Origin of the sequence: Aeromonas veronii bv. veronii (assembly GCF_000820225.1) — a bacterium.
GTDB lineage: Bacteria > Pseudomonadota > Gammaproteobacteria > Enterobacterales > Aeromonadaceae > Aeromonas > Aeromonas veronii.
In genome coordinates, this window is the sequence record NZ_CDDK01000024.1 from 56,266 (window position 1) to 104,019 (window position 47,754).

Annotated in this window: 41 protein-coding genes, 4 tRNA genes and 1 riboswitch (1 of these 46 only partly in view); of the genes, 18 read left to right on the forward strand and 27 right to left on the reverse strand. The window is 60.2% G+C overall.

Features of this window, described 5'->3' with window-relative positions; all coding sequences use genetic code 11:
* The 9 genes from BN1139_RS10050 to BN1139_RS10090 all read right to left on the reverse strand — a co-directional run.
* Positions 1–2,416 carry the 5' portion of a sensor histidine kinase gene (locus BN1139_RS10050; protein ID WP_013723343.1) on the reverse strand. The gene continues 173 nt to the left of window position 1, outside the view, so 2,416 of the gene's 2,589 nt are visible here — the first part of the coding sequence; it begins with the start codon at positions 2,414–2,416; the stop codon falls past the left edge of the window.
* Between the two features lie 126 nt (positions 2,417–2,542).
* Positions 2,543–3,070 carry a potassium-transporting ATPase subunit C gene (locus BN1139_RS10055; RefSeq protein WP_013723344.1) on the reverse strand — a complete coding sequence of 176 codons (528 nt, stop codon included), beginning with the start codon at positions 3,068–3,070 and terminating at the stop codon, positions 2,543–2,545.
* A 62-nt stretch (positions 3,071–3,132) separates the two neighbouring features.
* Positions 3,133–5,190: a potassium-transporting ATPase subunit KdpB gene (gene kdpB, locus BN1139_RS10060; protein ID WP_041915395.1), complete on the reverse strand. Its 2,058-nt coding sequence runs from the start codon at positions 5,188–5,190 to the stop codon at positions 3,133–3,135.
* 67 nt (positions 5,191–5,257) lie between these two features.
* Positions 5,258–6,952 (reverse strand): potassium-transporting ATPase subunit KdpA, encoded by a 1,695-nt coding sequence (gene kdpA, locus BN1139_RS10065; protein ID WP_013723346.1) that lies wholly within the window; start codon positions 6,950–6,952, stop codon positions 5,258–5,260.
* A gap of 560 nt (positions 6,953–7,512) precedes the next feature.
* On the reverse strand, positions 7,513–8,862 hold the full coding sequence (gene gorA / locus BN1139_RS10070) for a glutathione-disulfide reductase (protein ID WP_005355760.1): 1,350 nt from the start codon (positions 8,860–8,862) through the stop codon (positions 7,513–7,515).
* A 76-nt stretch (positions 8,863–8,938) separates the two neighbouring features.
* Positions 8,939–10,906 carry an ATP-binding protein gene (locus BN1139_RS10075; protein WP_005355757.1) on the reverse strand — a complete coding sequence of 656 codons (1,968 nt, stop codon included), beginning with the start codon at positions 10,904–10,906 and terminating at the stop codon, positions 8,939–8,941.
* A 118-nt stretch (positions 10,907–11,024) separates the two neighbouring features.
* Positions 11,025–14,105 (reverse strand): multidrug efflux RND transporter permease subunit, encoded by a 3,081-nt coding sequence (locus tag BN1139_RS10080; RefSeq protein WP_005355755.1) that lies wholly within the window; start codon positions 14,103–14,105, stop codon positions 11,025–11,027.
* 15 nt (positions 14,106–14,120) lie between these two features.
* A complete protein-coding gene (locus tag BN1139_RS10085; protein ID WP_005355753.1) occupies positions 14,121–15,254 on the reverse strand; it encodes an efflux RND transporter periplasmic adaptor subunit in 1,134 nt (377 codons plus the stop codon).
* Positions 15,251–15,847, reverse strand: a complete 597-nt coding sequence (locus BN1139_RS10090) for a TetR/AcrR family transcriptional regulator (RefSeq protein WP_005339267.1) — start codon at positions 15,845–15,847, stop codon at positions 15,251–15,253. Before BN1139_RS10090 ends, BN1139_RS10085 begins: the two co-directional genes overlap by 4 nt.
* A gap of 232 nt (positions 15,848–16,079) precedes the next feature.
* Between BN1139_RS10090 and BN1139_RS10095 the strand changes: the two genes are divergently transcribed.
* The 5 genes from BN1139_RS10095 to BN1139_RS10115 all read left to right on the forward strand — a co-directional run bounded on the left by BN1139_RS10095 (position 16,080) and on the right by BN1139_RS10115 (position 17,237).
* A tRNA-Arg gene (locus tag BN1139_RS10095) sits at positions 16,080–16,156 on the forward strand.
* A 51-nt stretch (positions 16,157–16,207) separates the two neighbouring features.
* A tRNA-His gene (locus BN1139_RS10100) sits at positions 16,208–16,283 on the forward strand.
* Between the two features lie 20 nt (positions 16,284–16,303).
* Positions 16,304–16,389, forward strand: a tRNA-Leu gene (locus BN1139_RS10105).
* A 76-nt stretch (positions 16,390–16,465) separates the two neighbouring features.
* A tRNA-Pro gene (locus BN1139_RS10110) sits at positions 16,466–16,542 on the forward strand.
* Between the two features lie 179 nt (positions 16,543–16,721).
* Positions 16,722–17,237, forward strand: coding sequence for a ricin-type beta-trefoil lectin domain protein (locus BN1139_RS10115; protein ID WP_005355750.1), 516 nt, complete (start codon positions 16,722–16,724; stop codon positions 17,235–17,237).
* A gap of 34 nt (positions 17,238–17,271) precedes the next feature.
* On the opposite strand, the gene BN1139_RS10120 is transcribed toward BN1139_RS10115, so the two are convergent.
* From BN1139_RS10120 to BN1139_RS10160, 8 genes are all read right to left on the reverse strand, one after another.
* On the reverse strand, positions 17,272–18,087 hold the full coding sequence (locus BN1139_RS10120; protein WP_005339262.1) for a Cof-type HAD-IIB family hydrolase: 816 nt from the start codon (positions 18,085–18,087) through the stop codon (positions 17,272–17,274).
* Positions 18,088–18,176: 89 nt separating this feature from the next.
* Positions 18,177–19,217, reverse strand: a complete 1,041-nt coding sequence (locus BN1139_RS10125; RefSeq protein ID WP_005355747.1) for an alpha/beta fold hydrolase — start codon at positions 19,215–19,217, stop codon at positions 18,177–18,179.
* Positions 19,217–19,876 carry a CatB-related O-acetyltransferase gene (locus BN1139_RS10130; RefSeq protein WP_005355745.1) on the reverse strand — a complete coding sequence of 220 codons (660 nt, stop codon included), beginning with the start codon at positions 19,874–19,876 and terminating at the stop codon, positions 19,217–19,219. Before BN1139_RS10130 ends, BN1139_RS10125 begins: the two co-directional genes overlap by 1 nt.
* Positions 19,876–20,607: a tRNA (guanosine(18)-2'-O)-methyltransferase TrmH gene (gene trmH, locus BN1139_RS10135; RefSeq protein WP_005355744.1), complete on the reverse strand. Its 732-nt coding sequence runs from the start codon at positions 20,605–20,607 to the stop codon at positions 19,876–19,878. The genes BN1139_RS10130 and trmH overlap by 1 nt, the downstream gene beginning before the upstream one ends.
* 44 nt (positions 20,608–20,651) lie before the next feature.
* Entirely contained in the window at positions 20,652–22,769 is a 2,118-nt protein-coding gene (gene spoT, locus BN1139_RS10140; RefSeq protein WP_005339255.1) for a bifunctional GTP diphosphokinase/guanosine-3',5'-bis pyrophosphate 3'-pyrophosphohydrolase, read from the reverse strand.
* Between the two features lie 131 nt (positions 22,770–22,900).
* On the reverse strand, positions 22,901–23,176 hold the full coding sequence (gene rpoZ, locus BN1139_RS10145) for a DNA-directed RNA polymerase subunit omega (protein ID WP_005307060.1): 276 nt from the start codon (positions 23,174–23,176) through the stop codon (positions 22,901–22,903).
* Positions 23,177–23,255: 79 nt separating this feature from the next.
* Complete coding sequence (gmk, locus tag BN1139_RS10150) at positions 23,256–23,882, reverse strand: guanylate kinase (RefSeq protein WP_005355743.1); 627 nt, start codon at positions 23,880–23,882, stop codon at positions 23,256–23,258.
* A 303-nt stretch (positions 23,883–24,185) separates the two neighbouring features.
* Positions 24,186–25,238: a glycosyltransferase family 9 protein gene (locus tag BN1139_RS10160; RefSeq protein WP_005355742.1), complete on the reverse strand. Its 1,053-nt coding sequence runs from the start codon at positions 25,236–25,238 to the stop codon at positions 24,186–24,188.
* 222 nt (positions 25,239–25,460) lie between these two features.
* Here BN1139_RS10160 and BN1139_RS10165 point away from each other — a divergent pair, with 222 nt between their 5' ends.
* Together BN1139_RS10165 and BN1139_RS10170 are read left to right on the forward strand one after the other, a co-directional pair.
* A complete protein-coding gene (locus BN1139_RS10165; RefSeq protein WP_005355741.1) occupies positions 25,461–26,174 on the forward strand; it encodes a 3-deoxy-D-manno-octulosonic acid kinase in 714 nt (237 codons plus the stop codon).
* Positions 26,175–26,244: 70 nt separating this feature from the next.
* Entirely contained in the window at positions 26,245–27,108 is an 864-nt protein-coding gene (locus BN1139_RS10170) for a GGDEF domain-containing protein (protein WP_005355739.1), read from the forward strand.
* Between the two features lie 6 nt (positions 27,109–27,114).
* Here BN1139_RS10170 and BN1139_RS10175 read toward each other — a convergent pair whose 3' ends face one another.
* The gene (locus BN1139_RS10175; RefSeq protein WP_005355738.1) at positions 27,115–27,969 is read right to left on the reverse strand and encodes a carboxylate/amino acid/amine transporter; all 855 of its coding nucleotides are present in this window, start codon (positions 27,967–27,969) and stop codon (positions 27,115–27,117) included.
* A gap of 39 nt (positions 27,970–28,008) precedes the next feature.
* Here BN1139_RS10175 and BN1139_RS10180 point away from each other — a divergent pair, with 39 nt between their 5' ends.
* Positions 28,009–28,470: a DUF6314 family protein gene (locus BN1139_RS10180; RefSeq protein WP_013723349.1), complete on the forward strand. Its 462-nt coding sequence runs from the start codon at positions 28,009–28,011 to the stop codon at positions 28,468–28,470.
* A 124-nt stretch (positions 28,471–28,594) separates the two neighbouring features.
* Here the strand turns inward: BN1139_RS10180 and BN1139_RS21665 are convergent, their stop codons facing one another.
* Together BN1139_RS21665 and BN1139_RS10185 are read right to left on the reverse strand one after the other, a co-directional pair.
* Entirely contained in the window at positions 28,595–28,756 is a 162-nt protein-coding gene (locus tag BN1139_RS21665) for a hypothetical protein (RefSeq protein ID WP_005339236.1), read from the reverse strand.
* On the reverse strand, positions 28,741–29,640 hold the full coding sequence (locus BN1139_RS10185) for a DMT family transporter (RefSeq protein WP_005355734.1): 900 nt from the start codon (positions 29,638–29,640) through the stop codon (positions 28,741–28,743). Before BN1139_RS10185 ends, BN1139_RS21665 begins: the two co-directional genes overlap by 16 nt.
* A gap of 91 nt (positions 29,641–29,731) precedes the next feature.
* Here BN1139_RS10185 and BN1139_RS10190 point away from each other — a divergent pair, with 91 nt between their 5' ends.
* The gene (locus tag BN1139_RS10190) at positions 29,732–30,691 is read left to right on the forward strand and encodes a LysR family transcriptional regulator (RefSeq protein ID WP_005355732.1); all 960 of its coding nucleotides are present in this window, start codon (positions 29,732–29,734) and stop codon (positions 30,689–30,691) included.
* Here the strand turns inward: BN1139_RS10190 and trpS are convergent.
* Positions 30,670–31,683, reverse strand: a complete 1,014-nt coding sequence (gene trpS, locus BN1139_RS10195; RefSeq protein WP_005355730.1) for a tryptophan--tRNA ligase — start codon at positions 31,681–31,683, stop codon at positions 30,670–30,672. The two genes, BN1139_RS10190 and trpS, sit on opposite strands and share 22 nt — an antisense overlap.
* A 192-nt stretch (positions 31,684–31,875) precedes the next feature.
* Positions 31,876–32,313 carry a universal stress protein gene (locus BN1139_RS10200; RefSeq protein ID WP_005339229.1) on the reverse strand — a complete coding sequence of 146 codons (438 nt, stop codon included), beginning with the start codon at positions 32,311–32,313 and terminating at the stop codon, positions 31,876–31,878.
* A gap of 401 nt (positions 32,314–32,714) precedes the next feature.
* Between BN1139_RS10200 and fabV the strand changes: the two genes are divergently transcribed.
* From fabV to BN1139_RS10230, 6 genes are all read left to right on the forward strand, one after another.
* Entirely contained in the window at positions 32,715–33,902 is a 1,188-nt protein-coding gene (gene fabV, locus BN1139_RS10205; protein ID WP_005355719.1) for an enoyl-ACP reductase FabV, read from the forward strand.
* 92 nt (positions 33,903–33,994) lie between these two features.
* A complete protein-coding gene (gene ftnA / locus BN1139_RS10210) occupies positions 33,995–34,519 on the forward strand; it encodes a non-heme ferritin (protein ID WP_005339225.1) in 525 nt (174 codons plus the stop codon).
* 149 nt (positions 34,520–34,668) lie between these two features.
* The gene (locus BN1139_RS10215) at positions 34,669–35,853 is read left to right on the forward strand and encodes a BaiN/RdsA family NAD(P)/FAD-dependent oxidoreductase (protein ID WP_005355716.1); all 1,185 of its coding nucleotides are present in this window, start codon (positions 34,669–34,671) and stop codon (positions 35,851–35,853) included.
* 81 nt (positions 35,854–35,934) lie between these two features.
* The gene (locus BN1139_RS10220; RefSeq protein WP_005355712.1) at positions 35,935–37,608 is read left to right on the forward strand and encodes a sensor histidine kinase; all 1,674 of its coding nucleotides are present in this window, start codon (positions 35,935–35,937) and stop codon (positions 37,606–37,608) included.
* 46 nt (positions 37,609–37,654) lie between these two features.
* A complete protein-coding gene (locus BN1139_RS10225; protein ID WP_005355708.1) occupies positions 37,655–38,398 on the forward strand; it encodes a LytR/AlgR family response regulator transcription factor in 744 nt (247 codons plus the stop codon).
* Positions 38,399–38,507: 109 nt separating this feature from the next.
* On the forward strand, positions 38,508–39,698 hold the full coding sequence (locus tag BN1139_RS10230) for an L-lactate MFS transporter (protein ID WP_005339218.1): 1,191 nt from the start codon (positions 38,508–38,510) through the stop codon (positions 39,696–39,698).
* A 73-nt stretch (positions 39,699–39,771) separates the two neighbouring features.
* Here the strand turns inward: BN1139_RS10230 and BN1139_RS10235 are convergent, their stop codons facing one another.
* The 4 genes from BN1139_RS10235 to BN1139_RS10250 form a co-directional block, all read right to left on the reverse strand.
* Positions 39,772–40,896 (reverse strand): 5-(carboxyamino)imidazole ribonucleotide synthase, encoded by a 1,125-nt coding sequence (locus BN1139_RS10235; RefSeq protein WP_013723350.1) that lies wholly within the window; start codon positions 40,894–40,896, stop codon positions 39,772–39,774.
* Complete coding sequence (gene purE, locus BN1139_RS10240) at positions 40,893–41,402, reverse strand: 5-(carboxyamino)imidazole ribonucleotide mutase (protein WP_005355702.1); 510 nt, start codon at positions 41,400–41,402, stop codon at positions 40,893–40,895. The genes BN1139_RS10235 and purE overlap by 4 nt, the downstream gene beginning before the upstream one ends.
* Positions 41,403–41,465: 63 nt before the next feature.
* Positions 41,466–41,768 (reverse strand): P-II family nitrogen regulator, encoded by a 303-nt coding sequence (locus tag BN1139_RS10245; RefSeq protein ID WP_005321666.1) that lies wholly within the window; start codon positions 41,766–41,768, stop codon positions 41,466–41,468.
* A 4-nt stretch (positions 41,769–41,772) separates the two neighbouring features.
* Complete coding sequence (locus BN1139_RS10250) at positions 41,773–42,699, reverse strand: sodium-dependent bicarbonate transport family permease (RefSeq protein WP_005355699.1); 927 nt, start codon at positions 42,697–42,699, stop codon at positions 41,773–41,775.
* Between the two features lie 109 nt (positions 42,700–42,808).
* On the opposite strand from BN1139_RS10250, the gene nhaR reads away from it, so the two are divergent.
* From nhaR to murI, 3 genes are all read left to right on the forward strand, one after another.
* Positions 42,809–43,711 (forward strand): transcriptional activator NhaR, encoded by a 903-nt coding sequence (gene nhaR / locus BN1139_RS10255; RefSeq protein ID WP_005355696.1) that lies wholly within the window; start codon positions 42,809–42,811, stop codon positions 43,709–43,711.
* Positions 43,712–43,746: 35 nt separating this feature from the next.
* Positions 43,747–43,924, forward strand: a riboswitch (cobalamin riboswitch).
* Positions 43,925–43,976: 52 nt separating this feature from the next.
* On the forward strand, positions 43,977–45,842 hold the full coding sequence (locus tag BN1139_RS10260) for a TonB-dependent receptor domain-containing protein (RefSeq protein ID WP_005355689.1): 1,866 nt from the start codon (positions 43,977–43,979) through the stop codon (positions 45,840–45,842).
* Between the two features lie 108 nt (positions 45,843–45,950).
* Positions 45,951–46,754 (forward strand): glutamate racemase, encoded by an 804-nt coding sequence (gene murI, locus BN1139_RS10265; protein WP_013723351.1) that lies wholly within the window; start codon positions 45,951–45,953, stop codon positions 46,752–46,754.
* Positions 46,755–46,761: 7 nt separating this feature from the next.
* Here murI and BN1139_RS10270 read toward each other — a convergent pair whose 3' ends face one another.
* Complete coding sequence (locus BN1139_RS10270) at positions 46,762–47,253, reverse strand: RNA recognition motif domain-containing protein (RefSeq protein ID WP_005339200.1); 492 nt, start codon at positions 47,251–47,253, stop codon at positions 46,762–46,764.
* Positions 47,254–47,754: the final 501 nt, after the last annotated feature.

The following is a 47,754-nucleotide window of genomic DNA, read 5'->3' on the forward strand; positions in this document are numbered from 1 at the left end:
AGAAGAGGTTGAAGATCTTCTCCCGATCCGATTCGGCGATACCGACCCCGATATCGATGATGTCGATGATGAGGTCGGGTTCGGCCACCATTACCTTGAACTCGATGGGGGTGCCTGCCGGCGAGTAGCGAGAGGCGTTGTCGAGGATATTGACCAGCACCTGCTCGATCAGGGCGCCGTGCACATAGAGCTGGGGCACATGCTGATCGAAATGGACCCGCAGCTTGTGCTGGCGCCAGGAGGAGTCGAGCCGCTTACGGGCGCTCTCCACCAGATCCGCCAGATCGACCCAGTCTCGTTTCAGCTGGAAGTCGGGGGAGCCGATGCGGGTCATATCCAGCAGATTCTGCACATAGCTGTGCAGGCGGCGCGCCTCCTCCTGCACCGAGTGGAGCAGTTCGTCACGGTCTTCGGCGGGGATCCGGTCACCATATTCCAGCAGGGTGCTGCCAGCCCCCATGATGGTGGCCAGCGGTGTCTTCAAATCGTGGGAGACCGAGGAGAGCAGGGCGGCGCGCATCCGGTCGGTCTCCGCTTGCAACTGACTGTCGGCCAGCCGCTCGTTGAGGTCGATCCGCGCCAGCGCGGCGCGAATGTCGGTGAGCAGCGCTTGTAGCTGGTGTTCGGCAGAGGAGGAGAGCGGATTGGCCAGCGTTATGCCGATCACCAGATCATCGCTGAGGTGGTGATACTGGGCTTCGGCGGCATTGAGAGTTGCGGTGTGGGCTCCGGCGCTCTGCTTCTGGGCCAGACACCAGTCGATGGCCGCCTTGTCGGTCTGGCCTGGCCTGTGCTTCTCGTTGCCGAGCCTGTCGTTGAATTCCTTGTCGATCACCACGGTCGGCTGGCCGAGCGCCAGTGAAATGGCCTGGGCACCTTGTCTCAAAACCTCCTCCGGGCTGCTGGCAGTGGCCAGCCCCTGACTGAGGGAGAGCAGGGCATTGCCCAGCTGCTGGGTCTCGCGCAGACCGATCAGCTGTTGCCGCTGGCGGGAGGCGAGCCGCCCCGCGGTCATGCCGACGATAAGCAGCACAAACAGGGTGAGCAGATCGCTGTGGTTGGCGACGCTCAGGGAGAAGTAGGGGGCGGTGAAGAGCAGATTGTGGGCGATAAAGCCCAGCACAGCCGCCAGCGTGGCGGGTACCAGACTGGTGGTGAGGGCCGTCGCCAGCACCCCCAGCACGAAGATGAGCGGTAACGCTGCGGGGGGCAGCCAGTAGGAGAGCCCCCAGGCGGCGGCCGAGGTGATCCCCATGATGGTCACCGCCAGCAGGCTGTGGTGAATATCCTTCGGGGTCGGGACGCGCATCCCTACTTCGGGCTTCTGCTTCTCGGTATCGACCAGCGTGATTTCGAGCCCCTGAGCCTGCTTGAGCAGGTGTTGCACCAGCGAGCGACGCCACGGCGCCTTGTGGGGTTTGCCGAGCAGCAGCTGGGAGACCTGCTGCTGTTCGGCGGTCTCCAGCAGGGTGTTGGCGACCGCCGGGCTGGATAGCGTCAGCACCTTGGCGCCGAGGTGGGAGGCGAGCGCCAGCGCCTGCTCCACATCGGCAGAGCGGCGGCCATTGCTGTCGACATGCACCACCAGCCAGGGGAGTTGGCGGCGCTGGGCAAAGCGGTGGCCGTAGCGCACCAGTGCCGAGCCGTGCAGGTCGCCGAGGCAAACCATCAACTTGCCCCGCAGCGGCAAGGTGCTCTTGCCTGCTGCCTGCCACTGCAGTTGCAGATCGCCCTCCACATGGCTGGCGGCAGTCTGCATCGCCAGCTCCCGCAATGCGGTGAGGTTGTTGAGGGAGAAGAAGGATTGCAATGCAGCCTTGGCCTGATGGGGAACATAGACCTTGCCCTCCTTGAGGCGGCCGAGCAGCTCCTTGGGGGGCAGGTCGATCAGCACCAGACTGTCGGCTTCCAGTAGCACCTGATCGGGCAGAGTCTCTTTCACCCTGACCCCGGTCAGCTGCCACACCAGATCGTTGAGGCTCTCCAGATGCTGCACGTTGAGGGTGGTGTAGACGTCGATCCCGGCGTTGAGCAGCTCCTCCACATCCTGCCAGCGCTTCTCGTGGCGGCTGCCGGGGGCGTTGCTGTGGGCCAGCTCGTCCACCACGGCGATGGCCGGTTTGCGGGCGAGCAGGCCGTCGAGATCCATCTCCTCCAGTCGCTGCTGGCGGTGCATGTGGATCTTGCGCGGCATGATGGCGAGCTTGTCGAGCAGAGCCAGGGTCTCCTGACGGCCATGGGTCTCCACCACGCCGATCAGGATGTCGACCCCCTCTTTGGCCTGTTCCCGCACCGCCTGCAACATGGCGTAGGTCTTGCCGACGCCGGGAGCGGCGCCGAGAAACACCTTCAGCTTGCCCTTGTGCTCCTGTTCCAGGCTCGCCAGCAGGGCGTCGGCCCTTACCTCATCACGCATCCCCATGCTCCTGCATCAGACTCGTCAGCAGGGCATCAGCGCTTGCTACATCAGCCATTGTTATCCCTATCGAGCCAACCGCCCGTTGCGAAAATCGAGGTCATCACCAAACCGGAATGGGCGCCATCAGGCGCCCTTTTGATGCTCCAGTTGCAGATTCAGCTGGAGAATGTTGACCACCTGCGGGCCAAGGATACCAGCTTGTGTGGCCGACTTGACCTGCTCCGTCAGTTGGGCGGGATCCAGTCCACGTTCTTTGGCGACGCGGTCGACCTGAGCCAGCACCGCATCCAGCGGCAGGTGGGGATCGAGGCCGGAGGCGGAGCGGGTCAGCATGGCGGGGGAGCTGGTTCCAGGCTGAGCCTTGGCTGCTTGTTCGGCAAACTCTGCCCGCAGCGGTGAGCTCATCCCCAGATTGCTGGCGCTGCCGCCTATGGTGTTGAAATCGCTGGCGGAGGGACGGGGATGGAAGTAGTCAGCCCGCTCGAATTTCTGCCCCAGCAGGGCGCTACCGATCAGTTGCTGCTTGCTGTCGGTCAGCTGGCTGCCGTTGGCCTGCCAGGGGAACAGCAGTTGGGCCAGCCCGGTGACGGCCAGCGGATAACCCACTCCCAGCAGCAGGGTCAGGGTCAACAGGGTTCTGATTGCTATCATGATTCTCTTGCTCCAAAAGGATGGTTGGGGATGCGGGTCTGACCCGCATCCCGGTTATGTCGTTACACCAGACCCAGGCCGGTAATGACCAGATCAATCAGCTTGATGCCGATAAACGGCACCAGCAGGCCGCCGACACCGTAGATCAGCAGGTTGCGGCGCAGCAGGCTGGCGGCCGAGCCTTTCAGGTCGACACCACGTAGCGCTAGCGGCACCAGCGCCACAATGATCAGGGCGTTGAAGATGATGGCCGACAGGATGGCGCTCTGCGGGCTGCCCAGCTGCATCAGGTTCAGCGCCCCCAGTTGCGGGTAGGCGGCGATGAACAGGGCCGGCAGGATGGCAAAGTACTTGGCCACGTCGTTGGCGATGGAGAAGGTGGTCAGGGCGCCACGGGTCACCAGCAGCTGTTTGCCGACCAGCACCACATCCAGCAGCTTGGTGGGGTTGGAGTCGAGATCCACCAGATTGCCCGCCTCCTTGGCGGCCTGGGTACCCTCGTTCATGGCCAGCCCCACGTCAGCCTGCGCCAGTGCGGGCGCATCGTTGGCGCCATCACCGCACATGGCGACCAGACGGCCATCGGCCTGCTCCTGCCGGATATAGGCGAGCTTCTTCTCTGGCGTCGCTTCGGCGATGAAGTCATCCACCCCGGCTTCGGCGGCGATGGCGGCAGCCGTTTTCGGGTTGTCACCGGTGATCATCACGGTGCGGATCCCCATATGGCGCAGGATCTGGAAGCGAGCCTTGATACCGGGCTTGATGATGTCCTTGAGGTAGACCACTCCCAGCAGTTGCTCATGGGTACAGACCAGCAGCGGGGTACCACCCTGACGGGCGATGCTGTCGACTGACTTGAGCACCAGCTCAGGCACCGCCTTGCGGTCGAGGCTGAGGTAGTTCAACACGGCATCCACTGCCCCCTTGCGATATTGATGACCGTTGCGATCCAGTCCGCTCAGGCGAGTCTCGGCGCTGAAGGGGATCACCTTGTCGCTCTCCAGCTGGCTAGGCTTGGCCATGCTCTTGCTGGCCAGAGTCAGGATGGATTTGCCCTCTGGGGTGTTGTCACCCAGCGAGGCCAGCATGGCCGCTTGTGCCAGCAGGGCAGGGTCGACGCCGGGGGCCGGGATCAACTCGTCGGCCATCCGGTTGCCGAAGGTGATGGTGCCGGTCTTGTCCAACAGCAGGGTGCGCACGTCACCGGCCGCTTCCACGGCACGGCCAGACTTGGCGATGACGTTCAGCTTCACCAGTCGATCCATACCGGCAATGCCGATGGCGGAGAGCAGGCCGCCGATGGTGGTCGGGATCAGAGTGATAAAGAGAGCGATCAGGTAGAGACGCGGGACCTGGGTGCCGTTGTAGTCGAGGAACCAGGGCAGGGTGGCGACCACCAACAGGAAGATTAGGGTCAGCCCCACCAGCAGGGCGTCGAGCGCCATCTCGTTGGGGGTCTTCTGGCGCTTGGCCCCTTCCACCAGTGCAATCATCCGATCCAGCGTACTTTCGCCCGGATTGTTGCTGACGCGCACCCAGATCTCGTCGGAAACCACAGTTGTGTTGCCGGTCACGCCGCTGCGGTCGGTACCCGACTCGCGGATGACGGGGGCGGATTCGCCGGTGATGGCCGCCTCGTTGACCGAGGCGATACCGGCGATCACTTCGCCGTCGGCCGGGATCATCTCGCCGCTGCGTACCAGCACCAGATCCCCCTTCATCAGGCTGGTGGCGGGTACCCATTCGCCCTGACCATCTTTTGCGTTAGCCACCCGGCGGGCCTTGAGCTGGCTCATGCCCGCTTTCAGGCTGTCGGCGCGGGCCTTGCCGCGCCCCTCGGCCAGGGTTTCCGCGAAGTTGGCAAACCAGAGGGTCAGCCAGAGCCAGGCGGTCAGCTGCCAGGCCAGCGAGGGGGCGACGCCGGAGAAAGGCTGCCCCAGCAGGGACTCCACGGTCGCCATGACTGCGGCCAGCCAGAGGGTGAACAGGATGGGGCTGCCAAACAGCGCCTTGGGATTGAAGCGATAGAGGGCCTCAACCATTGCCTGGATGATCTGTGATTTCTGTTTTTTGCCCTTCACCAACATGGTGTCGGTGCTCATTGCAGTGGACTTGCTCATTGGAAAGCTCCCAGCATCAGATAGTTGGCCATTGGCATCCGGATGGTGATCGAAAGGGTCTGGTTCATCAGAATGCACCTCCGATCAGACTCAGATGTTCGGCCACCGGGCCCAGTGCCAGCACCGGCAGGAAGGAGAGGCCACCTATCAGCAGGACGGTGATGATCAGCAGGGTAACGAACAGCGGGCCGCTGATGGGGAAGTCCCCTACGCTCGTCTCCTGACGGGGCGCGCGGGCCAGCTGACCGGCGATGGCCAGTACCGGAATGATGTAGCCGAAGCGACCGAGCAGCATGGCCAGACCGATGGCGATGCACTGCCAGTTGTCACCGGCGGCAAAACCGGCGAAGGCGGAGCCGTTGTTGCCGGCAGCCGAGGCATAGGCATAGATGAGGCGTGACAGACCGTGCGGGCCATCATGGCCGATGATGCTGCTGGCATCCGGCATCAGCAGGGTGACACCACCGATCACCAAAACCCCCACCGGCATGACCAGCATGCTGGCGACGACCCACTTCATTTCGGTGATGCCGAGGCGTTTGCCCAGATAGGTCGGGGTACGTCCCACCATCAGGCCGCACAGGAACACGGTCAGAAGCACGAACAGCATCATGCCGTAGATACCGGAGCCGACCCCGCCGAAGATGACCTCACCCAGCAGCATGTTGATCATGCCCACCATGCCGCCGAGCGGAGTAAAGCTGTCGTGCATGGCGTTGACGGCACCGTTGGAGGCGGCAGTAGTCGCCACTTCCCAGATGCTGGAGAGCACAGGGCCGAAGCGGCTCTCCTTGCCTTCCCAGTTGCCAGCCATGTTGCTGGCGTCAGTAGTGAGCTGGGCGAGGGCGGGATCCGGTTTCAGCTCCTGGGAGAGGGAGACGAAGAGCCCCAGCACCAGCATGAGGGTCATGGCACCGAGAATGGCGCGGCTGTGGGCCATGTCCTTCACATAGCGGCCCAGAGTAAAGACCATGGCGGCGGCGATGGTGAGCAGGGCGACCATCTCCAGCCAGTTGGAGAGGGCTGTCGGGTTCTCGAACGGATGTGCCGAGTTGATGCCGAAGAAGCCGCCGCCGTTGGAGCCAAGCTGCTTGATGGCGATCTGCGAGGCCGCCGGGCCGAGGGGCAGCAGCTGCTCCTGACCTTCCACACCGTGGAACGACAGATAGGCGGAGAGGCTTTGCGGCACACCTTGCCATACCAGCACCAGCGCCATGATCAGCGCGATGGGCAGCAGCACATAGAGGCAGAAACGCACCAGATCCTGCCAGAAGTTGCCAAGGTTGATGGTCTGCTGACGGGCGATACCGCGGAACAGGGCAATGGCGACGGCGGCGCCCGTCCCTGCGGAGACGAAGTTCTGGGTGGTCAGGCCCACCATCTGGCTGAAGTAGGAGAGGCTGGCCTCACCGGAATAGGCTTGCCAGTTGGTGTTGGTCATAAAGCTGACCGCGGTGTTGAATGCCAGTTGCCAGCTCAGACCCGGCAGTTGTTGCGGGTTGAGGGGCAGCAACCCCTGAGCCATCAGGATCAGGAACAGCAGACCGAAACCGGCGCCGTTGAAGGCCAGCAGGCTGAGGGCGTAGGACTTCCAGTCCTGCTCCCGTCCATCGGTGCCACAGCAAGCCAGCGTGGCGCGCTCGACCGGTGCCAACCAGCGGATTTTGCCTTCAAATACCCGGTAGATGTAGTTGCCCAGCAGCGGTGCTGGTAGCAGAACCAGCAGCACGAAGGCCACCGGATAGATTATTTCTTGCCACATGTTCTAGTTCCTCACTCGTGGTCACGGTGCGTCAGGGCACGCATTGGATTGCTCACGAGGCTCGGCAGTTTGCTGGCCACCGGGTAGATAATTTCTTGCTGCATATAGGTAGTCCCTCACTCGTGACTGCGCGTGAGTGCGCGCATCAGATAGGCCATCAAGGCGAGGACGAGCAGCAGATATAGCCAATTCATATCGACTCCATTGAGATAATTAGCTGCGAGAGCCGATGTAAGACCATATCGACTCTGTTGGTGTCATTGACGCTGAAAAGGGTATGTAAAACAGGCGTAAAGGCGCCATAAAGCGCCATGTGGCAGGCGTAAAATCGGCGTAAAGAACGACGGATCTGCGAGAGAAATGGCGGAGGGATCAAAAAACCCGGCCTGAGCCGGGTTTGGGAGAAGGGGTTAGATGGTTGTCGAAGCCGGCTCCTCGTGAAAGGTCAACTTCAAACGTACCTATCGCATTGTTACGAACTCTTCAGCGCTGGTGGGATGAGGCATGGGAACGCAGTTGTTGAAGTTGGCCTGATAATGACAGGCCAACTTCATCTGCCCTTAACGCATAGTGACGAACTCTTCTGCACTGGTCGGATGGATCGCCACGCAGTTGTCGAAATCAGCCTTGGTGGCACCCATCTTCATGGCGACGCCGAAACCTTGCAGGATCTCGTCCATCGCAAAGCCGATACCGTGCAAACCGACCACCTTCTCTTCCGGGCCGACGCAGACCAGCTTCATCCGGGTGGGCTGGCGATGCTGGGTCAGCGCAGAGTACATGGCGGTGAACTGGCTGCGGTAGACCTTCACCTGGTCCTCGCCGTATTCGGCGATGGCTTCCGGTTCGGTCAGGCCTATGGTGCCGATGGGCGGGTGGCTGAACACCACGGTCGGTACCAGATCGTAGTTGAGGTGCTCGTTCGGCTTGTTGTTGAACAGCCGTTCGGAGAGACGACGGCCCGCAGCGACGGCTACCGGGGTGAGCTGGATGCGACCCGTGTTGTCACCGACAGCATAGATGTTGGCGACAGTAGTGTTCTGGAACTTGTCGGTCGGGATAAAGCCCTTCTCGTCCAGCGCGATGCCTGCGGCGGCAAGATTCAGGTTGTCGGTAGCCGGTACCCGGCCGATGGCCCAGATCAGGCAGTCGACGGTGAGGTGGCGACCATCTTCCAGTTGCAGGGTCAGGCTGTTGTCAGCGTTCTTGAGCACGGCTTTGGGAATGGCGTGGGTGTGCAGCTTGGGCCCTTCCTGCGCCATGATTTCGACCAGTGTCTCGTGGATCATGGGGTCGAAGTTGCGCAGCGGCGCGTGCTTGCGCACCACCAGATGGGTCTCTGAGCCGAGCGCCTGCATCACCCCTGCGATCTCGACTGCGATGTAGCCCGCACCCACTACGGCAACCCGCTTGGGTTGGCTTTGCAGATCGAAGAAACCGTCGGAGTCGATACCCAGCTCGGCACCCGGGATCGCCGGAATTTCCGGGCGGCCACCGGTGGCGATCAGGATGTGATCGGCCGTGTAGTGCTCGCCATTGACCTCGATGGTGTTGCTGCTGACGAAGCGGGCGAAGCCCTTGATGACGGTGATCTGGTTCTTGCCCAGCACGTTCTGATAGGACTGGTGAATGCGGCCTATGTAGGCCTGGCGGGACTCGACCAGCTTGGCCCAGTTGAAGTGGTTGAGGGTGGTGTCAAAGCCGTAGTCGGCGCCATATTTCAGGGCATCGGCGATCTGGCCTGCATACCACATGGCCTTCTTCGGTACGCAGCCTACGTTGACGCAGGTTCCACCCAACTCTTTGGCTTCAATCAGGGCAACTTTCTTACCGTACATGGCAGCCCGGTTGGCAGAAGCAATACCGCCGCTGCCGCCGCCGATGGCGATATAGTCAAAATGCTGTGCCATTGCGAGGTTCTCCGCTCATTAAGAATGCAATCACAGCATGATGGGGATAAAGCGGCTGGCTCACAAGAGCCAGCGCTCAGTTATGTTGGATCGGCAGGCGAATATGGAACTGGGCGCCCTGGCCCGGTTCGCTGGCACAGCTGATACGGCCTTTCAGCAGTTGCACCACCAGGTTGTAGATGATGTGGGTGCCCAGACCGCTGCCCCCCTGACCCCGCTTGGAGGTGACGAAGGGATCGAAGATGCGCGGCAAGATTTCGGGCGGGATGCCGCGGCCGTTGTCCGAGTAGTCGATAAACAGCTCTTCTCCCTGCTGTTCCACCTTGATGGTGATCTTCTTCGGTTTGTCCCAGCTGTCGAACCCGTGGTTGATGGAGTTGAGGATCAGGTTCGAGTAGATCTGGGTAAAGCTGCCCGGGAAGGAGAAGATCGACAGCTTGGGATCGCACTGGATATCCACTTCGCACTGGCTCTTCTTCAGTTTGTGGCCAAGCGAGACCACCACCTGATGGAGGTTGTCGGCGAGGCTGAAGTTGTAGCGTGCTTCCGATGACTGGTCGACAGCCACCTGTTTGAAGCTGGCGATCAGCTCGGAGGCGCGCCGCAGGTTGCTCTGCAGCAGTTGCATCGACTCGTCGAGGTTGACGGTGAACTCGTTGAGATAGGAGCGCGACAGCTGTTTTGACTCTATATGAGATTTGAAATCGGCGACCCGCTCCTGCAGGTAGGAGGAGGCGGTCACGCTGATGCCGATGGGGGTATTGATCTCGTGTGCCACCCCGGCCACCAGCGAGCCGAGGGAGGCCATCTTCTCCGACTCCACCAGGGTTTGCTGGGCCTGTTTCAGGTCGTCGTACGCCTTGCCCAGTTGGTTGTTGGCTTCGCTCAGGCTGCGGGTACGCTCCACCACCTTGCCTTCCAGCTGCTCGTTGAGCTGGATTATCTCCCGCTCGACCTTTTTCAGCTGGGTGATGTCGTAGCCGAAGCCGATCTGGTACTTGAGGTTGGGACCATCGTAGAAGGGTACGAAGGTCCACTGCAGTACCAGCTCATGAGCCTGCTGGTCATGCATGATGACCTCTTTGTCCGCCAGTGAACCTTCCGCTGCCAGAATATCGTTCAGCTCTTCCCGTTGCGCCGGGCTGACAAAAAGATCCAGCCAGTTGTGTTGCAACAGCTCCTGCTGGTGGTAGCCGGTCAGCAGGATGGCTGCCGGGTTGATGCTGGCGATGGTGAGATCCGGCTCCATACAGCAGATGACCATGTTGGCGGAGTTGATCAGGGTGGCGGAGAAGTCCCGCTCCTTTTGCAGCTGTTCCACCGCCTGATGGCGGGCAACCAGCTCGTCACGTAGCCGGGTGCGCATCTGGTTGAGGGTGGATACCAGGGTATCCAGCTCATCGGGTTTCTTGCGTGGCTGCGGGCGGCCTTCCAGCTCCAGTGCCATGTCGAGCCGATCGAGGTTGAACTTCTGGGCGTAGTTAGCGATGCGGTTGATGTGCCTGACCACCAGATAGTAAATGATGATCAGGATGCAAAATGAGACCACCAGGGTCTTGATGGTCTGGCTGACCATGATCAGCACCGATTTTTCGATGAGGCGCTGGTAGATCTGCTCGAGAGAGGCGGCAACGAACAGCTTGCCGACGATTTCACCCTGATAGGTGAGGTTGAATTCGCGGGAGATATCATAGCTTTCCCGCTCGACCCCCTGGGTCAGCAGCGGGACTTCGGAGTTGCCGAGCATCTCCTTGACCATCACGAACTGCATGTTGGGCAGGTTCATGATCCCTTCAATTTGCACTTTGACCTGCTCTTCATCCAGGTTCCACAAGCTGGCGGCGATGGGTTGCAGGAACGAAGCCTCGATCTGGCCGATGCTGTCTTCGATGACGGCGACATCCTTGCGGTAATCCCACGCGAGTTGCAGCGCCGTAATGATCATCGCCAATACGGTACTGCAGACCAGAATGTAGGAGAGCAGGCGATATGAGAGTCCGTTGCGGCCTACGGCCCTGGCGGTCTTGGAGAAGAGTCCTGACATGGCGTCCTTGCGGTCTGGATGTGGTGTTTTTTAGTTTAACTGCTTCATGCACTTATGTCGTCTTTCCTGCGAAGCATAAAAAAGGCCCCGATACGGGGCCTTTGCATGTCATTGATGATTAATGTCCGCCGTTTGCTTTGGGCGGAATGGTTTCATCGAATACCGGCAAGGGTTTGTGCTCGGAAGCCAGATAGGTGTAGATCACCGGCAGCACGAACAGGGTGAACAGGGTACCGATGGCAAGACCTGCCACGATGACGATACCAATGCTGAAACGCTGTGCTGCACCGGCACCAGCGGCGTAGAGCAGCGGGATCAGACCGGCAATCATGGCGGCAGTGGTCATCAGGATCGGGCGCAGACGCACCTTGGCGGCTTGCATCACGGCTTCCATCCGGTTCATGCCGCGCAGCAGCTGCTCTTCCTTTGCTACTTCACAGATCAGGATACCGTGCTTGGTAATCAGACCCACCAGGGTGATGAGGCCCACCTGGGAGTAGATGTTCATGGTCGCCATACCCCATGCAAGGGCAATCAAGGCCCCGCTAATGGCGAGCGGTACAGAGACCATGATGACCAGCGGGTCACGCACCGACTCGAACTGGATTGCCAGCACCAGGAAGATGATGGCCAGTGCCAGCGCGAAGGTGGCATAGAGCGCATTGCCTTCGGTGACGAACTGACGGGCTTCACCCATGAAGTCGTAACGATAGCCTTGCGGCAGCTTCTCGTCGGCGGTGGTCTGGAACCAGTTGATCGCATCACCCATGGCCACGCCCGGAGCCGGAACGGCGCCGATGGTGGCGGAGTTCAGCTGGTTGAAGTGGGGCAGGGCGCGGGGCTCGCCAACCACTTCAATGCTGATCAGGCTGCCGAGCGGGATCGACTTGCCGTCGGCGGCCCGCACGTAATAGCCCTTGATGGACTCCGGATTGAGACGGTACTTGCGCTCGACCTGCGGGATCACCTCGTAGGAGCGGCCATCCAGGTCGATACGGTTGACGTAACCGTCCGCCATCATGGTGCCCATGGTGATACCGATATCCTGCATGGTGATGCCGTAGGCACCCGCCTTGTCCTTGTCGATGCGGATCTTCATGGTGGCGGAGTCGTAGTTCAGATCGAGATCCGAATAGACGAACTGACCGTTACTCTGCGCCGCTGCAAGAATTTCACCGGCCACCAGGAACAGGCTTTCGAAGCTGTTCGGGGTGGTGATGACGAACTGGATCGGCAGACCACTCGATGCACCCGGCAGTTCCGGGAACTGGAAGGTGGTGATAGCCATACCCGGGATGTCTTTCACCAGATTGGCGACCCGGTCCAGCACCTCTTTCTGGCTCGCTTCACGCTGGCTCCAGGGCACCATGGAGGCGATACCGAACGCCTGGTTGGCGTTGAACACCCCGGAGAAGACCTGGGAGAAGGCGATCTCGGGCTGGTCGTCCAGGATCTTGTTCACATCCGCCATGGTGTTTTCGATGTAGTCCAGGTTGGCGTTGGACGGTGCGGTACCCAGCACGGCCATTACCCCCTTGTCCTCTGACGGTGCCAGTTCGCTCGGGATGAACTTGAACAGCAACGGCAGGCTGGCGAAGACGATGACGGCGAACACCACGATAACGGGGCGCTTTTTCATCACGGCGTGCAGCATGCTGTCGTAGCGATCGGTCATCCGCTCCAGCAGGTGGTGGACTGTGCTCTCGAACTTGCCCGGCTGCTCGTTGGCCTTGAGCATCTTGGAACACATCATCGGGGACAGAGTCAGGGCGATGATGCCCGAGACGAACACGGCGCCAGCCAGCGTCAGGGCAAACTCCTTAAACAGGGAGCCTGTGATACCACCCATCAGGGCGATAGGGGCGTATACCGCCGCCAGAGTAACCGTCATGGCGATAACCGGCACCGCAATTTCACGGGTACCGATAATGGCGGCCCGGAAGGGTTCTTCCCCCTCCTTGATATGACGGTCGACGTTCTCCAGCACCACGATGGCGTCATCCACCACCAGACCGATCGCCAGCACCATCGCCAGCAGGGTCATCAGGTTTATCGAGAAGCCGAACATATCCATCATCATCACTACGCCGATAAGACTGAGCGGAATGGTGATGATCGGAATGATGACCGCGCGGAACGAACCGAGGAACAGGGTGATGACCACCAGAACGATGGCGGCAGCCTCCAGGATGGTCTTGATAACCTCGTGGATGGACTCGTTGATCGCCACTGTTGAGTCATACATCACGTTGAGGCGCATGGTGCTCGGCATATTGCGCTCAAGGCTCGGCAGCAACGCCAGCACATCGTGGGCGATGTTGATGGGGTTGGCTGTCGGCGCGGCGTTGACCGCCATGACCACTGCTTCGCGGCCGTTGGCGCTGGCGCGATAGATGTCGTGGCTCTTCTCGAGGGTCACCTTGGCAATGTCGGAAAGGCGGATCACCTTGCCGTCACGGGTAGCAACGACCAGACGCTTCAGCTCGTCGACATCCTTGACCTGGGTCTCGGCGTTGCCGTTGAACAGGGTGAAGTAACCGGTCGCCTGACCTGTCGCGGACTGATAGTTGTTGCTGTTGAGCACCGTCATCACGTCGCTGGCAGTCAGGTTGAAGGCCGCCATCTTGGCTGGATCCAGCCATACCCGCAGGGCAAACTCGACACCGCCGTAGAGGTCAACCTTGGAGACCCCGCCGACAGTAAAGAGCTGCGGCTTGATAACCCGCTCCAGATAGTCGGTGATCTGGCTGGAATTGAGCTCCGGGCTGGTAAAGCCGAGGTAGAGCACCGCCGTGGTTGAACCGGTGGAGGAGGTGACCGACGGGTCTTCCGCCTCTTTCGGCAACTGGGATCGCACCGAGTTCACCTTCGCCAGGATGTCGGACAGCGCGGCGTTGGGGTCGGTGTTGAGCTTCATGTACGCAGTGATGGTGGAGCTGCCCAGCTGGCTGGAGGAGGTCATGAAGTCGATGTTGTCGGCTTGCGCGACCGCCTGTTCCAGCGGTTGGGTGATGAACCCCTGGATCAGATCAGAACTGGCGCCATAGTAGCCAGTGCTGACGGTGATCACCGTGTTGGTCACCTCGGGGTATTCCCGTACCTGCATCTTGAAGATGGCCTGAAAGCCCAGCAAGGCGATCAGGAAACTGAGCGAGATCGCCAGCACAGGCCGTTTTATAAATATGTCAGTAAATCGCATCGCAGATCTCCGCGCTTACAGCATCGGGGTTTGTGCCGGAACGGCCAGGGCATCGTTCTCGACCACATGCACCTTGGTGTCGTTGCTCAGGCGAACCTGACCCGACAGTACGATCTGGTCACCGGCCTGGATGCCGGAGAGCACATGCACATCGTTGCCACGGCGCTCACCCGCCTTGACCACAACCTGCTTGGCTCGCAGTACTTTCACCTTGTTACCCTCTTTGTCGGTCTCTTCGCCCTCTTTGAGCACATAGACGTTCTGACCGTAAAGGGTGAAGGAGATAGCGGTTTGCGGGATCACGATCTGATCTTTCACCGTCGGCAGAATGATGCTGGCGCGGGCGAACATACCGGAACGCAGCTGACCGTCGTTGTTCGGAATGTCTGCCTGTACCTGGATCAGGCCGCTCTGGAAGTTGACCGCAGGCTCGATGGCGGTGATATGACCGTCAAACTGGGTTTGCGGATAGGCATCCACATTGATCTTGATGGTCTGGCCCAGCTTGATTTTGGAGATATCGGTCTGGGGCACGGTGAAGCGCAGGCGCATCACGCTGGTATCTTCCAGGCGCACGATATCTGTGCCCGGCTGCAGATACTGACCGAGGAACACATTGCGCAGGCCGACCACGCCGCTAAAGGGCGCACGGACTTCACGACGGGCAATGGTCGCCTTCAGACTCTCGATATCCGCTTCCAGTGAGCGATAGGCCGCTTCAGCCTCATCCAGCTGCTCTTTGGAGATGGAGCTGGTCTTGTAGAGGTTCTGGAAACGATCGAACTTGGCTTTTGCCGCCGGCAGCTTGGCCTGGGAGGCCCGCAGATTGGCCCGCTCCACGGTGGAGTCCAGGCTCAGCAGCAGCTGGTCTGCTTTGACCGGTTTACCCGACTCGAAGGTGATGGCGTCAATGGTGCCGGCCAGTTCGGTGGAGAGGGTCACCCCCTGATTCGGCTCGATGAAGCCGATCGCTTCGATGGTCGGTACCCAATCCTGCGCCTTGGTCACCATGGCGGTGACAGGGAACTCGGGCTCCGGCCGGTTGGCCATGTATTGGGCAATCATCTTCTGTTTGAACAAATTGAAGCCGATGACGCTGCCAAACAAGGCGATCGCTATCAGCAACATAATGGCCATCCACTTTTTCATGAACAGGCTCCTGAGGTGGAAAGATTGGGGGATAAAATGGCATTCCAGCTGGCCCGGATCGCGGTTTCCAACTGCGATTCGGTCAGCGTGATGTTGTGCACCCTGCACTGCAGGGCCAGATGCATGACACTGTCCAGACTCAACACCTGGAGTGCACGTATCGGTAAATCAATAAACAATCCTTGTTCAACGCCCTGTTCAAAAAATCGGTCCAGAGGCTCCCAGGCGGCCAGAATGACAGGATTGGTCTCCAATTCTGCCCCTAGCGGAGAGCTCTCGTACTGCAATTTGCACCGGATAGCGTTGGGTTCGTTAACAAAAATGGCATGAATATTGAGCCATAATTGGCGAAATTGTTGAAATGAAACTTTATCGATTGCTACATCGGCCATGACCATGGGCACACACTGCAAGATAGTGTGCTGGTGCAGTTGCCGGATCAGATCATCCTTGTCGCCGAAGTAGCGATAGATGGTGCCGGTGGCAACATTGGCCTTCTTGGCGACTTCTGCAATCGACAGGCCATGAAAACCCCGTTCACCCAGCACCTCATGGGCCGCGTTGAAGATGCTCTCTTTTTTATCCAGAATCATCAGTGTGACTTTCGATTGAATGAACGTTCATTCATTCTAGATGGGCATCAAATCAAGTCAAGGCAGCAAGGCGATTTGCGACTGCGATCTGCCCCTTTTCGGCTGGCAGCAGGGGAATAGTGGAAGAAAAGTGCGCAATGTGCTTGAAAAAACAACGAACAGTGTTTCAGTGACAGAAAAGTGTAGACAAACCAGCAACCATCATTAATAATGCGCCCCGTTCGACAGCGTAGCGCCCGTAGCTCAGCTGGATAGAGCGCTGCCCTCCGGAGGCAGAGGTCACAGGTTCGAATCCTGTCGGGCGCACCATCAAAAGTGCGTCGGTTAAACGGGCGTTGTTGTGGAACGAAAACAGCTGTGGTGGCTGTAGCTCAGTTGGTAGAGTCCCGGATTGTGATTCCGGTTGTCGTGGGTTCGAGCCCCATCAGCCACCCCATTTTACAGCTTGTCAGGTACGCGAAGGTGGCGGAATTGGTAGACGCGCTAGCTTCAGGTGTTAGTGCCCCCCGGGTGTGAGGGTTCGAGTCCCTCTCTTCGCACCATACTTGCTGTATGACGAGGATGACCATCAGGTCGTCTTTGTTTTTTTGAAGTAAACTATTTTGAAAGAAATAGCCTCGGTGATTAGCGCAGTCCGGTAGCGCATCTGGTTTGGGACCAGAGGGTCAAAGGTTCGAATCCTTTATCACCGACCACATTTAGAAAAACCTCGCTTCGGCGAGGTTTTTTGCTTTCTGGCCTCCGCTGCGCCAGCACTCTCTCCCTGTTACGTCTGTTTACACTCTATTTGGGCAGCGCGCCCTGCCTTTCGGTTATGCTTCAGCCTCGAGTCACTGACAACCGGATGTCATCGGCCCATTTCAGGCATTTTTCCATGAATAACAAAATTTCCTTTGCTTGCTCTCCCACCCTGCTGGCTGCCTTGCTGCTGGGTGGCTGTACCATCAAGCCGCCATCCACCGATGTGATGATGGGCTCCATTGCATCACAACCGCAGGAGGAGCGTTCTCTCTCCCCCTTGCTGACCAGCGGTGATTTTTGCGTTGCTGTGTCCCAACAGAAGGTGTTGGCACAACCTTGCAGCGGAAAAGACGATCAACTGTTCGAGTGGGATCTGGGTGAGTTGCGCCTGCAGGATCTCTGTTTGCAAGCCAAAAACGACAGCGAAGTGATGCTGGCACCCTGTGACGGTCAGGCGCAGTGGGAGTGGCAGAAAGACAGGCTTTTCAACAGCAAGGTTTCCCGCTGCCTCGATGTGGCCGGGCGACGCCATACCCCCGGCACGCCGCTGCGGCTGGCTGAATGCTACGGCGGTGCGAACCAGAGCTTCAGCTGGCAGCGGCCCAATCCCTGGCTGGAGACCCTGAAAAAACAAAGCCTCACATGGTGAGGCTTTGTTGAATCGAATGTCGGGATGAAGAGGATCAGGCTGCGCTGACGCTCTCCAGCTCGAACAGCTTCTCCAGATAGACGGCGACGCCATCTTCGTCAGAGGTGAGGGTCTGCTCGTACTCCGGCAGCGCCATTTTCAGGCGGTCATGGGCGTTGCCCATCACGATGCCGCGTCCCACCATGGTCAACATCTCGAAGTCGTTCATGCCATCGCCGAAGGCGATCGCCTCCGACATATCGAACCCGTTCTGCTCCAGCACGGCACGCACCGCATTACCCTTGTGCACCCCGGCGTGCATCACTTCGAGGCAGTCTGGCAATGAGAAGGTGACGTTGAGCTGGTCGCCGTAGCGTTGGTTGAGGTGCGCCTCGATCTTCAGCAGTTTCTCGTGGTCGCCGATGTAGAACACCTTGTTGATCTGCTCTTTCGGTTCCTGTTTCAGGTCATCGACCAGACGGTAGGTGAACCCCGACTCGTCGTGGAACTGCAGCAGCCAGGGCAGCTCCTCTTCCACCACCCAGTCATCACCCTGATAGACATTGAGGTGGATAGAGGGGTCGCGCTCCAGCGCAATCAGTTCGGCGGCGATCTCGGTCGGCAGCGGCTGGTTGAAAATCAGCTGATCCTGTTTGTCATGGACCACGGCGCCATTGGAAGTAATGAGGTAGATGTCCATCCCCAGCGCATCGCGGAAGCTGCGTACGTCAACGTGATGACGGCCGGTGGCGACCACGAATTTCACACCTTGTTCTACCAGGCGGTGCAGGGTATCCCGGGTACGGGGAGAGATCTGGTGCTGCTTGTTGAGCAGAGTGCCATCGAGATCGGATACAACTACCTTGAACATCATTACCTCGGCATCGATTGAAAACAGGGGCAGTTTACCTTAGCCCGCAGTGTCACCCCATTTATTTAGGGTTACAAAAAATAGCCAGCTCAGAAGCGGGCGAAAAAGTCGACCATCGCGGTCAGGGCGGGCTGGCGCTTGTCATCGGATTCAATAAACAGCTCGTGCCAGGCACCTTCTATGCGCAGTGGTTTGCCACCTTCGCACTTGGCAATGGTGCAGAAGCGTTCCTGCGCGGCATTGTCCACCACGCTGTCGCTGCCAGCCTGCAGCACCAGCAGCGGGGTTTTGATGGCGCCTGCATCGGCGATGGCAGCATCGGCACCAGTGATCCCCTGATAAATCCAGTGGGCGGTCGCGCCACCCAGCTTGATCTGCGGGTGCTGTTCGTAGAGCTGGCGGAACGCCTGATAGCGGGACTGGCTGTGAGTCAGCTCGTTATCGGCAAAGCCGTGATCCTGATAGGCGCCCTGACCTGGGCCGTAGGGAGGTTCGCCAATCCAGCCGCCGACCGTGCCTATGGTGCTCGCCAATCCCTTGGCCAGCCACTTGGGCAGACCGCCGAGATTGATGCCCAGCATAGGGGAAGAGAGCACGGCCGCCTTGATATCATCGGGCCAGCGTTCCAGATAGCGGGCCGAGATGGCGCCGCCCATGGAGTGGGCCAGCAGGAACAGCTTGGCAGGCTGGTCCGCCATGATTATCTGGTCGTGAAATTGCTTGAGATCGACCACATAATCGTCGAACTGGTCGACATATCCCTTCTGCGGGTCATTCAGCATCCGGTCGGACATCCCCTGACCGCGATGGTCGATGAGATAGAGGCTGTAGCCCTGACGCCAGAGATCCCACGCCAGCTCCTGATACTTGAGGTAGCTTTCGACTCGGCCATTGACGATGAGGATGGCGCGATCGACCTTGGCTTGCCGCAGCGCGGCATAGCGGATGGTCACCCCATCCTTGCCCTTGAACTCTCCTTCCACCGCATGCTGGCGCCAGAAGTCGGGCAGGGTTTGCTGGTAGAGGCTGGGTACATCGGCTTCGCTGGTGAGCTGATAGGTATTGGTCACGGCAAGGGCTCCGGCAGAAAACAGGGTCAGGGCCAACAGGGAAAGAGAGAGGGGTTTCATCAGGCACACTCCTGTTGCCAATGGTGATAAAGGGCGGCGATATCCCCCGAGCAGAGCAGCGCCATGCTGGCTTGCAAGCGGGGCAAGGGCCAGTCCCACCACTGCATCTCTTGCAGCATGAGGATCTGCTCATCGCTGAAGCGACGGCGGATTGGTTGGGCCGGGTTGCCGCCGACTATGGTGTAAGGGGCCACATCTTTGGTCACCACGGCGCGGGTGGCGATGACGGCGCCATCACCTATGGTGATGCCGGGCATGATCATCGCTTCCGAGCCGATCCAGACATCGTTGCCAATCCGGGTGTCCCCCTTGCGCAGAAAGCCGCTGCGGGCCCCTTCGCCAAAGGTGTCGGGGTTGAACGGGAAGGTGGAGACCCAATCCAGCCGGTGGCCCTGATTGCCCGCCAGCATGAAGGTGGCGCCCGAGCCGATGGAGCAGAACTTGCCGATGATCAGCCGATCCACCTCGCCCCAGAGGCCGCTCTCCCAGGTGTCGCGGGTCGAGCCATCGCCGAGCAGGTAGCGGACGCAGTGATCCTCGAACGGCTTGCCGTGGTAGTAGCCAGAGTAGTAGCTGTAGTCGCCGGCCTCTATGTTCGGGTTGGTCAGGTGATCCCGGATGATTTGCGATTCCAGCCAGCTGCCAAAAGGGTTTTCCATCACTCCTCCTGTAGGTCGTCCTGCTCGCTCTGCTGCGCCCACCCTTTGCGGGTCAGCTGCATCCGCTGCCACCACTCTTCGTCCGCCAGAATTTCACCGGCCGGGCCGAGCTGGGGGTAGGGCATCTCTTTCTCTTTGCAGAGTTGGGCATAGATAGGATAACCCCCCTCGAACAGGATGCTGTTCTGCTCCTCCAGCGTGAGCGGGCAGCCGCGCTGATAGCAACCGGCCAGCTCGCGCTGACGCTGGGCTTCGTAGAGGATGGCGGCAGCAGCCACCGAGACGTTGAGGGACTGCACCATGCCGACCATGGGAATGACGATATGGTGGTCGGCCAGCGCCAGCGCCTCTTCACCGATGCCGTGCTTTTCCTGACCCACCAGAATGGCGGTCGGTTTGGTGTAGTCGATGGCGCGAAAATCGACCGAGCTGTCAGATAGATGGGTCGCCAGGATCTGCATGCCTGAAGCTTTCAGCTCGGCAACGGCTGTGCCGATATCCGGGTGCAGTTTTACATCCACCCAGTTCTGGCTGCCGCGGGCGGTGCCTTTGCGTTTGTGGATCCAGGTTTTGGGCCAGACGGCGTGTACCCGGTGGATGCCGATGGCATCGGCGGTACGCACGATAGCGGCCAGATTGTGAGGTTTATGGACCTCTTCCATGCAGACGGTCAAATCGAGCTGACGCTGGGCCAGCATGTCGGTGATGCGCTTGAAGCGTTCGGGGGTCATGGCTTGTCTCTATAAAAGCAGCAGGCGGCTTGCGCCGCCTGTGTTCAGTTCTTCTGTCGGCTCACCTTGAGCACGTTGGGCATCACGCGGATCTTGCGCATGATGTTGGCCAGGTGGATGCGGCTCTTGGTGGTGATGAGCAGGCTGACCTGATAGACCCGGCCATCCTTCTCTTCGGTACTGATGGCGTGAATATTGGCGCCGGTGGCGGCAATCACGTTGGCAAGCTCGGCCAGCGCACCCTGATGGTTGACGATCTCGATGCTGATACCGGTGCGGAACTCCTGTTCCTGCTCCTTGTCCACTTCCCACTGCACCGGCAGGTACTTGTCTGGTTCCTTGCTGTAGCCCTTGATGTTGCGGCAGGCTTCTTGGTGGATCACCAGACCCTTGCCCGGGCTGATGTGGGCGATAATGGCATCCCCCGGGATCGGACGGCAGCAGTTGGCGAAGGTGACCAGCATGCCGTCGGCACCCTTGATCGGCATCTTCTTGCTGCTGGTTTTGGGCTGCTCTTCCGGCGGCAGTTCATCCCCCAGCATGCGGCGCGCCACCATGACACTCATGGCGTTGCCGAGGCCCACATCGGCCAGCAGTCCCTGCAGATTCTCATGCTTGGTATCGGCGAGCACCTGCTTGATGCGCGGCTCGGGGATGTCTTCGATATTCTTGGCGCCCAGCGCATGGTTGAGCAGGCGGCGACCCAGCACCACCGACTCTTCGGTACGCAGGTTCTTGAGGAACTGGCGGATCTTGGAGCGTGCCTTGGTGGTCACCACGAAGTTGAGCCAGGCCGCGTTGGGGCGAGCCCCCGGTGCCGTGATGATCTCCACCGTCTGGCCCGAGTGCAGTGGGCTGCTGAGCGGGTAGGGGTGGCGGTCGACCCGCGAACCGACGCAGGCGTGGCCGATGTCGGTGTGCACCGTGTAGGCAAAATCCACCGGCGTGGCGCCAGCGGGCAGCTCCATGATGCGTCCTTCCGGCGTGAACACGTAGATCTCGTCGGGGAAGAGGTCGGTCTTGACCCCTTCGATAAATTCAAACGAGCTGCCGGCGCTCTGCTGCAATTCCAGCAGGCTCTGCATCCAGCGCTGGGCGCGGATCTGGGCAGTGGTGCCCGAGCTGTCGCCATCCTGCTTGTAGGCCCAGTGGGCGGCGACCCCTTTATCGGCCATCTGATCCATGAATTCGGTGCGGATCTGTACCTCGACAGGTACCCCGTGCGGCCCCACCAGCGAGGTGTGCAGCGACTGGTAGCCGTTGGTCTTGGGGATGGCGATGTAATCCTTGAAGCGGCCGGGGCGCGGCTTGTAGAGGCTGTGCATCTGCCCCAGTACCCGGTAACAGGTATCTATGTCCTTCACCTTGACACGAAAGGCGTAGATATCCATTACCTCATGAAATTGCAGCTCTTTTTTCTCCATCTTGTTGTAGATGGAGAAGAGATTCTTCTCGCGGCCACTGACCTGATGCTCGATCCCCGCCTCCTTCAGGCGACCGCTGATTTCGCTCTGGATGGAGTCGATGATCTCGCGGCGATTGCCACGGGCGCGGCGCACTGATTCGCGCAACACGCGGGATCGCATGGGATAGAGCGCCTCGAAACCCAGCTCTTCCAGCTCGTTCTTCATGGTGTGAATACCGAGGCGGTTGGCGATGGGGGCGAAGATTTCGAGGGTTTCCCGGGCGATGCGGCGGCGTTTGTCAGGGCGCAGGGAGCCCAGGGTGCGCATGTTGTGGGTGCGGTCGGCCAGCTTGATCAGAATGACCCGGATATCCTGGGTCATTGCCATCACCATCTTGCGGAAGTTCTCGGCCTGCGCCTCTTTGCGATCGCGAAACTTCAGCTTGTCGAGCTTGGAGACCCCGGCCACCAGTTCTGCAACCGCATTGCCGAATTGTTCGGCCAGATCGGCCTTGGTGACAGAGGTGTCTTCAATGACGTCGTGCAGCACGGCGGCCATCAGGGTTTCATGATCGAGGCGCATGTCACCCAGGATCCGGGCAACGGCTACGGGGTGGGTGATATAGGGTTCGCCACTGGAACGCATCTGACCCTGGTGGGCATCACGGGCCACCACATAGGCTTGCTTGAGCTTCTCAACCTGCTCTGGCGGCAGGTAGGAACTGGCTATTTCTTTAAGGTTTTCAAATAAATACAAGACAGTCCCCGCAGCGGTGAAACGGCAATTCGTGGAATTGAGGGTATAGCCCTGAGTTTGCGAGGTTTTCGAGCGGTTGTAAATGGGGATGAACAGTCGGCACCCGGGCGGGTGCCAACCGGAGGAATAACTTAACCGCGGCCTTCGGCGATGGCAGCAACGGCAGCCAGCTCGGCGGCTTCCTGCTCTTGCTGTTCGTAGCGGTCCTGGGTGTCCATCACTTGATTGTTCACCAGACCCAGCTCGATCTCACGCAGGGCGATCACAGTCGGCTTGTCGTTCTCTTCGTCGACCAGGGGATCTTTGCCTTGTACCGCGATTTGACGAGCGCGGCGCGCGGCGACCAGCACCAGGTCAAAACGGTTACCTACCTGTTTTACAGCATCTTCTACAGTAACGCGTGCCATGCAGGACTCCAGTGTTTGGGCTTTCTGTATTTAGAAAAGCAGTGTTTAAAAATGACGCAAAAGTTTACTTGTTTTTGGCTTACTCTGCCAGTAGCTGTTGCAGCAAGTTTTTTTGAGCTTGTTGCTGGTGACGCATCTCCAGCCGTTGGCACTCAATAATGGACCTGAGCTGGAACAGCGCCTGCTCGAAGTCTTCATTGATAATGACATAGTCATACTCGTCGTAGTGCACCATTTCGGCAATGGCTTTCGCCATTCGGCCGGCAATCACTTCGGCGCTGTCCTGACCGCGCCCAATCAGGCGGCGTTCCAGCTCTTCGCGGCTGGGGGGCAGGATGAAAATGGATTTGGTCGGCATCTGCTTGCGGATCTGGCGAGCACCCTGCCAGTCGATGTCGAGGAATACGTCGATCCCCTTGGCCAGACAGGCTTCGATGGCGGCGCGGGAGGTGCCATAGTAGTTGCCGAACACTTCGGCCCACTCCAGAAAATCACCGCGCTCGATCAGCGCCTTGAACTCTTCCACCTGGACGAAGTGGTAGTGGACGCCGTGCTCTTCGCCCGGGCGGGTGGCGCGCGTGGTGTGGGAAACCGACAGCTGCATCTTGCCCGCAGCGTTATGTTGGGTCAGCAAGGCATTGAGCAGACTGGATTTACCAGCGCCGCTCGGAGAAGAGATGATATAGAGAGTGCCTTGTTGCGCCATATTATTACCTTTAATCGAAACCGCTGTTTTGGTTGTAGCAGAGACCGCCGTCTTGTGCCCGAAAGGGAGACAGCCAAACGCAAAACGCGGAAAATTCTTGAGTCAGGAGGATGTAAAGGCGGCGAATTTTACCAGAATGCGGCGAATAAAAAAACGGCCGGAATCATATTCCAGCCGATCAAAGTATTCGTAGCTTGCTGCGGGAGCGTAACCCACATCAGCCTGCATTGTGCCTTTGGCTGAGGGCAGAGGCTATCAGGTTATCCCTGCCTGATGGCTCGGAATTCCCGAGGTGCCCTGTCACTACGGCAGTTGACGATCTGCACAGAGCCGATCGAACGCGGCGGTCACCTGCTCGCTGGTGATTTTTCGCATGGCCTCCGGGTCTTTGAGACGGGTGCGCCAGCTCAATTCGGCCAGCGGCTTGCCGGTCTCCTGCTCGACCAGCTCCTGATAGACGCTGACCACGTAGTCGCGACAGAGATATGGGCCGGTGCGAGCGGGATTGTGATGGGCATAGAGGCCGATGACCGGCGTGCCCACTATGGTGGCCATATGGGTTGGGCCAGTATCGGGGGCCAGTACCAGACTCGCCTCGCCAATCAGCGCCAGCAGCTGCTTGAGGTTGGTCTGCCCCACCAGATCTACCGGCTTGCTCTGGCTGAGTTGCCGGATCTCGGCGGCCAGATCCCGCTCCAGCTTGGCCGGCCCGCCACAGAGATAGACCTGAAAGCCCTTGCTGGCGGCGTGATCCGCCAGCGCGGCATAGCCTGCGGCAGTCCAGTTCTTGAACGCCTTGCTGGCGGCAGCGCAGATCAGCAGGGTCGGTTTACCGCCAATCTTCTCCCTTGCCCATGCCTGATGTTCGGCGCTGATGGGCAGTTGCCAGTCCGGGGTCAGATCCTTGATGCCGAGCTCTTTGGCAAAGGCGAGGAAACCGTCCAGCACGTGGGGAGAGGCAGGCGAAGGCACCTTGTGGTTGGTGAACAACCACTGGCCGTCGTTGGCGCGCTCCTTGTCAAACCCGAGTTTGACCTTGGCCTTGATGCCGAGAGTAGCGATGCTGGCCCGCATCGCAGCCTGCAGGTGGAGCAGGGCATCGAATTTGCGCCCCTTGAGGGTCTGCCAGAGATCGCGATAGCCGCGCCACCCCTTGCTCTTGTCGAAGGGGATCACCTCGACCCCGGGCAGATCGGCAAACAGGGTTGCCTCGATTTTGCCGGTGATCCAGGTGATGCGGGTCTGTGGCCACTCCCGCTGGATGATGCGCACCAGCGCCAGTGCGTGGCAGCAATCCCCGATGGCGGAGAGCCGCAGGATGCAGATGGAGGAGGGGGGCGTTTGAAATAGCGGCATGTTGTGGCGCACGGCTGGCAAAAAGGGTGGATGGCATTATGCAAACTCCCCTCTGGATTGTAAAATTGCGCACAATCGTCAGCCTGGATAGGCCGGGCCCAGCGCCATGACCTGTCTCTGCACGTCGTTGATTAAAGGCCACTATTGCGGGCATGCCGGAGCGGCAGCCTCATCGCCAATTGAAAAATTGCGATCCATGACCCACTGAGCGGGATCTCCACGATGCGAGTACAGACCAAACACAACCAGATCTGCTGGTACGCCGAAGGGGCCTTTCGCGACCCCTCTCCCCAGTTATTCGATCCTGCCTGGTGGCAGAACAATCGTCAGGTGGTGGGGACCTCCATCGGGCGGGGAGTGACCTGGTTCGTCAAGGATGAGTCGCGCCATCTGGTGCTGCGCCACTACTATCGCGGCGGCATGGTGGGCAAGGTGGTGCGGGATCGCTTCTGGTTCGAAGGGGTCGAGTCGAGCCGCGCCATGGCCGAATACACCCTGCTGGCCAAGTTGTGCGAGCTGGGGCTGCCGGTACCGCGTCCGTTTGGCGCCCGCATGGTCAAACAGGGCCCCTTCTATCGTGCCGATATCCTGATCGAGCGAATTCGCGGTGCCAAGGATATGGTGGCGCTGCTCAAGCAGGGGCCGGTGGCGACCGAGGTGTGGCACAAGATAGGCCAGACGGTGCGCCAGCTGCACGATGCCGGGGTCTATCACGCCGATCTCAACAGCCATAACCTGCTGCTCGATAAAGAGGGCAAGGTGTGGGTGATCGATTTTGACAAGGGTGCGATCCGCTCCCCCGGCGAATGGCAGAAGGCCAATCTGGAACGCTTGCTCCGTTCATTCAATAAAGAGTCTCAACTGCATACCAGTTTCCACTTCGTACCGGAGAACTGGCAGACCTTGATGAACGGGTATCAGGGAAAAGCGATCTGACCCTGTTGCTCGGCGTGAACGCCAATGTTACTTATTGAGCTGGTATTCAGATCCTGTTTCGAGGCGCCCCATGGAAATGCTCAAGACACCTTTGGTCGATGTGACTGCCCGACTTGATCCGGGTCTGCTGTCTGATGCCATGGCGCTGCTGGAGGCGGGGATCTGGAGCTGGTCAGCCCAACATGGACTGCAGCGTGATCCCTCCTGCCTGCGCCTGTTGGGATTGGGAGAGTGCTGGCCGGATGATCTCGGCTGGCTGGATCGGGTTCATCCCGACGATGTTGCCCGGCTGGAAGATGCCCTGCTCGCCTGCCAGAGCGGGCGCAGCAGCGGTCTGCGCCTCGAATACCGCATTCTGCATCATCACGGTCACTACATCCGGCTGGAAGAGCGGATGCGTCGTGATGAGCGGGGGTATCTGCTGGGGGTTGTCCGTCACCTCGATCCCGCTGCCGTGCTGGTGGAGGAGCGACATGGCACCGATCCGCTGACCGGACTGGAGAGCCGTGGCCGTTTCGAGCAACTGCTTGAAGAGCGGCTGGCGACCGAGAGCGGCACTTTCAGTCTGCTGCAGTTTTCGGTCGATCACATGGCCAAAATCCAGCAATTGTTTGGCGAAGTGGCTTGCGACGCCATGCTGGCCAAGCTGGCGCGTATCGTACGCCACGAACTGCGGCGGGAAGATCCCTTTGCCCGCTGGGATGAGGACGGTTTTATCCTGATGCTCTCCCAGACCGAGCGGATGAGTGCGCTGGAGATCGCCGAGCGGCTGCGCCTCGAGATTGCCGATGCCAGCCTGCTGTCACAGCGGCCGGTCACCGTCAGCATTGGGCTGGTGCAGAGTCAGGCTGGCGAGCAGCTCGATCATCTGCTGGCCCGGCTGGCCAGCTGTCACAGTCAGGCCAGACGGGAGCACAACACCGTCGTCGGCTGAGTGAGGTCAGGGTTGGCCGCTTTTGTCACGCTGGCAGACCCAGAGCGAGGCCAGCATCAGCAGGCCGCCGATGGTCAGTCGGGTCAGATCAGTATCCTTGCCCCAGAGCAGCAGATTGACCAGCAAGCCGGCCGGAATGAGCGCATTGTTCATGATGGCCAGCACCCCGCTGGTGACCAGCGTCGCCCCCTTGTTCCAGAGGAAGTAGCCGAGGCCGGAGGCACCTACCCCCAGCCAGAGCAGAATGCCCCACTGCAACCCTGACGTTGGGTATTGTGGCTTGCCCAGCAGCCACCAGGCGGGCAATGCGATCATCAGCGCCCCCAGATAGAAGCAGCCGAACACCGCCAGTTGCGGTGGTTGCTCCGCCTCCCGCGCCAGCAGTACCTTGTAGCCCACCTGACCGAGCGCGAAACAGAGGTTGGCCCCCTGCACCACCATAAATCCCAGCACATAGCTTTCGGTCAGGCCGTCGAAGCGGATGACGGCAGCCCCGAGCACCGCCAGCAGGGCACCCCACAGATAAACAGGCTTGAAGCGGCGCTCCAGCAGATCGTGGAGCAGGGTGACGTAGATGGGGGTGAAGATGGTAAAGACCAGCACTTCCGGCACTGTCAGCAGCAGGAAGGAGTGGTAGTAGAAGAGATACATGATGCCGAGCTGGATGGCGCCCAGCGCCATCAGCTTGGCCGCCAGATCGGGGCGCAGCCAGCGGCGGCGCAGGAAGGGCAGAAACACCAGACTGGCGAGGGCGATGCGGGTCAGCACCGAGAAGTAGGCATCGACCTGACCAGCGAGGTAGACCCCGATCAGGCTGAAGGAGAATGACCAGAGCAGGGTGACCCCTATCAAGTAGTTCATGTGTTTGATTTATCGTCAGTTGTCAATTTTAAGGGGGCTATGATGGCCGAGATGGAAGCGGCAATCCAGCGTTTATGGGCGCGATTGCCACAGGTCGGAGCATTTTCCTTTACCGCCAGCAATGGCGAGGGGTCGGCGACCGACTGGAGTGGTCGGGGCGAGGGGCGTGTGCAGGTGACCGATCATCAGGGGGGGTGGCTGTATAACGAGCAGGGTCGCTACACCACGCCTCATGGCAAGGAACTCGCCATGCACAACCGCTTCTGGTGGCAGCGCAGTGAACGGGGGATCCGTCTCTCCCATCTGCGTTATGAGGCGCCGGTCGAACTGTTCGAGCTGCTGCCGCAGGGGGATGGCCGCTGGCTGACCGCCGAACCCCATCTGTGTGGGGCGGATCACTACAGCGCCGAGTTGACCGAGATCGACGGCGGTTTTCTGCTGAGCTGGCAGATCACCGGGCCGCGCAAGAACGAGCGACTCAGCTATCGCTATCTGATCTGACGCCGGCTGGCAGGCATAAAAAAAACCGGCGCAGAGCGCCGGTAGCGGGGGACAAATCGGAGGTTTTTTAAAACAGTCCCAAAACAGGAGAGATAGACTCTCGTCACACATTCAGAGATGGACTTCAGGCATTCAGGGCATAGCTCAGCATGGCTTGCAGCTTGCTATCGAAGAACCAGGGCAGCAGTACCATCAGCAGGCCCAGGATCCCGGCCAGCCGCTGGCGATACTGCCAGCCGGCAATCAGTACCAGACCACCGCACAGTGTGGTCAGGATGCCTGACATAGGGAGACCTCGCGCTGCATGCGACGCTGTTGCGCCCACTGGTTCATGGCGACCGAGCCGAGGATCAGGGCCAGTGCCACGCCGGTGGTGGGGTGGATCTGCTCGCCGAGGAACAGGGCGCCCAGCATCACGCCGAACAGCGGCACCAGATAGTTGCTGAAGGAGGCGAACGTCGGGCCGGCCTTCTGGATCAGCGCCATGTAGAGGAAGTAGACCAGACCGGTACAGAGGGTACCCAGCACGGTGATCGCACTCAGGGCCTGTGTGCTCGGCAGGGTCAGGCTGCTGAGGTCAACCATGAAGGGGGCGACCAACAGCAACTGGATTGCCGAGGAGATCAGGATATTGCGGGCGACCACGACCGGATGGTCCTTGGCGAAGCGCTTGATCATCAGCAGGCCGATGGCGAAGCAGCTGGCACCCAGCAGGATGGCCATGGCACCGAGCAGACCGGCGTTCATGCCCTGGGAGAGTTTCGGCCAGAACAGGGTGAGCACACCGGCAAAGCCGATGATCACGGAAAGCAGACCGGTTTTGGTGATTCTTTCACCAGAAATAAACAGCGGTGCAGCCAGAATGGTCACAAACGGGATACAACCCATGACCACGGCGGCGATGGCGCTATCCACATACTGTTGGCCCCAGGCGACCATGATGAAGGGGATGGTGGCATCCAGCAGGGCGATCAGCATATAGGTGCGCCACGGGGTGTGCTCACTCTTGAGCCGCATGAACAGGCAGAGCAGACCCAGGGTCAGGCTGCCGCACAGGGCACGACCGGCAGCCACCAGAATGGGGGGCAACTCGGCAACGGCCTGGTGCATGAAAATGAATTGGGAACCCCACAGCAGGCCAATGGCCAGCAATAACAGATAGCTACGCATTTGAATCTCCGATGTATTAAGCCAGCGCATTCTAGGCAATCTGTTACTATGGTAAAAATGAATTGTTGGCATTTAACTATGGCTAATATCGATGGATAGCTCGCTCGCCCGTCTCGACCTCAACCTGCTCGCCGTATTCGACATGCTGATGCAGGAGCGCAACGTCACCCGTGCCGCCGAACGGCTGCATCTCTCCCAATCCACCGTCAGTCACGCCTTGGGGCGGCTGCGGGTGGCGCTGGATGACCCGCTGTTCGTGATGAGTCGGCGCGAGATGATGCCGACCGAGCGGGCCAAGGCGCTGGCCGGGCCGGTGCGCCAGGCGCTGGCGATGCTGGAGCAGGGATTGCGGCAGGCCAAGGGGTTTGATCCCGCTACCGCACGGCGGATTTTCCGTATCGCCACCCCGGGCTCGGTGGAGCACGGGCTGGTGCCGGTGCTGGTGGACAGACTCCATCAGCAGGCCCCTCACTGTCGCCTTGAGGTGTGCGAGCTGGCGGACAGCGACTACGAGCGGGAGTTGGAAAAAGGTGAGCTGGATCTGGTGATCGGTTTCGCCGGGGCGAATCATCTCTCACCCCGTTTGTGGCGGGAGGAGTGGTTCAACAACCCGCTGGTCTGCCTGTCGCCCCTTGGCAGCGAATTGCCCGATGTGCTGACACCGGTCGAGCTGGTGAGCCGTCCCCACATCCACACCTCCAGCTGGGGTCACAGTCAGGCGATGGTGGAGCTTTGGCTGGCTCGCTTCGGGGTGGAGCGGGAGTTGGGCGTGCGGTTGCCGAGCTTTATGGCAGTGCCGCCGCTGATGGCGACCGGTCGCTATCTGGTGGTGGTGCCCGAGATGATCGGGCGCCACTTCTGCCGCTACTACCCGCTGCGGATGCACCAGCTCGACCCCGCCATCCCCATCGTCTACCTGATGGCGGGGCACCCACTCACCGCCCACGACGAGGCGATCGGCTGGTTCAAGAGCATGCTGCACCAGCTGGTGTTCGACCTCTACGGCGACGATGCGCTCGGGACTCCCGCTCAGCGGATGCTGGCGAAGTAGTCGAGCCCCATGGCGCTTTTCACCTCCGCCAATACCTCATCGGTGATGATGCGAGCCTGCTCGGTGCCCTGATAGAGCAGTTCCAGCAGCATCTTCTTGTCGGCGATGGCCGCGGTCCGGCGCTCCCGCATCGGAGCGAGCAGGGTCTGCAGGCAGTCGTTCAGCACCTGCTTGCAGCGCATGTCCCCCAGTCCGCCGCGCCGGTAGTGGGCCTTCATGTCGGCGACCAGCGCCTTGTCGGGGTGGAAAGCATCGAGATAGGCGAACACCGTATTTCCCTCCACCTGACCCGGATCGCTCACCTTGAGGTGGTTGGGGTCGGTATACATGGCGAACACCGCCTGTTTGACCTCTTCCGTCGGCATGCCGAGCTCTATGGTGTTGCCGAGAGACTTGGACATCTTGGCCTTGCCGTCGATGCCGGGCAGGCGGCCAGTGTCGCTCAGGATCGGTTGGCATTCGGTCAGCACCTCTTTGCCTACCAGAGAGTTGAAGCGGCGGACGATCTCGTTGGTCTGCTCCAGCATCGGCAGCTGATCTTCCCCGACCGGCACATGGCTGGCGCGAAAGGCGGTGATGTCGGCGGCCTGACTCACCGGATAGACCAGAAAACCGGCTGGTAGCGTGCGTTCGAACCCTTTTTGCTGGATCTCCGCCTTGACGGTGGGATTGCGCTCCAGCCGGGCAACGCTGACCAGATTGAGGTAGTAACAGGTGAGCTCGGCGAGGGCAGGCAGGGCGCTCTGCAGGCAGAAGGTGGTCTTGGCCGGGTCGAGACCGACCGCCAGATAGTCAGCCATCACCTCCAGCACGTTGTCGGTCACCTTGGCCGGATTGTGGCCGTTGTCGGTCAGCGCCTGCAGGTCGGCGATCATCACGAATTGACGGTAGTGGTGCTGGGCTTCGACGCGCTGGCGCAGGGAGCCGACATAGTGGCCGATGTGCAGTTTGCCGGTGGGACGATCACCAGTCAGGATAACGGGGTTGTGCATGTCACTCTCTCCAGTTGGGTGAGCCGGGAGGCGACAAAGGGATAAAAACAGTTGACCGCCTCTCGGCGGTCACGGTGTTTTCTTTGGGAAATTTACAATAGAAACGCGGTGCCGCCTGTTTAGGAGCAGCACCACCAGTAGTTGTGATTGAATGCGGTCATATTCATAGCAAATCAAACTACGCCGGTTTCATTACTTCTGCAAGGGGACGACCAGCAGATCGCAGGGCACCGTATTCATCAGCTGACGGGCGCTGGAGGTGAGCAGGCTCCAGAAGCTCTGGCGATGGCCGCACACCAGCAGGTCGATCTCGTACTCCTTGACTGCCTGATTGACCCGCTCGCTCAGATCGCCGCAGATCACCAGCTTCTTCTCGATGGGATAGTCCACCGAGGCCAGAAATGCCTCCAGCTTCTCTTTCGCTTCGGCGATCACCTGATCCTGCACGTTGTCGATGTCGATATCGATCATCTCGGTGTAGAGATCCTTGAGGTCCACATCGACATGGATAACCGACAGCTTGGCGCCGTTGGAACGGGCTCTGTCCACCGCCTTGTCGATCACCTTGCGGTTGTCTTCAGAGAGGTCGATCGCGGCCAGAATATGCTTGTAATAGGTTGTTCCACTCATGGGGGTTCTCCTTACCGATCCTTCAGCCCACTATACCAATCTCTGCTGAAACTAAAATGGTGCCTCAGGCACAGTTTTGGGATTTAAATGAGTTTAATGACGTGTGACACAGGGTCAGCCACTCAGTTATTAACCACTATTTGCCTATAAATTAAACAGGAGTTTGACGCCGGTCACATCCCCCGGCTTGCCGATCAGGGGGGAGAGGCATAGGATGGGCACGTGCTTCGCAATGAACACAAAACAACAAAAAGCATCTGAATACCGCTTTGGGGAGCCACGTGCTCCCTTTTGTTTTTCTGCCTCATTTCCCGCTGCTTTTCTGACTGATAGCGATCCGGCATCAAGTTAATCTCCTTCGATTTGGTTATGCTGTAGCCAGTTTCTTTGGAGGCCTTCCCATGATCATTCATCCCCAGATTCAAGGTTGTGTTGCCCGCAACTGTCACCCCATCGGCTGTCGCGCCGCCGTGCAGCAGCAGATCGAACGGATCAAGGCCGCTGGCCCGTTCAACGGTCCCAAGCGGGTGCTGGTGCTGGGGGCCTCCTCCGGGTTTGGACTGGCGTCGCGCATTGCGCTCGCCTTTGGTGCCGGTGCCGACACCATCGGTATCTCGTTTGAGCGCGGCCCTTCCGACAAAGGATTGGGCAGCGCCGGCTGGTACAACAACATCTGGTTTCGCAAGGAGGCGGAGCAGGAGGGGCGTATCGCCATCAACCTGATCGGTGATGCCTTCTCCGACGGCATGCGTCAGCAGGCCATCGACACCATCCGCCAGCAGCTGGGGCAGGTGGATCTGGTGATCTATTCGCTCGCGAGCGGCATCCGGGTGCTGCCCGACGGCACGCAAGTGCGCTCGGTGCTCAAGACCACCGGCCAGCCATTCAGTGGTTGGGGATTGGATCTGGAGCGCGATATTCTGGTGCAGCAGTCGCTGGCGCCCGCCACGCCGGAGGAGATCCGCGATACCGTCACCGTGATGGGGGGCGAGGATTGGCAGCTCTGGATGCAGGCGTTGCAGCAGGCCGGTTGTCTCGCCCCCGGTGCGCAAACCGTGGCCTACTCCTACATCGGCCCCGAATCCACCTATCCCCTCTATCGCGATGGCACCATCGGTTATGCCAAGGAGCATCTGCACGCCACCGCCGAGACCATCAACCTGCAACTGGCCGAGATTGGCGGCCATGCCTGGGTGTCGGTCTGCAAGGCGCTGGTAACCAAGGCGAGCGCCTATATTCCGGTGCTGCCGGTTTATCTCGGCTTGCTGATGGGGGTGATGAAGGAGCGCGGCGTCCATGAGGGGTGCATCGAGCAGATGCAGCGACTGTTTGCCGCCAAGATGTACGGGCCCAATGGGGTGGTGGCCGATGGTAACCGGCTGATCCGGATGGATGACTACGAGCTCGACCCGGCCATTCAGGCCGCCGTTTCGGCGCTCTGGCCCAAGGTGACGCCGGACAATTTCCACGCGCTGGGGGACTTTGCCGGGCTGCGGCAGGATTTCATGCAGCTCAATGGCTTCGAGCTGCCGGGCGTCGATTATGCTGCGCCGGTGGATGTCGCCTCCCTTGGCGAGCTGACCCCCTGAGCTGAAAGAAACGGGATCTCCCTCTCGTTGGCGGGTTGATTCGCGGCGGGAGTGTGGCGACAATCGATACCAAATCACTGAGGAGAAACAAGATGCTGGCCCAAGCCATGATCGAGAAGTTGAACGAGCAGATTAACCTGGAGTTCTACTCCTCCAATCTCTATCTGCAGATGAGCGCCTGGTGCGAAGACAAGGGCTTTGAAGGGGCGGCGACCTTCCTGCGCCAGCACGCAGTCGAGGAGCGCCAGCACATGGAGCGTCTGTTCACCTATGTGAGCGAGACCGGCGCCATGCCAAAACTGGGTGCCATCGATGCCCCTCCCCACGAGTTCAAGTCGCTGGGCGATGTGTTCCGTACCACTCTGGAGCACGAGTATCACATCACCAAGTGCATCAATGGTCTGGCCCACGTGGCCTTCACTACCCAGGACTACTCCACCTTCAACTTCCTGCAGTGGTATGTGGCCGAGCAGCATGAAGAGGAGAAGCTGTTCAAGAGCATCGTCGACCGTCTGGGTCTGGTGGGTGAAGATGGCAAAGGCCTCTACTTCATCGACAAGGAGCTGGCCGAACTGGCCAAAGGCGCCCCGGCCAGCATCATGGACAGCAACGCCTGATAGTCGTGGACACTTAGTGTTCAGCCAGTACAATAACGGCCCTTTTAAGGGCCGTTGTTTATTCTGGTGGGCAGTCACCGTTGTGATGTCAGCCAGAGGCAATCTCGGTTCTGGCCAGGTGCCGTTTCTATTTTGATAAGTGAGTGATGATGAAGCAGGTCGATGTGGTGGTGATCGGGGCCGGTGCGGCCGGATTGATGTGTGCGGCGCAGGCGGGCTATCGGGGACGCTCCGTGCTGGTGCTCGACAACGCCAAGAAGCCGGGCCGCAAGATCCTCATCAGTGGCGGTGGCCGCTGCAACTTCACCAACCATCAGGCGGGCGCTCACGCCTACCTGTCGGAGAATCCCCACTTCAGCAAGTCGGCGCTGGCTCGCTACACCCAGCAGGATTTCATCGATCTGGTGGACCGCCACGGGGTCAACTATCACGAGCGCACCTTGGGGCAGCTGTTCTGTCTCGAGAGTGCCAAGGATATCGTCGATGTGCTGCTCACCGAGTGTGACTGGGCCGGGGTGACCCTGCAGTTCCAGACCGAGATCCTCACTGTCAGCAAGCAGGACGAGGGCTTTGTGTTGACGACCAGCAAGGGGGAGATCGGCTGTCACTCGCTGGTGGTGGCGACCGGCGGTCTCTCCATGCCCAAGCTGGGCGCGACCCCGTATGGCTTCAAGCTGGCGGAGCAGTTCGGTCTCAAGGTGCTGCCGACCCGCGCCGGTCTGGTGCCCTTCACCCTCCATCAGGCGGAGAAAGAGGCCTTCGCCGATCTGGCGGGCATCAGCCTGCCGGTAGCTGTGACCGCCGAGGATGGCACCCGCTTCAAGGAGGCGATGCTGTTCACCCACCGCGGCCTCTCCGGCCCCGTCATCCTGCAGATCTCCTCCTACTGGCACGCCGGCGAGAAGATCCACATCAACCTGTTGCCGGAGCTGGATATTCCGGCTGCCCTGCGTGAATGGGCGCAGGCTCACCCGGCGCAGGAGCTGAAAACCGTGCTGGGGCGCGAGCTGCCCAAGCGCTTCGTCGACAAGCTGGTGGAGCTGGGCCAGCTGGTCAGCAAGCCGATGCGCCAGTACAACGAGCGGGAGCTGGAAGCGGTGGCCAATCTGCTGGGTGACTGGCAGATCCTGCCCAACGGTACCGAGGGGTATCGCACCGCTGAAGTGACCCTTGGCGGCGTCGATACCAACGAGCTCTCCTCCAAGACCATGGAGGCGCGCAAGGTGCCCGGCCTCTACTTCATCGGCGAGGTGGTGGACGTGACCGGCTGGCTCGGTGGCTACAACTTCCAGTGGGCCTGGTCCTCCGGCTGGGTGGCTGGTCAGTACTGTTGATGTCACAGGGGCTGGTTTATCCGGCCCCGATTTATTGGTCAGGGTTATGGTGATCGGTCGGGTTGTCGCAAGGGGGCGCAGATGCTTGAGAATCAGATGATGTTGTTGGCGGTGTTCGAGCGGGCAGCGCTGATGCTGATGACCCTCTTTTTCCTGACCCGCACCCGGCCGTTCCAGCGGCTGTTCCAGAAGCGGGATCACACCCCGGCGGAGCTGGTGCTGGTGGCCTCCATCTTCGGCCTGTTTGCGGTGTTCAGTACCTACACCGGCATTCCGGTAGAGGGGGCGCTGATCAATGTGCGGATCATCGCCATCATCTCCGGCGGCATCCTGTTCGGCCCCTGGGTCGGCATTCCGGCCGGGGTCATCTCCGGTCTGCACCGCTATCTCATCGACATGGATGGTCACACTTCCATCCCTTGCCTCATCGCCAGCATTATTGCCGGCCTGCTCGCCACCTGGCTGCACCTGCGTTGCCGCAAGTCGCGGCTCTGGCTCTACGGCATTCTGGCGGGGATGCTCTGCGAAGGGCTGACCATGCTGCTGATCTGGCTGCTGACCGAGCCCCACGAAGTCGGGGTGGAGATCGTTAACCATATCGCCTATCCGATGATCGCCGGGGCGCTCTGCATCGGCCTCATCATCAAGCTGGTGCAGGATCTGGATGACGAGAAGGAGCTGATTGCCGCCAAGCAGGCCAAGCTGGCGCTCGATATCGCCAACAAGACGCTGCCTTTCTTCCAGAACATCGATCGCCACTCCCTCAGTCAGGTGTGCGATGTGATCCGGCGCGACATCAGCGCCGATGCGGTGGCCATCACAGATACCCATGACGTGCTGGCCTATGTCGGGGTGGGCAAGGACTATTACGAGCTGGATGAGCACCACGCCATCAGCGGCATGACCCAGCAGGCGGTGCTGCTCGACCAGATCATCATCAACAACGATCTGCGCCAGTATCACCTCTCCGATTTCCACTCGGTCATCATTATTCCGCTGCGGGAAAACGGCTCGGTGAGCGGCACCCTCAAGATCTACTACCGCCGCACCCACAGCATCACCAGCTCCCTGCGGGAGATGGCGGTGGGCCTCTCCCAGCTCATCTCCACCCAGATGGAGGTGTCGCGCATCGAGCAGTTGAAAGAGATGACCCGCAAGGCGGAGTTCACCGCATTGCAGAGCAAGATCAACCCGCACTTCCTGTTCAATGCCCTCAACGCCATCTCGTCGCTGATCCGCATCCGGCCCCAGCAGGCGCGCCAGCTCATTGCCAATCTGGCAGATTACCTGCGCTACAACCTCAACAAGGGTGACACCCTCATCGACATCAAGGAGGAGTTGCAGCAGGTGCGCGACTACGTGGCTATCGAGCAGGCCCGCTTTGGCGACAAGCTGGAGGTGGTGTTCGATGTGGATGACGTGCATATCGAGGTACCGAGCCTGCTGTTGCAGCCGCTGGTGGAAAACGCCATCCTGCACGGCATCCAGCCCCGCAGTGCGCCGGGCCGGGTCACCATCGAGGTGAAACAGCTGGCAGGTGGCATCCGGGTGGCGGTGCGGGACACCGGTTACGGCATCAGTCAGGAGGTGATCGATGGGGTGGCCGCCGGGCGGGTGGGGAGCCGCAGCATCGGCCTGATGAACGTGCATCAGCGGGTCAAGCTGCTCTATGGCGACGGCCTGCACCTCAAGCGGCTGGAGCCGGGTACCGAAGTGAGTTTCTATCTGCCGGATCAGGAGTCGATGCCATGCTGAGAGCCATCATGGTTGAGGATAAGTGTGTGCCGCGAGAGGTGTTGTCATGCTGAAAGCGATCATTGTGGAAGACGAGTATCTGGCTCGCGAAGAGCTGATCTATCTGGTGAATCAGCACAGCACCATCGAGATAGTGGCGAGCTTTGAGGATGGGCTGGAGGCGTTCAAATATCTGCAGGATCACGAGGTGGATGTGGTGTTTCTGGATATCCAGATCCCCTCCATCGACGGCCTGTTGCTGGCCAAGAACCTGCACAAGTCGAGCCATCCGCCCCACATCGTCTTCGTCACCGCCTACAAGGAATTTGCGGTGGAGGCGTTCGAGCTGGAGGCGTTCGACTACATCCTCAAGCCCTACAACGAGCCGCGCATCATCAATCTGCTGCAAAAGCTCGAGCATGCGGGCAAGTCGCAGCCAGCCACCACAGGGGAGGCGAGCGGCGAGGGGAGCAGCCCCCACAATCGCACCGTCAATCTGGTGAAGGGGGAGCGCATCATCGTCACCCCCTGCGAGCAGATCTACTACGCGGAAGCCGACGAGAAGCTCACCTATGTCTACACCCGTGATGATCGCTACGTGATGACCATGACCATCAGCGAGTTTGTCAGCCGGCTGCCTGCCGAGGGGTTCTTTCGCTGCCACCGCTCCTACTGCGTCAACATCAACAAGATCCGCGAAATCGTCCCCTGGTTTAACAGTACCTATCTCATCCGGCTCCATGACCTGCCGTTCGAGGTGCCGGTCAGTCGCAGCAACATCAAGGCGTTCCGTCAGCTGATGCGGCTCTGATTGTCATTCATTCCCGCCGATCTGCATTTCATGCCTTAATCGATCGGCGCGAACTGCGTCTTGCCTATAGTGGCCTCAATTTCCTTAAGGCCATCGACCGAGACGCATCATGACCATCGATCTGAACCGCACCCGGTACCTGACACTGATCGGTACCATCATCACCCAGTTCGCACTGGGTTCTGTCTACACCTGGAGCCTGTTCAACGCCCAGCTCTCCGACAAGCTGGACGAGCCGGTGAGTCAGGTCGCTTTCGCCTTCGGCCTGCTCAGCCTGTCGCTGGCGGTCGCCTCCTCCATGGCGGGCAAGCTGCAGGAGCGATTCGGGGTGCGCAACGTGACCCTGGGTGCCGGTGTGCTGCTCGGCATCGGTTTCTTCCTCACTGCCCATGCCAGCAATCTGGCGATGCTCTACCTCTGCGCGGGCATTCTGGTTGGTTTTGCCGACGGTACCGGCTATCTGATGACCCTCTCCAACTGCGTGAAGTGGTTCCCGGAGCGCAAGGGGCTCATCTCCGCCTGTTCCATCGGTGCCTATGGTCTCGGCAGTCTCGGTTTCAAATACATCAACCTGCTGCTGCTCTCCAGCTCCGGCCTTGAGACCACTTTCCAGCTGTGGGGGCTGATCGCCATGTCCATGGTGCTGGTGGGCGGCATGCTGATGAAGGATGCGCCCAAGCAGGCCGCCTCCGTGCAGCAGAGTGAGAGCCGTGACTTCACTCTGGCCGAGGCGATGCGCAAGCCGCAGTACTGGATGCTGGCGCTGATGTTCCTCACCGCCTGCATGAGCGGCCTCTACGTTATCGGCGTGGCCAAGGATATCGGCGAGAAGATGGTGGGTCTGCCTGCTGTAGTCGCCGCCAATGCCGTCGCCATCATCGCCATGGCCAACCTGGGGGGCCGTCTGGTGCTGGGTATCCTCTCTGACAAGATGTCCCGCATCCGGGTCATCACCATCGCCCAGCTGATTACCCTGGCGGGCATGGCGCTGCTGCTGTTCGTGCCGCTCAATGCCAATCTGTTCTTTGTGGCTGTCGCCTGTGTGGCATTCAGCTTCGGTGGCACCATCACCGTCTACCCCTCGCTGGTGAGCGACTTCTTCGGTCTCAACAACCTGACCAAGAACTATGGCGTCATCTATCTGGGCTTTGGTCTGGGCAGCATCATCGGCTCTATTGTGGCCTCCCTGTTTGGCGGCTTTATGGCGACCTTCCACCTGATCCTGGTGTTGCTGGTGGTGGCGCTGGTGCTCTCCCTCACCATTCGCCTGCCGGCACCGGTAGCGGTCGAGCGGGCCTGACACGCCTCCCTGCCATAGCAAGCAAAAACAGAGACCCGGGCCATGCCCGGGTCTTTGCATTTCCGATGCTCGGTCAGCGCGGCGCTAGCCCCAGCAGCTGGCGGGCCTGACGGCAGCTCTCCTCCACCGTTGACCAGTCGTCACCGGTCACCGTGATATGGCCCATCTTGCGGCCGGGGCGGGGTTCGCTCTTGCCGTAGAGGTGCAGATGCAGGCCGGGCAGCGCCAGCAGGGCGGCCCAGTCTGGCGTGCCGTTCTGCCAGAGATCCCCCAGCAGGTTGATTAACAGGGCGGGGCGCACGGCGATCTGCTCCGGCAGCGGCAGATCGCACAGGGCCCGCACCTGCAGCTCGAACTGGTTGCATGCGGCGTTGTCGAGGCTGGGGTGACCCGAGTTGTGGGGGCGGGGTGCCAGCTCGTTGACCAGTAATCGGCCTTCCACCAGAAAGAACTCTACCGTCAGCACCCCGACGTAATCGAGGGCTGCGATAATGTGTTCGGCGATCCCTTTGGCCTCGCTCTCCAGCGCCGGCACATTGGCCGGGGAGCGGGTCTGATCGAGGATGCCGCCGCTGTGCCAGTTCTGCACCAGTGGCAGGGCGCTGATGGCGCCGCTCGGGCTGCGGGCCAGGGTAAGGGCAAACTCCCCCTCCAGCGCCAGCCGTTGTTCCAGCACGCAGGGGACGCCACTGGCTGCCAGCGCCGTCGCCAGCTCATCCAGATTGTTCACTTGCCACTGCCCCTTGCCGTCGTACCCTTCGCGGGCGGTCTTGAGGATGGCGGGCAAGAGTTCGCTGGCCTGTGTGGGGATGGGCTCTTCCGGCAGTAGCGCCAGATAGGGGGCGACCCGGATGTTGGCTCCGCGCAGAAAGGCTTTCTCCTCGCGGCGATCCTGACAGATGCGCACCGCGCTGGCGGCTGGGCGCACCGGCTTTTGATTTTCGAGCAGCGCGAGGGTGGCGGCGGGCACGTTCTCGAACTCGTAGCTGATGGCCTCGCAGCGGCTGGCCAGCTCGTGCAGGGCGGTCGGGTCGTCATAGGGGGCGACAATATGGTGATCGGCGGCGGCACCGGCGATGCTGGCCGGGTCGGGATCCAGCACCACCACCTTGTAGCCGAGGCGGTGGGCGGCCATCACAAAGTAGCGGCCAAGCTGACCGCCGCCGAGCATGCCGAGTGTGGCGGGGGGCAGGATCATGTCGGCTCCTCCAGTTGCAGCGCCAGCACCCGATCTCGCTCGTGGGTGCGGAAGTCGTTGATCTGCTGCCGGTAGCGGGGGGCGTCGTCATCCCGGGCGACCGAGAGCAGGGAGACCGCGAACAGGGCGGCGTTGGCAGCCCCCGCCTCGCCGATGGCGAAGGTGGCGACCGGCACCCCCTTGGGCATCTGCACGATGGAGAGCAGGGAGTCCATCCCCTTGAGATGGCGAGAGGGGATGGGTACCCCCAGCACCGGCAATGTGGTCTTGGCGGCTACCATGCCCGGCAGGTGAGCGGCGCCACCGGCTCCGGCGATGATGGCGCGCAGTCCGCGCTCGCGGGCAGTGGCGGCATACTCGAACAGCAGATCCGGGGTGCGATGGGCCGAGACCACCTGCGCCTCGTAGGGTACGCCGTGCTCCTTGAGGATGCGGGCGGCGGCCTGCAGCACGGGCCAGTCGGAGTCGGAGCCCATTACCAGGCCGATCAGGGGAGGGGTGTTCATTTTCTCTGAATCCTTGATGTTAAACGTTTGCTTTTGGTGGGCAAAAAGAGCCGGCAAGCCGGCTCAGAATTTCTCGGGTCGCACGATTTCGACCGGTTGCAGAAAGGCGATCATTGCGTAATCGGGGTAGTAGCGACTCTGCAGGTGGGCCAGCAGCCGCTCCGCCTGCTCCCGGCTGCAGATCGCTTCCAGCCGGATGTTGCCGCTCTCGCTCCAGCTGGCGTTGCGCTCACCATGATCGCCACGACCGCGGGCATCTGTGATGGTGTAGCCGCGCAGCCCCTCGCGGGTGAGGGTGCGCAGCAGGGTAGGTTCCAGATTGGCTTCCGTGATGACGGTCAGCAGGGTGCGGGTCTCGGTCTGCATGTGGCTACTCCGTGAAGTGGCGGGCCCAGCTGTGGTAGAGCGGGATCCCCAGCATGATGTTGAACGGGAAGGTGACCCCCAGCACTGCGCTGAGGGACAGCCCCGGGTTGGCCTGAGGCACGGCGATGCGCATGGTGGCCGGCACGGCAATATAGGAGGCGCTGGCTGCCAGGGTAGCCAGCAGGGTCAGGCCGCCGAGAGAGAGGCCCATCAGCTGGCCAGCCGCCAAACCCAGTCCCGCCGAGGCGAGCGGCATCAACAGGGCGAAGCCGAGCAGGAACAGGCCGTGGCGGCGCAGATCCTGACACTGGCGGGCGACGATGAGGCCCATCTCCAGCAGGAACAGCGCCAGCGCTCCCTTGAACAGGTCGACAAACAGCGGCTTGAGCGGAGCAATTCCATCCGGCCCGGCCAGATAGCCGATGGCCATGCCGCCGAGCAGCAGAGTTACCCCTTTGCCGAGGAAGGTCTCGTGGGCCAGCATGCGCCAGCGGGTCTCGCGACTGATGCCGCGGGCGAGCACTATGCCCACCAGAATGGCGGGGATCTCCATCACCGCGAGGAAGATGGAGAGCTGGGATTCAAAGCTGATGCCCCGCTCGGTGAGCCAGTTCACCCCGACCGCAAAGGTGGCGACGCTGACCGAGCCATAGTGGGCGGCGGTGGCGGCGGCATCGACCCTGTTCATCTTGAGGCGCAGCACGGCAAAGCCGAGCAGGGTCTGCACCACGCCGAGCAGGATCACCAGCGCCAGTTGCGGCAGCAGAGGTTGCAGGGATTGCTGGGCCAGACCGACGCCGCCCTTGAGGCCGATGGCCAGCAGCAGAAAGAGAGAGAGGGTGTCGTAGAGGGCAGGAGGCATTTTGAGCTCGGAGCGCACCAGACCGGCCAGCAGACCAAACAGAAAGAAGAGTACAACAACGTCCAGCATGATGGTTCGCAGGGCAGTTCAGATAATGGTTGCATGCTAGAGCCCGCAATGTTTCGATAAAATCAGATTCTCGCTGATGGTTGTTCGGTAAAAACTGATAGGGAACGGCATGCTCAACTACAAACAGCTCTACTACTTCTGGCATGTGGCACGCAGCGGCAGCGTGACGCAGGCCGCCGAACAGCTGCATCTCACGCCGCAGACCATCAGCGGTCAGGTTGCAGAGCTGGAGCAGTCCCTCGGGGTGGCGCTGTTCAACCGGGTGGGGCGGCGTCTGGTGCTGACCGCTGCCGGACGGCAGGCGCAGGAGCAGGCGGGGGCGATTTTCTCGCTCGGCGCCGAGCTGGAGCACACCCTGCGCCACGCCAGTCAGGAGTTGACCATGCAGGTGGGGATCGCCGATTCGGTACCCCGTACTCTGGCGTTCGAGCTGCTGGCCCCCGCCATGGCGCTGGCAACGCCGCTGCGGCTGGTGTGTCACGAGGAGCGGGCCGAGCAGCTGTTCAGTGAACTGGCCCGCCACAAGCTGGATATGGTGCTGATCGATCGCCCGCTTCCCCCCGACAGTGGCGTGCGCGGCTACAACCACGAGTTGGGGCGCAGCCCGCTGGCACTGTTTGCCAGCCCCGAGCTGGCGGCGCGGGCGCGGGACGGCTTTCCCGCCTCGCTGGAGGGGTTGCCGTTGCTTATTCCCGGAGAGAAGTCGGCCACCCACGATCGGCTGCTGGAGTGGTATCGCCAGCAGGGCATTCATCCCCATCTGGTGGGGCAGTTTGATGACTCCACCCTGATGAAGTCGTTCGGCAAGGCGGGGATGGGGATCTTCCCGGCGCCGCTGGCGATGGCTGACGAGATTGGTCGCCTCTACGGGGTGGAGCGGATTGCGACCCTCACTGACGTCACACTCTCTTACTATCTGGTCTCGGCAGGGCGCCATCTTTCCCATCCCGGGGTGCAGGCGGTGATGGAGGGGGCCCAACAGAGGCTGGCGGTGCTGGCTGGCAATAAATAGAAATCTGGATGGCTATACATCCAGCTTTGCTCTGCCTATAATCCTCCCGCTTTGGCGCATCATGCTTAATAGGGAATCCGGTGAGAATCCGGAGCTGGCGCGCAGCGGTAAGGGGGAACGAAGCGACATCAGGGCACTGCCGTCAGGCGGGAAGCCGTCGCCGTAGGCTATCAGCCCCCGAGCCCGAAGACCTGCCAGAGTTCGTATTTCGGGCCGAGAGAAACCGGCCACGAAGTAGATACTTACGCGAACTTAAGGATCTCTCATGTCGAAGAAATTTCTGGCGGCTGCCCTGTTGCCGACGGCGGCGTTTGCCCAGCAGCTGACCATTCCCGTCAATCCCACCATGGTGGTGACCGCTACCCGCGTCGCCCAACCTGCCTCCAGCGTGCTTGCCCCGGTCAATGTGGTGACCCGGGACGAGATCGATCGCCTGCAAGCCCAGACCGTGACCGATGTGGTCAAGACCCTGCCCGGTGTGGAAGTGGTCAGCAATGGTGGCCGAGGCCAGCTCAGCTCGCTGCGGGTGCGTGGTGGCACCTCTTCCCAGACGCTGGTGCTGGTGGATGGGGTGCGCAGTGCCTCCCTGACCGCCGGGATGACCGAACTGAACAATCTGCCACTCAATCAGGTCGAGCGGATCGAGTATATCCGCGGCCCGCGCGCCACCATCTACGGCTCCGACGCCATCGGCGGGGTGATCAACATCATTACCCGTCCCGACAAGGGGACAAATCAGCACAAGTTCAATATCGGTGCTGGTTCCCATCAACAGCGTCAGGCCGCTTTCAGTAGTGCCAGCCAGGTAGGTGAGGCGGGTCAGCTCAAGGTGGCTGGCGGTTTTGATGATGAAGAGGGTTACAACGTACATCCCTTGCCCGGCATCAACGATGGTGACCGTCACGGGCATCAGGGCTACAACGCCATGCTGGACTACCAGCAGGCGCTCGGCAGCAATTGGGATCTGTTCGGTACAACCCGCTGGTTCCGCAATGTCGCCCAGTACGACCGCTCTTCTGCGGCTTCCGCCTGGGGGCCTGCCACCCATCAGCGCAACGAGACCTGGACTGAAAACCAGAGCTATCAGCTGGGGTCACGCTATCACGATGATCGCTATCTGAGTGAGTTGCGTGGCGCCTTCTCCAAACAGGATGCGTACGACTATCAGGACAACAGTGGCCGCGATCAGGCCAATACCCGGACCTACACCCGCCAGTACAGCCTGAACTGGGTCAACAGCTTGAAATTGAACGAGAGCTGGACGCTGGGAGGCGGGGCCGATTGGCAGAGTGATCGACTGGATGATCGCTCCCGCTCCTCCGGCTCCACGTATCCGGTCGACGCCAAAGAGCGCGACAACACCGGCCTCTATGCCCTGGCCCAGTTTGACAACCAGATATGGCAGGGTGAGCTGAGCGGCCGTAGCGATGACAACGAACAGTATGGCCGCCACAATACCTGGCAGACCGGTGCTGGCTGGCGCTTTGCGGAGGATTACCGCCTGAGTGCCCGTTACGGTACCGGTTTCCGCGCCCCGACCTTTAACGATCTCTACTATCCGGGTTCTGGCAATCTCAACCTGAAGCCGGAAGAATCGAAGAGCAGCGAGCTGATGCTTGACGGTCAAACTGCGGGTGTCGAGTGGCGCATGACCGGTTATCGCAATGATTTCGAGCAGATGATCCAGTGGGCCCCTAATGGTAATGGTGGGTCATCACCACAAAACGTTGGCAAGGCTCGGATTGAAGGGGTCGAGCTGGAAGGGGAATTTGATACCGGCTGGTTGAGTCATCGGGTCTCTGCCGAGTACAAGGATCCCAAAGACAAGGTGACCGATAAACAGTTGCAGCTGATCTCCCGCAAAGGGGCCAAGTGGATTACGCAGGCGCAGTGGCAGCAGTTTGACGGCTCGTTGAGCTGGATCTATCAGGGGGAGCGCTATGGCAATGTGGCCAATACCACCGAACTAGGTGGTTACAGCCTCTGGAATCTGGCCGTTGGCTACAAGGTGACGCCGGCACTCAAGGTATCGGGCAAGATCAACAACCTGCTGGATAAGGAGTATCAGACGGCGGTGGGTTACCCTGCCGATGAGCGCGCTTACTACGTGACAATGGATTACTCACTCTAAGCCGGACCCGGCCAAGCGGAAAAATCAGGGGCCCTGCCATTGGCAGGGCCTTTTCTATTGGCGGCAGGCGGGAGTATGATCGCCGCCTTGCACCAAAGGGGAGTTCAAGTGGCCAATATTCTCGTGTTTGATTCCGGTATGGGTGGCCTGACCATCTACCGCGAGATCCGTCGCGTTCTGCCGGCACACAACTATTTCTACTGCTTCGACAATGCCAACTTCCCCTATGGTGAATTGAGCGAGCCCGCCCTGATTGCTGCCTGCACCCGATTGGTTACCACCATGGTGGCCCGTCATCAGATCGATCTGGTGGTGATTGCCTGCAACACGGCTAGCACCATAGCGCTGCCGGCCTTGCGTGAGGCGCTGGATATTCCCGTGGTGGGGGTGGTGCCAGCCATCAAGCCCGCCGCAGCCCAGACTCGCAACGGTTGTATCGGTCTGCTGGCCACTCCAGGCACCGTCAGCCGCGACTATACCCACGAACTGATCGCCCAGTTTGCTCCCAGCAAGCGGGTGCTGCTCAAGGGCACCACCGAGCTGGTTATAGAAGCCGAACACAAGCTGTCGGGCCTGCCGGTCAATATGGCGCTGCTGCGCGAGGTATTGGCCGACTGGCTGGAAGGGGAAGAGAAGCCGGATACGCTGGTGCTCGGTTGCACTCACTTCCCGCTACTCAATGAAGAGATTGGGCAACTGATGCCGCAATGCATGCTTATTGACTCGGGCAGTGCTGTTGCCAAACGGGTGGCCTGGTTGCTGAACAATGGCGGGCATGCCGCCGTGCAGTCTGTACATATAGAAGAGGTGATTGCCAGGGCTTACTGTACCCGGCTGGATGGGGAGGCTCAAAAACTGACAGCCCCCTTGCAAGCATGGGGGCTGTCATCACTGGAAGAGGTGAAGTACTGACGAGCGGTTAGGCGTCAGTTTCGCTACCTTCTCTTTCCTCTTTATCACGTTTGTCATTCGCTTCACGCACCTTGAGGGTGCGCTGCTGATACTCTTTGTCATTCAAAGCGGCAATCGCCTTGGCGGCATCGGCGGCGGGCATCTCCACGAAACCGAAACCTCTGCGCTTGCCGGTTGCCTTGTCCTTCATCAATCGCACGGAAATGACCTGGCCCTGTTCGGCAAACAATTCGCGCACTGCAATCTCATTGGCGCGATAGGGCAGGTTGCCTACATATAAGGTGCAAGTCTCCTGATTGGCGATCGACTCGGCAACATTAGCCGGGGTTCGCTTCAGGAACAGCGGTACCACGAAACCGCCGATGGCCAGACCTGCTGCAAAAATCACTTCCGCTTTCAAAGAGAACTGCAGGGCCTGGGCAACCAGGTAGCCAACCACTGCCAATACCAGAGCAAGGATTGCGGCCTGCATATATACGGGAAACTTGGATAAATTCATCTTAAAAGACCTTTTGTAAATGAAAGCAAAAAAGGTGCAACACTATATTCACCTCCATGGTAACCAGCTTTCCTGATTGGCGCTACCATGGACCACTCGGGAGAGGTTATCGGCTCCAGTATGGCATTCCCAAGGTCACTGAAGGCGACATAAATGACGCTAAAATGGGAGTGAAATAACCGGATTGTGGATAACATTGTATATATACACTGAATAAGCTGTTTCTAATTGAATAATTTGAAATTTTCGTGATTATCTTCAAAAAAAGTCTTGTCATCGCAGCGCGGCTCCCTATAATGCGCCCCTACCAGCACGGCGGAACACGCCGAACTGATGAGCCAGCTTCCTAGCGAAGTGGGCGCCGAAAGAAAAGCGAAAACAATCGCTTGACTTTCGAAGTGAGAAGCGTAATATGCGCCTCCTCAACGCGACAAGCGTGACGCTCTTTAACAATTTGAATCAAGCAATCTGTGTGGGCACTCACAGCATCGAACATCAAAA

What these genes read in the sequence shown, in the direction of transcription:
- BN1139_RS10220 (WP_005355712.1), top strand. Translation starts at nt 35,935, where the DNA reads ATGCTTGAGAATCAGATGATGTTGTTGGCGGTGTTCGAGCGGGCAGCG.
- gmk (WP_005355743.1), bottom strand. Translation starts at nt 23,882, where the DNA reads ATGGCGCAACAAGGCACTCTCTATATCATCTCTTCTCCGAGCGGCGCT.
- BN1139_RS10080 (WP_005355755.1), bottom strand. Translation starts at nt 14,105, where the DNA reads ATGCGATTTACTGACATATTTATAAAACGGCCTGTGCTGGCGATCTCG.
- BN1139_RS10175 (WP_005355738.1), bottom strand. Translation starts at nt 27,969, where the DNA reads ATGAACTACTTGATAGGGGTCACCCTGCTCTGGTCATTCTCCTTCAGC.
- BN1139_RS10245 (WP_005321666.1), bottom strand. Translation starts at nt 41,768, where the DNA reads ATGCAGACCGAGACCCGCACCCTGCTGACCGTCATCACGGAAGCCAAT.
- BN1139_RS10075 (WP_005355757.1), bottom strand. Translation starts at nt 10,906, where the DNA reads ATGTCAGGACTCTTCTCCAAGACCGCCAGGGCCGTAGGCCGCAACGGA.
- kdpB (WP_041915395.1), bottom strand. Translation starts at nt 5,190, where the DNA reads ATGAGCAAGTCCACTGCAATGAGCACCGACACCATGTTGGTGAAGGGC.
- BN1139_RS10055 (WP_013723344.1), bottom strand. Translation starts at nt 3,070, where the DNA reads ATGATAGCAATCAGAACCCTGTTGACCCTGACCCTGCTGCTGGGAGTG.
- BN1139_RS10215 (WP_005355716.1), top strand. Translation starts at nt 34,669, where the DNA reads ATGAAGCAGGTCGATGTGGTGGTGATCGGGGCCGGTGCGGCCGGATTG.
- BN1139_RS10170 (WP_005355739.1), top strand. Translation starts at nt 26,245, where the DNA reads ATGGAAATGCTCAAGACACCTTTGGTCGATGTGACTGCCCGACTTGAT.
- BN1139_RS10165 (WP_005355741.1), top strand. Translation starts at nt 25,461, where the DNA reads ATGCGAGTACAGACCAAACACAACCAGATCTGCTGGTACGCCGAAGGG.
- BN1139_RS10200 (WP_005339229.1), bottom strand. Translation starts at nt 32,313, where the DNA reads ATGAGTGGAACAACCTATTACAAGCATATTCTGGCCGCGATCGACCTC.
- BN1139_RS10120 (WP_005339262.1), bottom strand. Translation starts at nt 18,087, where the DNA reads ATGTTCAAGGTAGTTGTATCCGATCTCGATGGCACTCTGCTCAACAAG.
- BN1139_RS10190 (WP_005355732.1), top strand. Translation starts at nt 29,732, where the DNA reads ATGGATAGCTCGCTCGCCCGTCTCGACCTCAACCTGCTCGCCGTATTC.
- BN1139_RS10250 (WP_005355699.1), bottom strand. Translation starts at nt 42,699, where the DNA reads ATGCTGGACGTTGTTGTACTCTTCTTTCTGTTTGGTCTGCTGGCCGGT.
- BN1139_RS21665 (WP_005339236.1), bottom strand. Translation starts at nt 28,756, where the DNA reads ATGTCAGGCATCCTGACCACACTGTGCGGTGGTCTGGTACTGATTGCC.
- BN1139_RS10235 (WP_013723350.1), bottom strand. Translation starts at nt 40,896, where the DNA reads ATGATCCTGCCCCCCGCCACACTCGGCATGCTCGGCGGCGGTCAGCTT.
- gorA (WP_005355760.1), bottom strand. Translation starts at nt 8,862, where the DNA reads ATGGCACAGCATTTTGACTATATCGCCATCGGCGGCGGCAGCGGCGGT.
- nhaR (WP_005355696.1), top strand. Translation starts at nt 42,809, where the DNA reads ATGCTCAACTACAAACAGCTCTACTACTTCTGGCATGTGGCACGCAGC.
- rpoZ (WP_005307060.1), bottom strand. Translation starts at nt 23,176, where the DNA reads ATGGCACGCGTTACTGTAGAAGATGCTGTAAAACAGGTAGGTAACCGT.
- BN1139_RS10185 (WP_005355734.1), bottom strand. Translation starts at nt 29,640, where the DNA reads ATGCGTAGCTATCTGTTATTGCTGGCCATTGGCCTGCTGTGGGGTTCC.
- BN1139_RS10225 (WP_005355708.1), top strand. Translation starts at nt 37,655, where the DNA reads ATGCTGAAAGCGATCATTGTGGAAGACGAGTATCTGGCTCGCGAAGAG.
- BN1139_RS10085 (WP_005355753.1), bottom strand. Translation starts at nt 15,254, where the DNA reads ATGAAAAAGTGGATGGCCATTATGTTGCTGATAGCGATCGCCTTGTTT.
- fabV (WP_005355719.1), top strand. Translation starts at nt 32,715, where the DNA reads ATGATCATTCATCCCCAGATTCAAGGTTGTGTTGCCCGCAACTGTCAC.
- BN1139_RS10230 (WP_005339218.1), top strand. Translation starts at nt 38,508, where the DNA reads ATGACCATCGATCTGAACCGCACCCGGTACCTGACACTGATCGGTACC.
- trmH (WP_005355744.1), bottom strand. Translation starts at nt 20,607, where the DNA reads ATGACCCCCGAACGCTTCAAGCGCATCACCGACATGCTGGCCCAGCGT.
- BN1139_RS10115 (WP_005355750.1), top strand. Translation starts at nt 16,722, where the DNA reads ATGAATAACAAAATTTCCTTTGCTTGCTCTCCCACCCTGCTGGCTGCC.
- BN1139_RS10130 (WP_005355745.1), bottom strand. Translation starts at nt 19,876, where the DNA reads ATGGAAAACCCTTTTGGCAGCTGGCTGGAATCGCAAATCATCCGGGAT.
- BN1139_RS10270 (WP_005339200.1), bottom strand. Translation starts at nt 47,253, where the DNA reads ATGAATTTATCCAAGTTTCCCGTATATATGCAGGCCGCAATCCTTGCT.
- BN1139_RS10260 (WP_005355689.1), top strand. Translation starts at nt 43,977, where the DNA reads ATGTCGAAGAAATTTCTGGCGGCTGCCCTGTTGCCGACGGCGGCGTTT.
- BN1139_RS10090 (WP_005339267.1), bottom strand. Translation starts at nt 15,847, where the DNA reads ATGATTCTGGATAAAAAAGAGAGCATCTTCAACGCGGCCCATGAGGTG.
- ftnA (WP_005339225.1), top strand. Translation starts at nt 33,995, where the DNA reads ATGCTGGCCCAAGCCATGATCGAGAAGTTGAACGAGCAGATTAACCTG.
- BN1139_RS10160 (WP_005355742.1), bottom strand. Translation starts at nt 25,238, where the DNA reads ATGCCGCTATTTCAAACGCCCCCCTCCTCCATCTGCATCCTGCGGCTC.
- trpS (WP_005355730.1), bottom strand. Translation starts at nt 31,683, where the DNA reads ATGCACAACCCCGTTATCCTGACTGGTGATCGTCCCACCGGCAAACTG.
- BN1139_RS10180 (WP_013723349.1), top strand. Translation starts at nt 28,009, where the DNA reads ATGATGGCCGAGATGGAAGCGGCAATCCAGCGTTTATGGGCGCGATTG.
- kdpA (WP_013723346.1), bottom strand. Translation starts at nt 6,952, where the DNA reads ATGTGGCAAGAAATAATCTATCCGGTGGCCTTCGTGCTGCTGGTTCTG.
- BN1139_RS10125 (WP_005355747.1), bottom strand. Translation starts at nt 19,217, where the DNA reads ATGAAACCCCTCTCTCTTTCCCTGTTGGCCCTGACCCTGTTTTCTGCC.
- purE (WP_005355702.1), bottom strand. Translation starts at nt 41,402, where the DNA reads ATGAACACCCCTCCCCTGATCGGCCTGGTAATGGGCTCCGACTCCGAC.